The following is a 56,575-nucleotide window of genomic DNA, read 5'->3' as shown; positions in this document are numbered from 1 at the left end:
GAACCGTCAGACCACGGCTACGCAAATGGCGGGCGATGGAGGCGCGCTCATGCGCACGCCCGGCATGGGGCTGATAGCGCAAATGAGATTCCAGGTCGCCGGACAACGCGAGTTGGCGCAAGGCATTGCGCAACAGATCGCCTTGGCCCGGCAGCGAGGGATAGTTGAAGTTGAGGTCGACAACCCCCGCCGCGACGTCCGGCTGATCGATGCCATGACTGGGTGGCAACGAGGTCTCGCGGACAAACGTCCCGCGCCCGGTTTCACCACTCACCAGGCCCATGGCTTCCAGCTCGGCATAGACCCGGCTGGCCGTGACCAGCGCCAGGCCTTCGCTGAGGGCCAACTGGCGGTGCGTCGGCAAGCGCGTGCCGGGCAGTAAGCGCCCCGAGTGAATATCGGCGGCAAGGGTGTCCACCAGCGACTTGTAGCGAGAGCGTGGCATCGTGGGATGTATCCATGACAATTTTTTGATTGTTCTCAATCTTCGCTCATAGGATGCGATTCACACAACCCGACACGGAGACGCTCGATGGAACGGACCTCAACGCTGAAAAGCCCAACGCTGGACAAGCACGCAAGCGGGCTGATCAATGGCTTCATCGGCGTGCTGATCTTCAGCGGCTCTCTTCCCGCCACCCGGGTGGCCGTACTCGAATTCGACCCCGTGTTTCTGACGGTCGCCCGCGCCACCATCGCCGGCGTGCTGGCGCTGTGCATGCTGTGGTTGTTCAAGCAACAGCGGCCGGCTCGCAGCCAGTTGCTGCCATTGGTCATCGTGGCACTGGGTGTTGTGATTGGCTTTCCCCTGCTGACGGCGCTGGCGTTGCAATACGTGACGTCGGCGCATTCCATCGTCTTTGTCGGCCTGCTGCCGCTCGCCACTGCCTCCTTCGGCGTGTTGCGCGGTGGCGAGCGACCACGGCCGGCGTTCTGGCTGTTTTCGGTGCTGGGGAGTTTGCTGGTGATTGGCTACGCCGTTTCTCAAGGGCTGAGTGCTTCCCCCGTCGGCGACGTCTTGATGCTGTTGGCGATTCTGGCGTGCGGCCTGGGGTATGCAGAAGGCGCAAAACTCTCAAGAACACTGGGCGGCTGGCAGGTGATCTGCTGGGCTTTGGTGTTGTCGCTACCGCTGATGACTGTGTTGACCTGGTGGCGGATGCCTGTTTCGTTTTCCGGGATCAGCGTGCCGGCCTGGTTGAGCCTGGGGTATGTGTCGCTGTTCAGCATGCTGATCGGCTTTGTGTTTTGGTATCGAGGGCTGGCGCAGGGCGGGATAGCGGCGGTGGGACAGCTTCAGTTATTACAGCCGTTTTTCGGCTTGGCGTTGGCGGCGACGTTGCTGTACGAGCAGGTCAGCAGCGGCATGCTCTGTGTCACCGTGGCCGTAATCTTATGCGTCGCAGGCGCGAGAAAGTTTGCCAGATAAAAGTGTACTGCGGCATGCGTCCATGGCTGTACCGGGCGAACCACACGCAGCCCATGATAAAAATAGAGCTCTGGCTTTCGGAGACTCATTATGGACCTCGCCACCCTCACCCTTTTCCTGCCGGCGTGCTTCGCCCTGAACATGGCGCCCGGCCCGAATAACCTGCTGTCCGTCAGCAACTCGACACGTTACGGCTATCGTACCTCTTGCGTGGCCGGGATCGGTCGGTTGCTGGCATTCGCCGGCATGATCGCCCTCGCCTCCGCCGGATTGGCGGTGGTGCTGCAAACCTCAGAAATGCTGTTCTACGGGATCAAGATTCTCGGCGCGGCCTATCTGTTTTACCTCGCCTGGCAATTGTGGCGCGCCGACCCTGGCGCCGAGCGCGTCGACACCCGCGCACCGGTCGGTGTGCTGGCCTTGGCGCGGCAGGAATTTTTGGTGGCGGCCGGCAATCCCAAAGCCATCCTGATTTTCACCGCATTCCTGCCCCAATTCGTCGACCCGACCCGCGCGGTGACACCGCAATTCGCGTTGCTCGGCGCGCTGTTCCTGATGCTGGAATGGATTGCGATCAGTGCATACGCCTACATGGGGCTGCACATGCGTCGCTGGTTTGCCGAGCCTTCCGGCAAGCGGATTTTCAATCGGTGCTGCGCGGGGTTGTTGTCGGCGGCGGCTTCGGTGTTGTTGATGGCAAAGCGGGCGTAAATCAACCAGTTAGCGAGGAAAGAGGCCTGTGGGACGTCTTCGCTTGCATGCTCAACGGCGACGAGGTTGCTGATGAGCTCACGTAATTCTATTCGAAACTGAAAGCCCCGAAATCTTGGGGCTTTTATACGGCGGGCTAACCGCTATTCTGCGGCTTTCTTATCTGTTCTCGCAGATCTCGGCGTAACCGCCTTCACCACATCGTCAATCAGCGCTTTACCCATTGCCGTCAAATAATGTGCATCCCAAGCATGACGGTCGGTGTCTCTTGCGTAGACTGTGTCTTCTGTGAGCGCCTTAGCCAAGAACAAGAAGTCGGACGCTTGTGACAATGCAGCTGTTACGGGCACGCCAGCGCTGACGTGGAAAATCGGAGCCCCAGTCGCACGAGTTCGCCCCAAAGTTGCCCGGGTCTTCCAGCAGAAAAAAGCCCCACAACCGAATGCGGTGCGGGGCTAAAAATTGGTTGGTTGCGGCCAACCAAAGGAGCTCAATGAAAAGCGCTTACGAGCCGGAGTCAGATGCATTCCTGCGCGGCGCGTTCAAACGTCGAAGGCAGGAAGTTCGAGGCCAGCAAATGGCGCTCGTAGATGTACACCTTGCCACCCTTCCCGGCCTTGTAGGCTTCCAGTACGTTGTCCGCCGAGACTTTGCTAGGCACCACGATCCGGTAGCTGCGCGAGGTTTGCGAGACAGTCGGGCTCAACGCACTACCCTGCAATTTCGGCACGACGCAGTCGGCGTATTGAGCAGGGGTCTTGCTGGTCTGCAAGGTCAGGGTTGGGGCATTCGGCGCGGAAGCACACCCGGCGAGCAACACAGAGGCAAACGCCATGGCCGGCAAGAATAAAGGGCGCATTAGTCTCATCCTGAAAATAAAAAGTTCGGTTCATCAGAAACGGTGTTGCGTCACCGCCGGGCTGACCAGTGCCGGTCAGGTCGATGTCTTCATCGCGAAATTTTTTTGAGTCGCGTGTTCGATGGACGCGATTTTCCGACTATTGTCGACAAAGCAGAAACTGCGTTTCTTGATGGTCACTATTACGTCTAGCAATAGTTGCGCGCCGTGCAGGCGGATACACACTCAATCACCACCCGATTTGATGAGGATCTCTCCGTGAGAACTTTTGACTTGATCCGCGACGCCGTCTTGCCCGATTTCCGTGACCGGGTGGCCGAATACCTGGTCGAGTACGAAACCGTACTGTTGAGTAAAAACACGCCCGACTCGGAGCTTGCGAGGGCCACCGCCAATCAATTGCGTGGTTATTTGCGCGGGTTGAACACCACGCGAGTGCTGGGCATGGCGGATTGGGAGGAGCTGGATCGGCGCGTGGTGAATACGTGGCTTTAGCCCCCCGACAATGAAAGGCCAGATCTCCCGTACTTCGCGGTAGCATCCGGGGCGCCAACGCGCTTTTCTTGCGAACTGCACGTGGCCAATGAGCATGGGCCTAAAGCCCATGAGCCCCTTCATCGATAGGCTGAACTGGATGTAATACAGTCGGGCACGTTTTTATCGCATGTCTTTCCAATCAGGCCGGTTTGCCGAGCGCGGCGTCGATCATGTGACGCACGCCCCGCAGTGCCTGCGCCGACACCTCCGGTCTGGCCTTCGCCGTGGCACGCGCAACCGAGAGGCCGCCGACCATCGCTGCAACGATGCCCATGGCGGTCGCAAGCGCGTCGACACCTGGGTTGTTAGCCGCAACCCTACGCTCGAATGCCCGCACCAGCACCAGGTAGCCCTCGGTATACGTAGAGCTGGTCGCCACATCCTGACGGCCAATTTCGCTGGCTGACGCGGCCATTGCACAGTGGTTGGCGTAATCGTCGCGCTTGTCGACGGACAGATAGTCGCAGAGAAAGCGTTCCAGGTCTGGCTCGCCATCCACCGTACCCGAATAGAGCTTGGCATTGCTCTGCTCCAGGCTCCACGCCAGCGCCTCGGCCGCCAATGCTTCCTTGGATGGGAAGTGTGCGTACAGCGCGCCATGCGTCAAGCCAGCCGACTTGCTGATCTCAGCAACGCCCACGCCATCGATCCCTTTCTGCCGAAACAGGCGGCTCGCCGTCTCAACCAATGCGGCGCGATTGGCCTCTGCCTTTTCTTTCGAGATTTTCATGACAAGGCTCCTTTGCGTGGATTTTTGCACATTATAGTTGCACCCACAATCATTCAAAACCCCTATATTCAAAAGCATTTCCCTTATTTCCAACTGAGCATTGACTTTAATGATTGTGAGCGCAATCTTGCGGCGGTACGAGCCACTCATTCCTCAGAGCACATAACAATGAAAATCGAGAATTCCGTTGCATTGGTTACCGGCGCCAATCGTGGTCTCGGCCTTGCCTTCGCGAAAGAACTCGTGGCGCGAGGTGCGCGCAAGGTCTACGCCGGAGTGCGCAATCCCGAGGGCGTCAACATTCCAGGCGTGATCGCCATTCGCCTGGACGTCAGCGACCCGGTATCGGTTGCCGCCGCAGTCGCGCAGGCTGGCGACGTGACGCTGCTGATCAACAATGCGGGCATTGCGCGCTTGCTGCCCTCCATGCTTGACCCTGGCCTGGTGGAAGCCGCCCGCGAAATCTTCGAAACCAATTACTACGGCGTCATGCACGTCAGCCTGGCGTTCGCACCTGTACTTAAAGCCAACGGCGGTGGAGCGATCGTCAACGTACTGTCGGATGCGACTTGGGTTGCCGTACCTTTCCTGTCCGCCTATGCGGCATCGAAAGCGGCAGCGTGGAGCTTCACTAACTCACTGCGCATCGAACTCCATGGCCAGGGCACTTGCGTGCAAGGCCTGCATGTAGGCTTCATCGACACCGACCTGACCCATGGTTTTGACGTGCCGAAAGTCCAGCCATCCGAAGTCGTGATCCAGTCACTGGACGGGGTGGAAGCAGGCCTGGAAGAAGTGCTCGCAGACAAAGGCACACGCGCCATAAAAGCCAGCTTGTCTACTGAGCAAGCGGCCTACTTGAAACCCGAAACAGTCGCATAAGGGGCACAACATGCACCTCTTCCAGCGGCTGGCCCTCGGGGCTACATTCTTTGCCATCTCAGTCAGTGGCGCCATCGCGGCGCCGGCTGCCACGCATAACAGCGCACCCAATCAATTCGTCGAAGCTGACGGAGTGCGTTATGCCTATCGCCAGTTCGGGGCACAAACTGGCGTTCCGGTCATCTTGCTCCAGCACTTTCGCGGCAAAATGGATTACTGGGATCCGGCGCTCACCGATGGCCTGGCAAAACAACGATCGGTGTATCTGTTCGACAATACCGGCGTAGGCCTTAGCGGTGGCGAAACACCCGATTCGTTTGAAGCCATGGCTGATGGCGTCGCCGAATTTGCCCGCGCCCGTGGGTTGACGCAGGTGGACGTGCTGGGCTTTTCAATCGGCGGCATGGTGGCTCAGGAAGTTGCCCTGCGCCATCCGCAACTGGTGCGTCGGCTAATCCTGGCGGGAACGTCGCCGCGCGGCGGCGCGATAAGCTCAATTCCATGAAAGTCATCGCCGCTCAAGGCGCAGCGCTCGGCAAGTGGAACGTGCCCGGTGACGGCACTTTTTCGCAACTGAGCAAAATTACCCAGCCCACCCTGGTGGTCAACGGTAGCAAAGATGTGATGGTGCCGACCCAAAACTCCTACACGCTGCAACAGCATATTCTGAACGCCAAGTTACTGATCTATCCAAACTCGGGGCATGGCGCACTGTTCCAATATGCCGACGATTTTGTGATGCAAGCGAATGCTTTCCTGGACTAGACCGGATCCATGGCATTCAGGCCCTGTCGGCGTTGCGCATAGAGGCGCAGAACTGAAGCCATGCTGATTCACACGTTACCCCCCTGCTGTACCGAGGATTCAACCAATGAGAATTTTGATCGTGGGAGCCGGATCAACCGGTGGATTTTTCGGTGCAAAGCTGGCCAAGGCAGGTCGTGATGTCACCTTCCTTGTGCGATCGCAACGACTTAGCCTGCTCGAGCAGCACGGCCTATGCGTCAGAAGCCCCGCCGGTGACATCGACATAAAGCCGCAGCTGATTACGTCGTCGCAAATCAAGGGCGCCTTCGACATCGTTCTGCTTGCAGTCAAAGCCTACGCGCTCGACTCAGCCCTGCAAGACATGGCCGCAGCTGTGGGCCCAAACACCGTCATCCTGCCGTTGCTCAACGGCATGCGGCACATGGACGTGATCACGGAAAAATTCGGTGCTGACCGCTTGCTGGGATGCGTATGCAAAGTCGCGACAAGTCTTGATGAGAGTGGCCGCATCATCCAACAGGGCACGTTCAACGACATCGCCTATGGCGAGTTGGACGGCGGTGATTCAGATCGAATCGCGCTCGTGCACGAGTTCATGCGCAACGCCGGATTTGATGCGGAAACGTCGAAAACGATCTTGAGGGACATGTGGGAGAAATGGACATTGCTCGCGGCGATGGGGAGCATTAATTGCCTGATGAGAGGCAGCATCGGGGATGTCGCATCGGTAAAGGGCGGCCACGAATTTGCGATGCGTACGATCGACGAAGTGGTGTCCATTGTCCGTGCTACGGGTCAAGAACTGAGTGAAGCGTTCCTGACGCAAGCCTATCGTCTTCTCACGCTGCAAGGCTCCCCACAAACGTCGTCGATGTATAGAGATCTGATGGCAGGCCGCGCAATCGAAGCCGATCAGATCATTGGAGACCTTCTGGAGAGGGCGACAGCGAAAGGCGTGGAAGCGCCCCTGTTGGCCTTGGTCTATACAAACTTGCTTGTTTACCAAGCCCAATTACACCACTGAGCGATTCGGCGAAAACAGTGTGTGAAAAGCATCATTCAGGCAGTGCGACCCCCATCGAGGGTCGCCTACCCAACATCAATGACAAAAAGAACCCACTACGCACGAAACATTCACCCTCAGAACGGCTACTGATGCGCTGTAACCGGTCCCTGATAATAAGGCAGCCTGTCAATCCGTGGTTTATAGGTGCCCGTGGATACACTGCGCTGGACATGCGCGGCGATTTCATCCATCCGTGCAAACCAGACATCACCTTTGGCCATCATGTATTCGATCAACTTCGACACTTCATGCCATCGTGACAAACGACCGGAAAGGAAAGGATGCCAGACGGGTACGAAGAGAGCGCCATACTCCCAGGCGGCATCGAACTCGGCCTTGAACACCTCGACGGCGCGTTGCGGCGACTGAATCGGCATCTGAAAATCAAGATCGATGCTATGCATGTACTGAGGCCAGTCATCCAGCGCCCAGCTGGATGGAAGCTCCACCAGCTCGCCCACACCCGTGCGCAACAGGTAAGGCACGTCATCCCCCATCAAAGAGGCGTCATAACTGAAGCCGCGCTCGATCAGCAAGTCAGCCGAGTGCTCTGACATATTGTAGAGGGGAGCCCGCCAGCCTCGCGGTGCCTGGCCGGTGAATCGCTTGATGGTGTCGCAACCCCGATCGAGCCAATAAGCTTCTTCTTCCCGGGTCAGCTCGTTTGGATGTTCATGGATATAGCCGTGATGGGCAATTTCATGTCCACCCTCGACGATCGCCTCAATGGCCTCTGGGTATTGTTCGATGCACCAGGCCGGTATGAAAAATGTTTGTTTGATCTCGAAGCGTCGATAGGTTTCCAAAATCCTTGGAATGGCCACTTTGGGTCCATAGTGCAGCATTGAAATACTGGCAACCCGTGTTGCGGAATCTTTGGGGTGCGCCACATGCAGAATGCTGTCCGCATCCATATCAAAGGTAAAGGCTACGGCGCAGCGAGCCCCGTTGGGCCAAACAATAGGATTCTCAATCATGCTTAATCACCCGTTGATATTAAAAGTTAATGAATCACCCACAACAGCGACCCAGCCCTCTCTCAATACTCGTGATCAAGCAACCAGTTGGAATAATGCGTGAGCCCTTTTTCAAGTGACCATTGCGCTCGATAGCCCAGCTCCCGCTCGGCTGCGCTTAGCTCCCATTCCCCATGGCGGTCGAGATGCCAATATCCATCGCCCACTTCAATTCGGGCCCCAGGGATAATTTTCCTGATTATTTCAACGGCTTCATGCAGCGTCCAAGAGCGGTCACCGGCAATGTTAAACACACCGCCTTTCAGATCTCTGGTTTCAGCCGCCATCAGTACGGCACGCACAACGTCTTCCACATGAATATAGTGGAACCGATGATCTCCGCCGGAAGGCAAGGAAAAGGCTTCACCACGATGAACGGTTTTAAGTATATCCCTGAGAACTTGTGGCATCTTGTTTTCAGGACCATACACTTCGGCAATTCGCAGTGAGATAACTTCCATACCATAAAGGTCATTGTAGACTCGGCCAAAATGCTCGGTGGCAACCTTGGTTACACCATAGGGAGTCGTTGGGTAAGTCGGTGTCTGTTCATTGATCACACCCTCGAAGTGCCCGTACACCGTTTCAGAGGAAAAGTTGACGAGTTTCTTGATACCCGCCAATCGCATGGCCTCAAGCAAATGGACGGTGCCATCGATATTCGCCGCCACAGTTGTAATAGGTAAGTCTATGGACAAGTCGGGATGTGACATGGCCGCCGTATGAATGACACGATCAATTCCATATTGCTGGATGGTTCTGACAATCCTCGGTATATCGTATAACTCCCCCTGTACAGGGGTCATGAATTCCGACTGGGCTTCGGAGTAGTCACGATTGTAACTAATCACCTTGATGCCTTGCTCGCTGAGCTTTTTCGTCAGGTACCTGCCGACATAACCTAACCCACCGGTAATCATTACAGCGCTCATGTTGTATCCTTCTTGTTATTAGCAAAATAAGAGTCACTTACTTGACTGGGAATTTCATGACTCAGTGAAGTTAAACTTCGAGATGCCCAACTAGATCGCAGCGCCGCCATTGGGGCTAATGATCTGTCCAACCATATAATCACCCGCGGGCCCGGCCAAGGCTTCGACCATGGCCGCGATTTCATCCGGCTTGCCAAAGCGCTTCAATGGAATGGTCGCGCGGGTCTCATCGTTGTATTCGATGGTGTCGTTGATCAGCATGTCTGTTTCAATCGGCCCCGGCGCCACCGAGTTGACTAATACACCTCGAGGGGCAACTTCCTTGGCAACTGCTTTTGTCAGCGCGATCACCCCACCCTTGGAGGCGCAGTACGCGGCGTAGGTGGGAAATCCAATCAGCCCCAGCTCGGAGCTGATGTTGATAATCCGCCCCTGACCGCGTGCCAGCATGCCCGGTAACACGGCCTGCATACAGGCCCATGTGCCCCCGAGATTGGTACTGATCATCTGCTCCCATTGCGCCCAGGTCGTTTGCTCTACTGTCGCCGAAACCAGTCTGCCGGCATTGTTGACCAGAATATCGACCCTTGCGTAGCGACTCTCCGCCTCACGGATGATTCCTGCAGCAGCTTCGGGATGACTGATATCCGCTTGAACGGTGATGCCATCACCACCGTTGTCTTGGGCAATACGTATCACAGCGTCCAATTGATCCTTGTCGTCAAAGTAATTGAGTACCAAATGATCACCGCTTGCAGCAAAACGCTTGGCGATTGCCAGCCCTATGCCCTTTCCAGCCCCAGTAATAACGACAACACGTTTCATAAGTTCACCCATGCTTTTTTAAATGAACGCCGCGCGTGGAAATCAGGACTCTTGCACTTTAGAAAGCACGGGTTTCCTGGAGACACGCGATTGCCATACCAGAATCAACGCGCCAGACAGAATCGTCAGCGCGCCCAGGTACCAAGCGGTGTATTGATCCTCTGGCGACACTGGATTAGCGCCGGCGGTATAACCGATGTATCCCAGAACCAGAATGGCGAGAGCAGCAGGAATCGACAGCGCCAACGCGATGCCGAAACGCTGACGTCGGAAAGTCATGACAATAAAGGCTGCGATAGCCGCCATGTAAGACATCACCAGCGTGATAGTCACCACATCGTAGTACCAGACAATCTTATCCAGCGGTTTCCACCAGAGCAGGGAAATAGCGACAGCCGCGACGATAACGCTGGCGAGCCACGGCGATTTGGTTTTGTTAACGGCGCTAAGCGCCACCGGCAGATGTCCTTCTTCACTCATTCGATAGAGTGTACGGGCCGCCGCACTCGAAGAGATTTGCATACCGGCACATGCCGAAGTAATCACGACGAACAATGCAATCCAGGCCATGGCCGGTGGCAAGTAAACGTTCGCGACCGCTGCGATTGGCCCACCGTTGCCGTCCTCAATGATTGCCGCCAATTTCTCTACTGGCACGGCGTACTGCCAGCCGATGGCCGCGAGGGTGTAAATAACAAAGGCGGAGGTCAAAACGAGCAGCATGGAGCGTTGCACGGTTCGAACGGGAATACGCGACTCTTCGATGTAGTTGATCGCAGAATCGAAGTTGGCGAGCATCCATACTCCGAACAGCACCCCTGGCCCAATTGCTGACCAGCCACCTGAGCCTTCCAGCGTATACATGGACATAACCGACAAATCGGGAACCTGAGGGTTAATGATGCCCATCAACCCGAGCCCGGCAACAACACTGATCTCGAAAATCAGAAAGATGCTGGCGATCTTGGCGGTGGCATTGACGCCCTTGCAGGAAATGGCCAGGAAGATCAGAACCATACCCGTCCCGATCAATTTAGCGTTAAGCGGACCCGCCAAGGCCGGGAACAACGCCTGGATATATTCGGTTCCAATGATTGCGCACATGGCCATCACTGCCGTGCAGGCCACAGCGTACGCCCAACCGAGAATGGTCCCGACGCTGGTATGGAGAAATCGCGATGTAAAGGTAAACACTCCGCCTGCCGACGGTGCTTGTCGAGTGAGGGAGATCATGCAGAAAGCCATGACCAACATTGGAAAGAAGTACGCAATTAAAATGGCCAGCGGAGCATGGTGGCCCGATATTGAGTAAAGAATCGACATCGAGGAGGCTGCAATCCAGCCTGGGGCATTAAAACCAAGCGCTGAAAACGTCACATCCCTGGTGGTTAGAGTTCCCTTGTTTAGCGCCGTATCAAGTTCACGAACAGTTCCGTCACGGTCATAACCGATGAGTTCATAGAAGTTCATTTTTTCAGGCTCTGATTAATAGCTATAGAAGATCTTGTAGCGCCAAACCGTCTGAGTCGATTTGAGCGCCGCTCTTATTATTCAACTAAGCAAAATGCAGATACTCAAAACCCGAACAAGCCAGACACCCGCAGCTTATTCAGACTTGATTTACAGCTTTCTTGTTTTTTACCGCCCTCCAGGATAACCCTCTAGCCGAGAATGATATTTCTCCGCCGCTAGCAGTCACTTCAACTGCGTCACTATGTGCGTCACCCGTTGTGAGGTTTAAACCTCTGAATGGGGGGCCAGTATAGAAACAGCTAAAAAATAACTACCATCAGAGATTTCCGATGTTTAAATCTGAATGAGCGAAGTAAGTCCTTATCAGAATTGGCCTGCTCACGCTTGTAGATGAACCGCCCTGCGACCCGCTACTCTGCGGGCTAATATCTGGCCGAAGCCAGAACCATCGCCAACGGTATCCATGGACTGCGCGCCAAGGTCAAAGGCCTGCTGCAAGGGCTCGAAGCCGAAGTTCACGTAGTGCTCGATGTGATGCTTCCCGCCGAACGTGTGGTAGACGCCCTCAAATCCTTTCGAGCAGAATTCCCCACGGTCGCACTCCACCTACACATGGAAGCGCTTGGCGCTGTCACGGATCTGGTGATCAACCGTGGCGCGATAGTTGGTGTGAGCGGGCCAATGAATGAGGGAATCAGCGGTATCGAAAGAATTGGCGTGGGAAAGGCATTGACTGGGGGAACATGCCAGCCCCTATGGTCCAGGAAGATCTGGACAGCGGCCGACTCGTGCGACTGAACTTGCCGGAATACAAAAGCGGAAAATATTCCTTCGACATCATCACCGCACGGATTTACCACCAGGCCCCGCCGCAAGGTGGTTGATTGACCGCTTTGTTCAACAAAACTCGGCGCCGGAGGCACCCGCTTGATCGTGCACCGGGGCAGGCAACTCAAAAACACCTGCCCCGGCGCCTGGGTCAGCGAGTCAGTTCGTTAACAAACCGAGTGTCAAAGGTAGTGCCGAAGTCAGGAATGTTGGTGATTTGTCCATTGGCCTTGAGTAATTGGGCAATCAGCTCACCACTGCCATAGAACGACGTGGTGGCGTCGGACTTTTCAAAGTTTTTTGCCATTTCTGGCAACTTGATGTTGTAGACAGTCTTGAGCTGTTCCTTGGCCTCTTCAGGGCTGACACCCAACACCTTGGCGATGATCACTGCCGACTCATCCGGATGGGTCTCGATGTAGGCGAGACCATCCAGGTAACCTTGCATCAACGCCTTGATGGCGGCCGGGCGCTTGGCGATCACATGCTCGTCAAACACCAACACATCCGTGATCAGACCCGGGGCTTCTTTGGATGAGTACACCACATGGAACTTGTTACCTGGCTGACCCACGACCTGGGACACGTTTGGCTCGTAGGTGACGCCAATCGGCAAGCTGCCGGAGGCCATGGCGCTGGGGACGTTTTCCGGAGTCATGCTCACCGGCACGATGTCCTTGTCGCTCATGCCGTGACTCTTGAGGGCATAGGCCAACAGGAAGTCGGAGGTCGACAGCGGGCTGAAGCCGATTTTCTTACCCTTGAAGTCATTGACCGACGTGATCGACTGGTCGGCAACAATCGCGTCACCACCATTGGAGAAGTCGATGGGCATCACCACCTTTTGCGCGATACCACGCGCCGCCGCACTGACCACCTGATCATAGGTCAGGGTGCCGCCATCCAGCGCATTGCCCATCATGGCGGTCGGAACCATGGTGGGGTCGCTGAACATCTGTAAATCCACCTTCAAGCCATGGGCCTTGAACAGGTCCAACTTGTCGGCCACATAGAAAGGCGCCTGGCCTACCCAGACCACCGTACCGATGCGCAACTTTTCAACGGCCTGGGCCGCGATCGGAAACAGGCCGACAGCACTTATCAGGCAAGCACTCACTACAGCATTACGCAGCGAACGAACAGCAAACGGAAGCGTCATGGGGTCATTCCTTTACGATGGATCATGGGAGGCGGACCACACCGGTGGCCCGCTGCTTAAGGGTCAGTTTGCGATGTCGGCAAACAGGGTCTTGATGTCAACTTGTGTGGCTTTGGGCTCGATCAGTACTAACTGCGATTCCAGGTCTTCCAGGTGCGCCAGCATGGCTTGGGAAAATTGCGTCTTGTCCCCTTCCAGAAGGTCTACTAGATCGCCATGGCACGAGTGAGAGCACGCCTCGCTATGGGGTCGTTCATAGATCGCGGTAATCAAGGCCGAACGCGCCATCAGGTCACGCACCAGTTCATGCAGTACTGAGTTGCCGTAGAGTTGGGCCAGCAGTACGTGAAAATCGTGAGAGGTGCGCAGCTCGGCTGAGCGATCCGCGGCCTGTTCGGCCAGCGTTTCCTTCTCGATGTGTTCGCGCAAGCGGGCGATCCCGGCGGCGTCAATGCATTCCACTACCCGGGCGGCCAGGGCCACTTCGACCACCTTGCGTGCATCGAACACCTCACGTGCCTCTGCGGGCGACGGCGTGGCGACAAAAGCGCCGCGGTTTGGCTCAAGGGTGACCACCTTGTCCCGCGCCAACGCCTGGAGCACCAGCCGGGTCGCACCGCGGCTAGTGCCAAAGGCGTCGGCCAGGGCTTCTTCTGTCAGCTTTGTGCCAGGTTGCAAGCGCTGCTCGCTGATGGCGTTGAAAATCTCCAGGTACATGCGTTCCCCGGCAGGGCTTTCAACCCTGCTGGCCTTGTCGTCGGCCCGTGTTGGGCGGCGCGGCCGCCGGGCGGAAGATGAAATCATGAGGCGCTCCAAAACATTGGGTTTAACAGGCAAGGCCCGGTTCGGCTTGAATGCAGTCATGGATTCGGTCAGGCGTGGTCAGCCAGATACCGTCGCGGTGGGCGCAGATATGCTGGAGTGCGCGGGTCAACTGGCGCAGACGGAACGGTTGTCCGCTGATGAACGAGTGCACCACCACCGACATGACCAGCGGTTGATCGGCGGACGCGCCAAGGAGTTCGTCGAACTGGTCAATGATCATCTGGCAGAAATCGCTGGCAGAGGCCTGCCGTCCGATGATGGTCGAGCTGTCATTGAGCTCCAGGGCGTACGGGATATGCAGGAAACGCCCGCGCTCGCTCTGCAGCCACACCGCCCGATCGTCCATGCCCAGGTCCAGCACGTAGCCATAACCGCATTCAGCCAACAGGTCCACGGTATGGTTGTTCTGGCTCAGCCAGGGGCTTGACCAACCCAATGGCGCGTGGCCGGTGTGCTGTTCGATTCGGCGTGCCACTGCGCCCAGATAGTCGCGTTCATCGGCCCGCTCGCGACCCGCCAAGGTATCGGAGTTGCTCAGGCCATGGCCGATCAGTTCGCAGCCGGCGGCGTGCAACTGTTCGACCAGCCCTGGTGAATGGTTGTACACCTCAGTATTGAGCAGCACCGACAACGGCACGTCGAACTCGGCAAACCGCTGTTGCAAGCGTAATGCACCGACCCGATTGCCATAGTCGCGCCATGAGGCATTGGCGAAGTCGGGGTTGGGCATGCCCGGCATCAGGTTCTCGGTGAGCCCGGAACCGAAGTCGTATTCTTCCACCCCCATCACGAAATACACCGCCAGGCGCGTGCCATTGGGCCAGGTGCGCGGGTTTTCACGGGTGATCGGGGTATAGGCGTAGCGTTGCGGGTGTTTCAACATGACGCGCTCCTGCAATCCATAAAAAAACATCGGCACCCGGATCAGGCGAACAATGCCGGCCACTGCTCACGCAAGTCGCGCGGGGGGAAATCGAAACTGCTCTGTTTACTGGTCTTGAGCCCCAGGCTCACTAATCCCTCGGCCATTTTCACCGCGGCGTTGACGCCGTCGATCACTGGCACGCCTAACGTACGTTGCAGTGGCTCGACCATTTCGCTCAGGCCGGCGCAGCCCAGAACCAGTGCCTCGCTGCGATCCTCGCGCAGGGCGATGCGTGCCTCATCGAGCAGGGCTTTGTAGAGGATGGCGTTGTCTTCTTCGCGGCAGTCATCGACCAGCACGTCGATGGCACGCAGCCCGGCGCAGCGCTGATGCATGCCACATTCGTGAAGGACACGGCGGGCATGGATCAGGGTGCGCGGCGGCAAGGTGATAATGCTGAAAGTAGCGGCCACCAGGCAGGCGCTGAACAGCGCCGCTTCGGTCATCCCCACCACCGGCCCGTGCGCCACCTCGCGAGCAGCGGCGACCCCGGTGTCGCCAAAGCAAGCCACGACATAGGCATCCACCCCGCTCGCCTCACCGGCTTGCACCTGAGCAATCACCCCCAGCGCGGCCCAGGCCTCATCGGTATGGCTTTCGATCGACGGCGTGCCGAGCAGTGGCTGGGTCGCAAACACTTCGGTGCCTGGCGCCACGATGGCCTGCGCGCTGAGCGCCAATCGCTCGGTGAACGTGCCGGTGGTGTTGGGATTGATAATTTGGATACGCATGTCGGCGGCTCAGCTCTGCGGAGAAGTCTGATGAGCTCGTTTGCAGAGAGCGGGCCAACTTTCGCATTCGTCAATTTACCCCCGTAGAAACAGGCAGTTGTGCAATTTTTCGAGCGTTTGCGGGTGAACCGCCGCCCGCACAGAGCCGCACTGCAATAGGGCATTGCTAACTATCTTGGTGCAATCGTTAACGATTAAATCAACTGATTGTTAACAATCATCAGGCCCGCAAACAGCACCAACGCTCCACCTAGAGCGGCCTGCACACGATTCACTGCCCGCACCCGCCAATTGGCCTGCCTTTTGCGTTGAACCCCGGCACTGAACGTTTGGCTGAAGTGAGACGCGTATGCCTGATTCAACGGCAATTCATATCCGACAAGCTCACCTGCTGTGCCTGGACGACGCGGGCACAGAGCATGAAGAAGCGGACCTGCTGATCATCGACGGATGCATTGCGGCGATCGGCCCGCACTTGGATGCTCAGGTGCCTGCCGGCGCGCAAGTGATCGAAGCCAAAGGCATGCTGGCGATGCCCGGGCTGATCAATGCGCACTTCCACTCCCCCGGCAACTTGCTCAAAGGCCAGCTCGACAGCCTGCCACTTGAGCTGTTCATGCTGTACGAAGTTCCACCGTTGGCCACTGCCGGCGACGGCGAGCGCATGGCTTACCTGCGCACCTTGCTGGCCGCCCTGGAAATGTTGGAGCTGGGCATCACCTGCGTTCACGATGATGCTTATCACGTGCCCCGAGTGACCGAACAAAGCCTGGACGTATTGATGCACGCGTACCGGGATGCCGGGATCCGCGCCACCGTCGCGATCGATCAGCCCAACGTGGTGGAGTATGAAAAGTACCCGTTCCTCCACGACCTGTTGCCTGAAGACCTGCGTCAGAGCATGCGCGAGGCGCCGCGTCAGAGCGGCGAGGAACTGCTGGCGCTCTACGATTACCTGATCGAACGCTGGCATGGCCAGGAGGATGGGCGCCTCGCTGTCGCGGTGTCCTGTTCGGCGCCACAGCGGGTCACCCCGAATTACCTCCAGGCGCTGAGCCGCCTGAGTCGGCGCCTGGATCTGCCCTTCAACATCCATGTGCTGGAAACCAAACTGCAACGCGTATTGGGCGAAGAGAAATACGGTCAGTCGCTGGTGCAATTGCTTCAGGAATGTGAGGTGCTGGATGAACGCTGCCAGATCATCCACGCCATCTGGATCGACGCCGACGATATTGCCCTGCTCGCTCAGTCCGGTTGCGTGGTGGCCCACAATCCAGTCTGCAACCTACGCTTGGGCAGCGGCGTCATGCCCTTCCGGGCGTTGCGCGACGCGGGGGTACCGATTGCACTCGGCACCGATGAATTGTGCTCCGACGACACCGCCAACCTATGGTTTGCCGGTAAGACCGCGGCACTGATTCACACCCTGGACCGCAGCGATTTTCAGCAATGGCCCCACGCGCAGGAAGTCCTCCACTGCATGACTCGCGGGGGCGCACGCGCCTTGCGTCGCGAGGGCCAGATCGGCCAGTTGACGCCCGGCGCCCGCGCCGACGTGATCCTGCTGGATATGGACACTTGGGCATTCACCCCGCTCAACGACCTGACCCGTCAACTGATCTATTGCGAGGACGGCCACAGCGTACGTTACACCTTGGTGAATGGCCGAGTGGTTTACGCCAATGGCGAATTCCCGGGCATAGACGTGCGCGCCCTGCGTCACGAAATTCGCGAACTGGGTCGCACGCTCGCCGCACAGCATTCGGTCACCCAGGCCCATGCGCAATCTTTGATGCCGTATTACCGCGCCATGTATGACCAGGCGCAGAGCCGGAATGTTGGCTTGAAACGGCGACTTGGCACGCTGGACTGAACCCTTTTACAGACTTTCACTGCACGGGAATTCCCCTATGAGCGCGCATCAACCGCTACCCGCCCCCGTTAGCCCACCCCAGAAGGCCCGCGCCCGCAGCCGTTGGTGGGTAATTCGCGGCGAACTGCCACGCGTTACGACCGCCAGCCTTGCCGTAATGGGGTTGCTGGTGCCGCTGCTGCTGTGGTGGGGGATAACCGCCCTGGGCCTGGCCAATCCGATGTTCGTCCCCGGCCCCGAGGCCGTGCTGTCCCGACTCATGCACTGGTGGCGCGATGACGGACTGCTAGGCGATATCGGCATTAGCGTGTGCAGGGTCATGGCCGGCTTTTTGGCCTCAGCGATACTCGCCCTGCCCCTGGGTCTGTACATCGGCACCTACCGGCCCGTACAGGCGGTGCTCGAACCATTGACGGACTTCTTTCGCTACATGCCAGCCGCCGCCTTCATTCCCTTGGTGATGTTGTGGGTCGGTATCGACGAAGGCTCCAAGATCGCGATCATCTTCATTGGCACCTTCTTTCAACTGGTGTTGATGGTGGCCGAAGACGTGCGCCGAGTGCCCATGGCACAGATTGAAGCGGCGCAAACGATGGGCGCGACCCGGGGCGAAGTGATCAAGTTGGTGATTCTCCCTTCCGCCCGCCCAGCCTTACTCGACACCCTACGCGTAACCTGTGGCTGGGCCTGGACCTACCTGGTGGTCGCGGAGCTGGTGGCCTCCAGTTCAGGCCTGGGTTTCGCGATCCTGAAGGCGCAGCGCTACATGCAAACCGACAAGATTTTTGCCGGCATCCTGTTGATCGGCATCATCGGCCTGGTCACCGACCAGGCATTTCGCTGGCTCGGCCGTGCGGCCTTCCCTTGGTTGAAGAGGTAATCCCCATGACAGACACGAAAATCCGCATTCAACAGGTCAGCAAGGTTTTCCAAACCCGTGGGCAGTCGGTGCAAGCCCTGCAGAACGTGAGCCTGGAGATCGGCGCCAACGAATTCATCACCTTCGTCGGCGCCTCAGGCTGCGGCAAGTCCACCTTGTTGCGTAGCATTGGTGGCCTTGAACAACACAGCAGCGGCCAGATCCAAGTGGATGAGCGCGTGGTCGACCGCCCAGGCATCGACCGCGCCATGGTCTTTCAGCACTACAGCCTTTACCCCTGGCTGACAGTGAGTCAGAACATCAAATTCTGCCGCCAACTGAAAGTGGTCTCCGACACGGTACGCAATGAAGGTGATATCGAACTGGCCAGCGGCCGCGCTGATGCGCTGATCAACCTGATGGGCCTGTCCGCGTTTCGTGATGCCTACCCCAATCAACTGTCTGGCGGCATGCAACAGCGCGTGGCGATCGCCCGAGCACTGATGCCCAAACCGCAGATCCTGTTGATGGACGAGCCCTTCGGTGCCCTCGATGCGCAGACGCGCGAAGTGATGCACGATCTGATTCGCCACGTACATCGCCTGGAAAAAAGCACCATCCTGTTCGTAACCCATGATGTGGAGGAAGCCATCTACCTCGGTGGCCGCGTGGTGCTAATGGCCCCTCGCCCCGGGCGCATCGATTCAATCTACGAGGTGCCACTGCCTGCCGAACGCCATCAAGATATGAAACTGAGCGAGGACTTCGTTACGCTGAAACGCACCATCCTTTCGCGCATTCGGCAAACCTCGGGGATGAACACCGACCTGGAATTGCTTGAGCAACTGACGCGCACCAATACCGTTTGATTCTGATCTTGACGACCAGAGAGCCCCGCAAAAGCTAAGCATAGGGAGTTCTGGAGCCGCAGGGTGGTGCGGCTCCAGTGGAGGTGATCAGCTCTGGCTGCTATTGCGCAAGTAGTGGTCAGTCAGTTCAAGCATCCGTGCTCGACCGAAGCTTGGATCGTGTCCTCCGTGCACAACTTCGACGGGAAGGTTTCTCAAGCGCTGCATCGTGCGTTGATAGTCAGTCAGGTTGGCACCCTCAATCTTGTCCAGAAGCGGACCATCGTAGATGGCATCGCCGGAAAACAAAGTGCCGCTACTTTTTTCCCAAAGACCAATGCTGCCCGGGGAATGGCCGGGGAGATGCAACACCTCGAACGCCGTGTCGCCTAAATCAACCACGTCACCTTCATCAATCAGACGCGTCGCTTGAACGCCAAGGGTGCGAAAGGCGAATGGGTCAAACCCCTCATGAGGATAAGCATCGATCAAGATATCGGGCACCTCATAACCCTGCGCTTCAATATCAGTGCGCATCGTGCCAGGCCAATGACAACTGCAGAGCACGGGATAGGCCGATGGGTTGGCCAGTTGATGCGCCTCCAAGGGGTGCGCCAGTCGGTGTTCAAATTCGTGCAAGCTGCCGACATGATCCATGTGGCTATGGGTCGCTACAGCGAGGAGCGGTTTGTTCAACAACTGCGCCATCGCTGATTTCAAACTGCTGATCCCCATCCCCGCATCGACCAACAGGTCGCTGTCGCGACCACGAACATGCCACATATTGCATTGTTCAACCCGAGCTACATGGGGCTCCCACAACAACGTAATCCGGTCATCTATACGTTTGGTCTCAAACCAGCGATCAGCAATGCGCATGATGAAGCTCCTGTGATGAACAAAGGCGCAGGAAGAAACGATCGAATGACGTTCTCCCGGGCTTTTATCCCTCCGTGGAGCCTCTTGCGAGGCCGGCTTACTCTCGGACCAGTCACCACTTTTTAAGCGATCGGAACCCTAGTGAGCCTACGCATCAGCTTTGCAAACAACGTGCAAATCGCTCTTCATGCAGACTTAGTCAAAGCACGTTGTATGCCAAAGATACGTGAGCCAATTGGACGAAATAAACAGCTCACTATTCTCGTGTGAACCGATACACAGCAAAAAAACAGGAAGCGCGAATTTTCTGATTGAAATGGGTGCAGACGGACAATTTATAGGTCTTTATTGAGCTGTTCGCTTGGTTGTCCTCAGCGGCGGAGTCCACAGAAAATCCAGTGTGTTGCATCGATCAGTTGAGTCCACAACCAAGAACATCAACCTGCGCCGGGTAGAAAACCCACGTCAAAGCGCCAAGTGTTGTTTGGATGGATCTAAATGATTCCGTAATGCTGGCGACTCTCGCTGTTAGTCAGCGTAGACGCCCATCCGCCGAATAAACTCCACCTCTATCACGGGATAAGTAGGCAGCTATTTGTTGACGAAAGTCTGAAGTATTGATTTGAACTTTCATATTCTTTCACGCCGCAGCCTGTGCCTAACATCGGCACCACAGCGAATTCGCCACGGCATCGCTGGGTGGAATCAGGCTGCGTCCAGAGATTTTTGAGGATTACCGATGGAACTGGAAATATTCCGCACGCTGTGGGGTTACACCGCCAGCAAGGCCCAGGCACTCGAGGAACTGCTGCAAGCGGGCTTTGATGGCATGGAAGCACGCCTGCCTCTCGACGCCCGCGAGCGGGCTGAGTTCGGCGCCTTCCTCCAAGCCAATCGCCTGGGCTATATCAGCACGGTCTTCACCGCGTACGACGTGCTGCCGGACCAGTCGGCAACGCCTGCCGTTCACCTCAATGACCTGGACCAGAAACTCGCCTGGGCCGCCGAACTCGGCCCGCGTTTCGTCAACGTCCTGGCGGGTAATGACCGCTGGTCGCTGCCACAACAGGTGGAGTTCTTTGGCCAAGCGCTGGAACTGGCGCGCAAACATGGCCAGGTCTGCAGTTTCGAAACCCACCGCTCGCGGTCGCTGTTCAACCCTTGGGTGACCCTGGAGTTGATCCGACAGCTGCCCGATCTGTTGTTTACCAGTGACATCAGCCACTGGATAGTCACCTGCGAGCGTCTATTGAACGATCCGGCCGATGACCTGAGCGCCTTCATCGAGCGAGTTCACCATATCCAGGCCCGGGTCGGTTACGACCAAGGCCCGCAGGTTCCACACCCGGCGGCGCCCGAATATGCAAAAGAACTGGCCTTTCATCAGCAGCACTGGGAAAGCATCTGGCACTCGCAGCAAGCCCGCGGTTACCAGGTCAGCACCCTGACCCCGGAATTCGGCGCCGACGGTTACCTGCATCATTTGCCCTTCACCAATGTTCCCGTTGCCGACCTGTGGTCATTGAACGTATGGATGGGCCAGACCGAGCGTGAACACTTCAACCGTTTCCATCACTCAAGCAATCCTTAGGGAGCCGATGCGTCATGCCTGACAATAAAAACAACAGCGCCAGCACTGACACACACAAAGCCAACTTCAACAGCATTCCGGTGGTTAACATTGCCGGTCTGTTCAGCTTTGAGCTGGAACACCGCTTGGCCGTGGCCGAACAGTTGGGGCGCGCTGCCAGCGAGGTCGGGTTCCTCTATATCACCGATCACGGTATCGACCCGCAGCTGATCGCCAACCTGCGCAAGGCTGCCAAGGACTACTTCGACCAACCCCTCGACACCAAGATGCGGCACTACATCGGCACTTCGCAAACCCACAAGGGCTTTGTACCCGAAGGCGAAGAGGTCTATTCCAAAGGCAAGCCGGACCACAAGGAAGCGTTCGACGTTGGCTTCGAAGTCCCGGCCGATGACCCGCTGGTGTTGGCCAACACCCCATTATTGGGGCCCAACGACTGGCCGCAGTTGCCAGGTTTCAAGGCAGCGGTGCAGGCCTACTATGAAGCGATATTCGCCTTGGGCCGGCGCCTGTTCGGCGGCTTCGCCCTGACCCTTGGCCTGGAAGAAAATTATTTCGACAGCCTGGTCACCCGTCCACCGTCCAAGTTGCGCCTGATCCACTACCCTTTCGACGGTGCCGCCCATGACGCACCGGGTCTTGGCGCCCATACTGATTACGAGTGCTTCACCATCCTCTTGGCCGACAAACCAGGCCTTGAGGTCATGAACAATCTTGGCCAATGGATCGATGCACCACCGATGGCCGATGCCTTTGTAGTGAACATCGGAGACATGCTGGAAGTGATGACAGCAGGCGCATTCGTTGCTACTGCACACCGGGTTCGCAGCGTGCGCGAGGAGCGTTATTCCTTTCCACTGTTTTATGCCTGCGACTATCACACCCAGATCAAACCGCTGCCCGGGTTCGCCCAGGCAGGCAAGGACTACGAAGAAATCACGATCGGCGAACACATGTATGGTCAAGCGCTGCAGACTTATCAATACCTGCGCGCGAGGGTGACCAATGGAGAAGTTCAAATGCCAGAGAAGGCACGTAAGCCCGCCAGTTTCGGACATCTGAAAAATCAGGCCCAACCGTCCTGATTGACGTTTCCAGCCAACCCCTTACCTACACCGGAGTCAGTAACCAATGAAAAATAATAAAAAAAACCTTTTGCGCCTGACCGTACTGGCAGCCGGAATGCTCAGCGCCTCGTTGAGCATGGCCGCAGCAGACACTTTCAAAGTCGGCATGGAAATCACCTACCCTCCTTTCGAGTCCTATGACAAGGACAAAAACGTGGTCGGTTCGGACCCCGAGCTGGCCACGGCACTGGCCAAGCACATGAACGCCAACGTGGAGTTCGTCGACACCAAGTTCCCGAGCCTGATCCTGGGCCTTAACTCCGGCAAATACGACGCGGTCATTTCCGGCATGTACATCACGCCGGAGCGCCAGACTCAAGCCCAGACTATCGCCTATGCCAACACGGGTGCCGCAGTCATGGTGCCCAAGGGCAGCGAGATCAATGCGAAGACACCTGAAGACCTGTGTGGTTTGAAGCTGGGCCTGGAACAGGGCACGACCTGGGTCAAGGAATTCCGCAAACTGTCCGATGAGTATTGCGTGCCGAAAAACAAAGGCGCCATTACCGTCAGCGAGTACCCCTCGGCGCCCGAAGTGACCCAGGCTCTACTGTCCAAGAACATTCAGGCCCAGGTTGAAATCGCTGGTGCCGCAAAATTGATCGCGGAAAAGACCAATGGCCGGGTAGTCATCACCACCGATCACCCGATCTATCAGCAAACCTTGGGCATCTTCGTCAAGAAAGGTAACGAAGAAACCTTCCAGGCGGTTCAAAAGGCCTTCGAGGAGATCAAGAAGAGTGGTGAGTACGCCGCTATTCTTAAAAAGTACGCCTTGGAAGAACCGACTGCTAACTAAGAACGTGTCCTTGTAGTTTGGTCATCTGCCTCCCCTGCACCGGGGCGGCAGATTGAGGTGCCCTATGCAATTCGATTGGTCGTATTTCTTCTCCCTGTTCTCCCTGCCAGACTTCTGGAATGCCTGCGTCACTGTGGTGCAACTCAGTGCCCTGGCCTGGTTCATCGGCATGCTGCTGGGCTTTGTTCTGGCTACGGCCAAACTGTCCCAATCGCCTTTGCTGCGCATTCCCGCATCGGTCTACATTTGGTTCTTCCGCAGCATCCCGTTGCTGGTGCTGGTGGTCTTCGTCTACAACTTGCCGCAATTGTTTCCCGGCAGCGGTCCGATCCTGTCCAACCCCTTCTACTCCGGCTTGTTGGCCCTGGTGGTCACCGAAGCGGCGTACATGGCAGAAATCCACCGTGGTGGTCTGATCTCCGTGGCCAAGGGCCAGAAAGAAGCCGGGCGCGCGCTGGGTGTCGGCCTTCTTGGCATGCAGCGCTTGATCGTGATTCCCCAGGCTTTCCGTATCTCGCTGCCCACGTTGATCAATGAATACATCACCGTGGTCAAACTGACCTCGCTGGTCTCGGTGATCTCCCTGACGGAAATTCTCACCGTCGGCCAGCGGCTCTATGCCACCAACTTCCTGGTCATGGAAACCTTGGCGGCGGTAGGCGTTTACTACGTGTTGATCGTTACCGTGTTTGGCTTTTTCCTGCAGCGCCTGGAGCGCTACCTGGACCTGAACTTCCGCAAGCCGCACACACTCGATGACGCCGCCGTGGCCAAGTTCAAGGCCTGCGCCGAAGCCTTGCCAGACAATGCGCGTAAGGCAGCGGGCACCAACGCGACGCCGATCCTGCAACTGAAGAACATCCAGAAGAGCTATGGCACGCACAAAGTGCTGCTGGGTATCGACCTGAATGTCGAATACGGCCAGGTGGTCTCGATCATTGGCCCATCCGGTTCCGGCAAGACTTCGCTGATTCGCACGGTGAACGGCCTGGAAAGCATCGATACCGGCGACATTCTGTTGTTCGGCGAAACATTTATCGAAGCGTCGGACAAACCCGACAGCTCGCGCTTGCGTAAAGGCGTGCGGCACATTGGCATGGTGTTCCAGAACTTCAACCTGTTCCCACACCGCACCATTCTCGACAACGTCACCCTGGCGCCGCGTTACCACGGCCAGCCGGGCGAGCTGAGTGAGCATCGTGCTTATGCGCTACTGGACAAAGTCGGCCTGCTGGCCCATGCCCACAAGTACCCGCATCAACTCTCCGGCGGGCAGCAACAGCGCGTGGCAATCGCGCGGGCTCTGGCGATGGAGCCGCAGATCATGCTGTTCGACGAGCCGACCTCGGCCCTCGACCCGGAACTGGTCAACGACGTGCTGAATGTGATCCGCGACCTGGCCAAAGAAGGCATGACCATGCTGATCGTAACCCACGAAATGGACTTCGCCATGTCGATTTCCGACCGGGTGATTTTCATGGAGAACGGCAATATTCAACTCGATGCCGCGCCTGAAACCATACGATGCGAAGCCGAAGGAGAGCGAGTGCGGCGCTTTATGGGAATCGATGCGCCATCACCAAACCGGTCTGCAACGGTGGATCTTGTATGAATGTTCAACCCCTTTCTTTGAGCTTCCTTCTTTCAGGAAAACCCGCATGAATCTAGGAATCGCAGGACGCTGGGCGCTGGTATGCGCCGCCAGCAAAGGTCTGGGTAAAGCCTGCGCGCAGGCACTGGTCCACGAAGGCGTGAACGTGGTGATCACTGCACGGGGCGAACAGACGCTGAATGAAACAGCCCGTCAGCTCAGAGCGATCAATCCTGAAGTGACTGTCATCGCCGTCGCCGGAGACATTTCGACGCCCGAAGGTCGGGCGGCAGCGCTCATGGCCCATAAGCATTTCGATATTTTGATCAACAACGCTGGAGGCCCGCCACCGGGGGATTTCCGCGAGTGGAATCGCGACGCCTGGCTCAAGGCGCTGGATGCCAACATGCTGGCCCCTATCGAGCTGATCAAGGCAACCGTAGACGGCATGGCGACACGTGGATTTGGCCGAATCATTAACATCACGTCGAGTGCCGTGAAATCCCCTATCGAAAGCCTGGGTCTGTCCAATGGTGCGCGCAGTGGTCTGACGGGGTTCATCGCAGGGCTTGCCCGGCAAGAAAACATTGCCAGTCGTAATGTGACGATCAACAACCTGCAACCGGGCTCCTTCGATACCGATCGACTGCGTGACAACCTGGTCACGGCCGCCCAAGAGTCGGGGCAAGACAGTGAGGCATTCCTTGACGAATGCCGTCACGAAATCCCTGCCAAACGCTTCGGTTCACCCGAGGAGTTCGGTGCGCTGTGTGCCTTCGTTTGCAGCAGCCATGCGGGCTACCTGACCGGGCAGAACTTATTGATTGATGGCGGGGCCGTTCGCTCCAGCCAATAATGACGGCAGGCACAATTGGGGCGGATGACATGGATGGTTTAGACATTCGCCCCGCACCTCTCAAGAACAGACCCTCCAACAAACCCCACGATTTATCGAATTTTTACGTGAGCAACTTCAGGCTTTCTAAGGCTGATAAGTAGTGTTTTACGTGGCCGGCCCTTTGAGCTCGACCTGATTGCCGTCGGGGTCAAAGCAATAAAGCGACAAACCATAACCTTCGGCACCGAAGCGCGTGGCCGCTTTCTCGGGTGTCAGTCCGAAGGACTGCAAGTGGCTGATGAGTGCTGCTTCGTCGAAGGGTTCGATGCGCAGGCAGACATGGTCGAGGTTACGCCCCTCTTGTCCGGCGGCGGCACCGCCCTTGCGCCCGAGTTCACCGTCCAGGCTGACGAGGTCGATCATGGAAGTCCCGGCACGCAGATGCACCAGCCCCAGATTGTCCTGGCGCTTGACCAGTTCAGCGCCGAACACCTGCGCGTAGAACGTGATGCTTCGCTCCAGGTCCTGGACGCGCAGCACGAGGTGATCGATGTGTTGAATCGTAAACGGTTGCATAAAGTCACTCCCTGTTTGGCTGCCTGCTCAGTAACCCGATCACTGTAGCCCAGGGCCACAAAAATTCATTGTCGATTTTCCGGTGGAGACACCGCCCGCAGGGTTTTATGCTCAGCCCATGAAGATACAGACCGCTTTACTGCCGCCCCACGCCGAAATGGTTCGCGCCATGCTCGAACGCAACACCGCCTATGAGGGGGTGTTCTTCACGGCCGTGAAAACCACCAGGATTTTCTGCCGACCCGGCTGTACGGCACGCTCGCCGAAACCGGAGAACGTAGAATTTTTTGCGCTCGCCGATGAATGCCTGGCGGCGGGTTATCGCGCGTGTCTGCGCTGCAAGCCACTGGACGCTGCGGCCATCGCACCCGACTGGGTGCAGACGCTGCTGAAGTCGGTGAATGCCGATCCCGAGCAGCGCTGGACTGACGCCCAATTGCTGGCCGAGGGCATCGAGCCGTTGAAACTGCGGCGCTGGTTCAAGCAGCATTTGGGCATGACCTTTCACGCCTGGCTGCGCACCCGCCGTCTCGGCATGGCGTTGGGCGGGATCAAACAGGGCGACTCCATCGACAGCGCGGCATTCGACTCGGGTTATGAATCCCTCAGCGGTTTCCGTGACGCCTTTCAAAAGTCGTTCCACATCACCCCTGGCCGAGCCGCGCAGAGTGAGCCGTTGCTCTTCACTCGGCTGACCACACCTCTGGGGCCAATGATCGCCATGGCCGAGCGCCGTGGGCTGGTGCTGCTGGAATTCCTCGACCGTCCGGCGTTGACCCGCGAAGTCGAAGAACTGCAGAACCGATATGGCTACGCGGTCGTGCCGGGACACAACGCGCATCTACAGCAGATCGAGGTAGAACTGGCACAGTATTTTGCCGGCAAACTCACCGAATTCACCGTCGCGCTGCACCTGCCTGGCAGTGAATTCGCCCGGCAGGTCTGGGGTGAATTGGCGAAGATCCCGTATGGCAAGACCAGCACCTACGGCAGCATCGCCAGGCTATTGGGCAAGCCCGGTGCCAGTCGCGCGGTGGGCCTGGCCAACGGGCACAACCGGCTGGCCATCGTGGTGCCCTGCCACCGGGTCATCGGTGCGGACGGCTCGTTGACCGGCTATGGTGGAGGACAACCGCGCAAGGCGTATCTGCTCCGGCTGGAAAACGCGGCGATGCAGGTCACCCAACCACTCGCGTTCTGATTGCCTCAACTGTCATCAGGAAGGACATTCAATGGACACACAATTCCACCAACTGCACCACGAAGGCTTGTTGATCCTCACCAACGTCGCGGATGCCACCGGGGCCCGCATCGTCGAGCAACTGGGTTGCAAAGCTGTCGCCACCAGCAGCGCTGCGGTGGCCTGGGCTCATGGTTATGCGGACGGCAATGCCCTGCCCCTCGAACGTCTGGTATCCACTGTCGAGTCCATCGTCCGGGTGATTTCGCTGCCGTTGACCGTGGACGTCGAGGCTGGCTACTCCGATGACCTGACGCGGGTTGCCCAAGTGATTGAGGCGGTGATTGCCGCCGGAGCGGTCGGAATCAATATCGAGGACGGTGCGTCTTCGCCCGAGTTGCTGGTGCGCAAGATAGAAGTGGCGCGCAAGGTAGCCGATCAGCGCAATGTGAAGCTATTCATCAATGCGCGCACCGATGTGTACCTCAAGGGGTTGGTGCCGGCCGAAGACCGCGTAGCCGAAACACTCAAGCGCGCCGCTCTGTATCAAGCGGCGGGTGCCGACGGGCTGTTTGCCGCGGGCGTCTCGGCGGAGTATGAAATCGCCGCACTGTGCCAGGGCACGACGTTGCCAGTGAACGTGCTGGGGCTGCCGGGGTTACCATCGCTTGAAGCTTTGAAAGCACTGGGCGTTCGGCGTTTGAGTGCCGGTTCGGGGATCGCCGAGTTTTTGTATGGCGCCATGGCCGGGCTGAGCAAGAGCTTTCTGGAGACCGGCAAACTCGATAGCAGCCACCTCAAGGCTTTTACTTACGGCGAAGTGAATGCCCTGCTGAAACCGAGCGGAAACGCTTGATCGCCATGTCCGATCCCTATCTGCCGGCGACCCGGTTTTTAGCGTCCCTGGACGCAGACTGGGCGCGCCACATCGCGGCTATCGGCCCGTGCCTGCACCAGCCCCATGCGGCTCGCGATCCGTATGAGTCGCTGGTGCGGGCGATTGCCTATCAGCAACTGCACGCCAAGGCCGGGGATGCGATTGTCGGGCGGTTGCTGGCATTGTTTCCATCGGTGGCATTCCCCCGGCCGGAACAGATACTGGCGACCGGGTTTGATCAGATGCGCAGTTGCGGGTTTTCGGCGGGCAAGATCGCGACCATTCAGGGGATTGCCCAAGCAACGCTGGACGGCGTGGTGCCGGAATATTCGACGGCGTTGGCGATGGAGGATGAGGCGCTGATCGAGCGCTTGATCACCTTGCGCGGGGTCGGCCGCTGGACGGTTGAGATGTTGCTGATTTACAGCCTCGAACGGCCGGATATTCTGCCGGCCGATGACTTTGGCGTGCGTGAAGGGTATCGGCGGCTTAAGCGGGTGGAGGTGCAGCCGACGCGTAAGCAGATGGCAGAGATCGGGTTGGCGTGGAGCCCGTATCGGACGGTGGCGGCGTGGTATTTGTGGCGGGTGCCGGCCAGATAGACCGCGTTATCGTTCATCGCGGGCAAGCCCAGCTCCCACAGGGGATTTGGGCGCTCACAAAACCAATGTAGGAGCCGAGCTTGCTCGCGATGGCGGAATCACATTCGCCACATCACTCAGAGCCAATCACAACCCCGATTTCAACCGGCTAAACGCCCGAATCAACGCCCTATTAAACACCTTCCCATTGTCATTCTTGCTGTACAACGACGCCCTCACCTGCTCCGACGGATACGTCCCCGGATCATTGCGAATTGCCGGATCAATCAGGCCATCCGCCGCTGTAATGGCGTTGGCGTAGTGAATGGTGTCAGTGATCGGCGCGATCACTTCAGGCGTCATCAGATAATCCATCAACGCCAGCCCCGCCTCAGGGTGCGGCGCATCCTTGGGAATGACCATCGCGTCAAACCAGATCAACGTGCCTTCCTTGGGAATCCGGTAGTTCAACGTGAACGGCTTCTTCGCCGCCTCGGCCTGCCCCGCGGCTATCGCCACGTTACCGTTCCACGACATCGCCACGCAGGTGTTGCCGTTGGCCAGGTCGCTTATGTTCAAGTCATTGTCGAAGTAGCGGATATACGGGCGGATCTTCGCCAATTGCTGCTCGGCGAGCTTCAGGTCATCGAGGTTCTGGCGGTTGATGTCCAGCCCCATGTACTTCATGACCGCCGCAAACACCTCGTTGGGATCGTTGAGCAGGCTGACCCCGCAACTGGCAAGTTTCGACACCACGTCGGGGTCGAACAGCATAGCCCAACTGTCCCAGGGCGCGTCGGACAGGCGCTGTTTTACCGCCTCTTCCTGATAGCCGACGCCGGTGGTACCCCAGGCATAGATACCGGCGTAGCGATTGCCCGGATCGAACACGACCATGTGCTGGCGGAACTCCTCGCCGACGCCTTGAAAATGCGGCGTTTGCTTGCGGTCCAACGTCTGGATCGCGCCGCTCTGGATAGCTCGGGACAGGTGCTGCCCCGCCGTCAGCACCAAGTCATAGCCGCTGCGACCCGTCAGCAATTTGGTCTCGACGGTTTCCAGTGAATCGAAGTGATCGGCGACCACATGGATGCCGGTTTTCTTCTCGAAATTGATCAGCGTATCCGGCGCCAGGTACTCGCCCCAGATATACAGGTTGACCACCGGTTTGGCGGTGTCGGCGGCCTGCACACACAGGGGTGCAAGCACCAGCAATAACGCTTGAGTCAGTTTGTGCAGGCCCAATTTCATACCCCTTTGCCGGCGTATTGCGGCATGGTGATGCAAGCAACGTTGCCACCCCCCAGGAGGATCTCCCGGGAGTTTTCAATGCCGACGATTTTGTGCTGCGGGAACAGCTCGGCGAGGGTCGCCATGGCGGCCTGATCGTTGCGGTCACCGAACAACGGCACCACGATCGATGTGTTGCCGGCGTAGTAGTTGATGTACGACGCGCAGATTTGCGTCCCGGCCTGACGCGTGTGCGTGCTGTCTAGCTGATCCAGGCCTTCGGCTTCTTCGGCGGTCCACTCCAGCACGTCCGGTTGCGGCAGTTTGTGCACGATCAGCTCGCGGCCACGGCTGTCGCGAGTGCTGCGCAGGATGTCGTAAGCCTCCTGATAGATTTCCCATTGCGGGTCATCACGGTTGTCGGTCCATTGCAGCACCACTTCACCAGGATGCACGAAACAAGCGAGGTCATCGACGTGACCGTCGGTTTCGTCGAATTTGCAGCCCCGAGGTAGCCAGATGATTTGCTCGGCGCCGAGGTAATCGGTCAGGCGTCGCGTGACTTCATCCTTGCCCAAATGCTGGTTGCGATTGCGATTGAGCAAGCATTGCTCGGTGGTGAGGATGCTGCCTTCACCGTCACTCTGGATCCCGCCCAGCTCGGCGATCAGCGGCGCACGGTAACGGTCGAAACGTTCGATTTCGAGGACCTTGCTGGCGATCTGATCGTCCTTGTCCCACGGGTAGTACAAACCACCGTCTAGACCGCCGTAAGCGTTGAATTCGAAGTCGACACCGCGCACTTCGCCGCTGTTGTCATTCACCACGAAGCACGGGCCGCTGTCGCGGAACCAAGTGTCGTTGCAGGTCATTTCCACCACGCGCACTTGCGGCGGCAACTGGCGGCGGGCCGTGGCAAACTGCGCGGCCGAGGCGCAGACGGTGACCGGTTCGCTGTGGGAGATCGCGGTGACAATTTGCACCCAGACCTTCTGCGCCGGCTTGGCGCCGTTGCGCCAGACGTCGGTACGCTCCGGCCAGCCGAGCCAGCAACCGGCCTTGGTTTCGAATTCGCCGGGCAAACGGAAACCGTCTTGTTTGGGGGTGGAATCGAGCAAACGTGCCATGGTCAAACCTCATCAGCGGGGATTGGAATGACCACAGGCTAAGGTCGCTGACGCCGTCCTCGCCAACGATGATTATTTCGGAACAGTTGAATTCAACTCATCAGTCGATCAGTTGATCGTTGAACCATTCCAGCATCTGCGCCACCGCCGGACGCTCTAGCCGCACTCGCTCGCACACCAGCGCGTATTGCCCGAGGGCGGTCATGCTGGAGGTGAACGGCCGGACCAGACGACCGCTGAGCAAATCTTCCTGCGCTGTCAGGTTATCGCCCATCGCCACGCCCTGCCCTTGGGCTGCCGCTTCCAGCGCGAGGCCGGCGTGAGCGAAATACAGTTGCCGTTCGGGGCGTTGGTCACCGGCATGGCTGGTCAGCCAGGCAGTCCAGGTCTTGCCGTCCTGGTCATCGTGCAGCAGGCAATGGCGTGCCAGATCCCTGGGCGCTTTCAGTGTGCCCTGATTGAACAGGCCGGGACTGCACACCGGAAAGAACTGCAATGCCGGCAATGGCCTGACGAAGTACGCACTACTGTCCACCGGACCGGTGCCGTAGGTGATCGCCAAGTCGATGTCTTCCCCCGGCGCCGTTGCATCGATCGGTTGTTCGTACAGGTGCAAGGTGATGTGCGGATAACGCGCGTAGAAATCCGTGAGACGGCTCATCAACCACTTTTGAGCCAGTTCGGCGGTAACCGCCAGACGCAACACCGCCAGCGATGACGGATCGCGCAGCTCATCGCAGGCATCGCCGATCAGTTCAAAAGCCTGCTGCAAACTTTGCATCAGCCGCCCGGCAGCCATGGTCGGGCGAATCTGCCGGCCTTCGCGGATGAACAGCGAAACGCCCAAGTGTTCTTCGAGTTGGCGGATTTGGTGGCTGACCGCGCTGTCGGTGACACACAACTCAGCGGCAGCCCGGCCGAAGTGCGCATGACGGGCGGCGCATTCGAAGGTTCGCAGTGCTGCCAGTGAAGGAAGTCGTCGCATGAGTCAGACCCGGTGAGGAAGGCGCCCCATGCTGCCTTGGCCATTAGCGGGCGTCCAGCAAGACCGCGTCATCGTTCATCGCGAGCAGGCTCGCTCCCACATTAGTCTTGTTAACGCCACAACCTCCTGTGGGAGCGGGCCTGCTCGCGAAGGGGCCACCCCTGCCCTGAACGTCTAAGCTTTGCAGATAAGTCAAAAAGTTGTAGGAGGCAACCATGCAGCTAGAAGGCTCCTGCCATTGCGGCGCCGTATCATTCAGCCTGAACAGTGCCCACCCCTACCCTTATCAGCGTTGTTACTGCTCGATCTGTCGCAAGACTCAGGGCGGTGGCGGTTATGCGATCAACCTCGGCGGCGATGCCAAGAGCCTCAAGGTACGTGGTCGAAAGCACATCGCGATTTACCATGCGCGTCTCAAGGATGAAGGCGATAAACGGGCGCACAGCAGCAGCGCCGAACGGCATTTCTGCTCCCTTTGTGGTACGGGACTGTGGCTGTTCAGCCCTGAATGGCCAGAACTGATCCACCCGTTTGCGTCCGCCATCGACACCCCGTTGCCGGTGCCGCCAGAACACACGCACTTGATGCTCGGTTCAAAAGCGCCGTGGGTGGAGGTCGAGGTGCATTCCGGCGATCAGCAGTTCGAGGTCTATCCCGAGGAGTCCATCGCCGACTGGCACGAACGCCTCGGTTTGAGCCGCTAAGGCGCTTTAAGCGTCAGGCCGCAGCGGGCACGCCACTGTGGAAACGGAATTCCACGTCCGGCGACTCGATCAGCTCCTGCTCTGCCGCGCGGACCTTATCGATCACTTGGGCGATGTCCTTGGCGTCCCCGTACTGGTAAGCCAGTTTCAGATAACCCTGGAAATGCCGCGCCTCGCTTTTCAGCAATCCGAAGTAGAACTTGCCCAGCTCTTCGTCCAGATGCGGCACCAGCGCCTCGAAACGCTCGCAGCTGCGGGCTTCGATAAAAGCGCCCACCACCAGCGTATCCACCAGTTTCACCGGTTCATGGCTGCGTACCACTTTGCGCAGGCCCGAGGCGTAGCGACCGGCGGACAATTGGCGCAGCTCGATCTTGCGTTTTTTCATCAGGCGCATGACTTGCTCATGGTGCACCAGTTCTTCCCGGGCCAGGCGCGACATCAGGTTGATCAGGTCGACATGGGAGTGATACTTGGCAATCAGGCTCAGCGCCGTGCTGGCCGCCTTGAATTCGCAGTTCTTATGGTCGATCAGCAATGTTTCCTGATCAGCCAGTGCGGCCTGCACCCAGCCGTCAGGGGTACGGCAGCCGAGGAACTCGTGAATTTCGGGAAGGATCATGGGGCTCACGGATAAAGGGTTCAAAATCGAAGGGCGCCGATTATACCGGCCTGTCGGCAGACCACCAGTCGCAACCGTTGATATGCATCAAGTACCTGGCTGGCGAGCAGCAACTATAGTTGTGCAACGCCGTGCTTTTTACCCGTATATGGAGATCCCGATCATGCAAGCCATTCGCAGCATTCTGGTGGTCATCGAGCCTGAACATTCGGAGAGCCTGGCGCTCAAACGGGCCAAATTGATTGCAGGTGTGACCCAGGCCCACCTGCACCTGTTGGTCGGCGATCCCAAGCATGATCACAACGGCATGTTGGGGGTCCTCAAGGCCGCGCTTTCAGCCGACGGCTACAGCGTCACAACCGAGCAGGCGTGGAATCAGAGCCTGCACCAAACCATCATCGACGTGCAGCAAGCCGAGGGCTGCGGGCTGGTGGTCAAGCAACATTACCCGGACAACCCGCTGAAAAAGGCCCTGCTGACCCCGGATGACTGGAAACTGCTGCGTGAATGCCCGACTCCGGTGCTGCTGGTGAAAACGGCCGGTTCCTGGAAGGGCAAAGTCATTCTGGCCGCCATCGATGTAGGCAACACCGACGCTGAACACCGTCATCTGCACAACACCATCATCGATTACGGATATGACATCGCCAGCCTGGCCAAGGCTCATTTACACGTGCTCAGTGCACATCCATCGCCGATGCTGTCGTCGGCCGACCCGACCTTCCAGCTCAAGGAAACCATCGAAGCGCGCTATCGCGAGGAGTGCCGGGAATTCCAGGCGGAATTCGACATTGACGATGACTATTTGCATATTGAGGAAGGCCCGGCGGATGTGTTGATTCCGTTCATGGTGCACAAGCTACAGGCGGCAGTGACCGTGATCGGCACCGTGGCACGCAAGGGTTTGTCGGGCGCTTTGATCGGCAATACGGCCGAAGTGGTGCTGGATAAGCTGGAGAGCGATGTGCTGGTGCTCAAGCCGCAGGAGATTGAGGATCATCTTGAGGAATTGGCTCAGCATTGAGATTGGCGGTGTCGGAGCGGACGCCATCGCGAGCAGGCTCGCTCCCACAGAGGATTTGTGAACACTGGAGGTCCAGTGTGGGAGCGAGCCTGCTCGCGATTCTTTTTAGATTTAACCGCCGAAAGCGTCTTTCAGAAAACCCGGTGCGATATACCGTTGGTAATGCGCCTCAGACAGCAAGAAAAATTCCCGATCAATGGCATCACGCAATTCCGGCAGGTTCCAGTCGCGAAATTCCGGCATCAGCACCATCCCGTAGGCTTCCAGGTTATTGATCACCCGCGCCCCACGGGCAATCAGCTGATAGGCCCAGCAATACTGCGACTGATGCGGCACAAAACGAATTTTCCTTTGCTCAAGCTGCAAACGCAGACGCTGAGGGTCGAAAACCTCCAGCTTGCTGGCCATCACCTGGGATAGCAATTGCTCAAGACGCAGCCATACCGCGCGCTTTTCCTCCTCGTTGTAACCATTCCAGTTGATCACTTCATGGTGGAAACGCTTGCAGCCACGGCACACCAAGTCACCGTAAACAGTGGAGCAAAGGCCGACGCAGGGGGTCTTGATGGTCTGATTGGGCATAGATAGGCAAAACACGGGGGAAACTGACAGGCCCGCATGTTAGCCCTTTGTCTAACATTCATCACCCCTCAAAATTCGAGGGTTAACTTACCTTTAATTTTTTTTTGCCGTAGAATCAGCCAGCCTTTTTAAGGCGCCAATGTCCGTTAGAAGCTGTTTTCAAAGCGTCACGAGCACAGTCGTTCCTACAGAGCGGTGTTGGCGAAGGGTTTTTCCAGCGGGGAAAAGCTCAGCGCCAACCCTCATCAGCTCCCGTTCTGCAGGCGTAAAACTTTGAAAGCAGCTTCTGTAAGGAATTGCCGGTAATTCTGGCTAAGTGGCTCACAACGCCACGCAGCGCATGAGTACGGCAATTTCGGGATGAGCGTCCCGGACACCCATTTGGGACCACTGATGAGGGTAATAACTGTGCTTGAAGCCTACCGCAAACATATCGAAGAGCGTGCAGCACTGGGTATCGTTCCCCAGCCACTCAACGCCGAACAAACTGCAGGCCTGATCGAGCTGCTGAAGAATCCTCCGGCTGGCGAAGAAGCTTTCCTCGTTGACCTGATCACCAATCGCGTTCCACCTGGCGTGGACGAAGCAGCCTATGTAAAGGCCGGCTTCCTGTCCGCCCTCGCCAAAGGCGAAGCCAAATCCCCTCTGATCGACAAGAAGCGCGCTGTAGAACTGCTCGGCACCATGCAGGGCGGCTACAACATCGTGACTTTGGTCAACCTGCTGGACGACGCCGAACTGGCGCAAGTGGCGGCCGAAGAACTCAAGCACACCCTGCTGATGTTCGATGCCTTCCACGACGTCGCTGAACGCGCCAAGAACGGTAACGTTCACGCTAAAGGCGTGCTGCAATCCTGGGCTGACGGCGAGTGGTTCAAAAACCGCCCTGTACTGGCCGACAAGATCAGCCTGCGTGTGTTCAAGGTCACCGGCGAAACCAACACCGACGACCTGTCCCCTGCCCCAGACGCCTGGTCCCGCCCGGACATCCCGCTGCACGCCCTGGCCATGCTGAAAATGGCCCGCGACGGCATCGTGCCGGACGTGCAAGGCTCCATCGGTCCGATGAAGCAGATCGAAGAAATGCGCAACAGCGGCTTCCCGATCGCCTACGTCGGTGACGTGGTCGGTACCGGTTCTTCGCGTAAATCGGCCACCAACTCGGTGCTGTGGTTCTTCGGCGATGACGTGCCTTACGTGCCGAACAAGCGCGCTGGCGGCTTCTGCTTCGGCAGCAAGATTGCTCCAATCTTCTATAACACCATGGAAGATGCCGGCGCACTGCCCATCGAATTCGACGTCACCAACATGAACATGGGCGACGTGATCGACCTGTACCCGCACGCTGGCAAAGTCTGCAAGCACGGTACCGACGAAGTTATCACTACCTTCGAAATGAAAACTCCGGTGCTGTTGGACGAAGTCCGTGCCGGCGGTCGTATCCCGCTGATCATCGGCCGTGGCCTGACCGACAAGGCTCGCGCCGAACTGGGTCTGCCAGCGTTCGACCTGTTCAAGAAACCGGATGCCCCGATCGAAAGCACCAAGGGTTTCACCCTGGCGCAGAAAATGGTCGGCAAGGCGTGCGGCGTAGCAGGCGTTCGTCCTGGTACCTACTGCGAACCGAAGATGACCACCGTGGGTTCTCAGGACACCACCGGTCCGATGACCCGTGACGAACTGAAAGACCTGGCGTGCCTGGGCTTCTCCGCTGATCTGGTGATGCAGTCCTTCTGCCACACCGCGGCTTATCCTAAGCCGATCGACGTGACCACCCACCACACCCTGCCAGACTTCATCATGACCCGCGGCGGCGTTTCCCTGCGTCCGGGCGACGGCATCATCCACAGCTGGCTGAACCGCATGCTGCTGCCTGATACCGTCGGTACCGGTGGTGACTCGCACACCCGTTTCCCGATGGGCATTTCGTTCCCGGCCGGTTCCGGTCTGGTTGCGTTTGCCGCTGCCACCGGCGTTATGCCGCTGGACATGCCGGAATCGATCCTGGTGCGCTTCAAAGGCAAAATGCAACCGGGCGTTACCCTGCGTGACCTGGTTCACGCCATTCCTTACTTCGCGATTCAGGCTGGCCTGTTGACCGTTGAGAAGAAAGGCAAGAAAAACGCTTTCTCCGGCCGCATCCTGGAAATCGAAGGCCTGGACAACCTGAGCATCGAACAGGCTTTCGAGCTGTCCGACGCCTCGGCCGAACGTTCGGCTGCCGGTTGCACCATCAAGCTGTCGAAGGAGTCGATCACCGAGTACCTGAGCTCCAACATCACCCTGCTGCGCTGGATGATCGGCGAAGGCTACGGCGATGCGCGTACTCTGGAGCGTCGTGCTCAAGCGATGGAAGCCTGGATCGCCAACCCTGAGTTGATGGTTGCCGATGCTGATGCCGAATACGCTGAAATCATCGAAATCGACCTGAACGACATCAAAGAGCCTGTGCTTTGCGCGCCAAACGATCCGGACGACGCCCGTCTGCTGTCCAGCGTTGCTGGCGAGAAGATCGACGAAGTGTTCATCGGTTCGTGCATGACCAACATCGGTCACTTCCGCGCTGCCGGTAAGCTGCTGGATCAGGTCAAAGGTCAGCTTCCAACCCGTCTGTGGCTGTCGCCGCCGACCAAAATGGACGCTCACCAGCTGACCGAAGAAGGCTACTACGGCATCTACGGCAAGGCCGGCGCGCGCATGGAAATGCCGGGCTGCTCGCTGTGCATGGGTAACCAGGCACGTGTAGAGCCGAACGCCACTGTGGTGTCGACTTCGACCCGTAACTTCCCGAACCGCCTGGGTGACGGCGCGAACGTCTACCTGGCCTCGGCCGAGCTGGCGTCTGTTGCTTCCATCCTGGGTCGCCTGCCGACCGTCGAGGAGTACATGGAATACGCGGGCAAGATCGACAGCATGGCGGCCGATGTCTACCGCTACCTGTCCTTCGACCAGATCGCCGAGTTCCGTGAAGCTGCTGCGAACGCCAACATCCCGGTCGTTCAAGCCTAACGTTACAACGCCATAGAAAACGCCGCCCATCGTCAGATGCGCGGCGTTTTTTTATGCCTGTATGAAAATCAAAATGTGGGAGCGGGCTTGCTCGCGAAGGCGGTGTGTCAGCCTGCATCATTGTTGACTGATTCACCGCCTTCGCGAGCAAGCCCGCTCCCACAGGTTATGTGCCAGTCTTGAGGGCTTGTTGTACCGCGCCATCCACGCTCAAGCCGCTGAGGACCACCTGTGTATCCTTCACTTCCGGCAACACCGCCAACGCGCTTTGCGCCGAATCCTTAAGCCGTGCCAGCACCAACTGCTTCCCTTCCCCCCGCACCCGCACAAAAAATTCCTGCAACGCCTCAATACTGGTGCCATCCAGATCGGGCGATTCTTCCAGGCTGAGAATCACCGAGTGAATCGGCGTTGGCGAATGGCGAATCAACCGCAACGTGCTGCCCAGGATCCGCTCGACGTTGGCAAAGAACAACGCCTCCCCCGGCCGGACGATCAACACCCCAGGCACCGTTTGCGCCGTCGGATGGCGCTGTAGGTCGACAAAGTCATGGCCGCCATCAATGCGCCCGAGGATCTGAATATCGGCCGCCGACATTTGCTTGAGCATCAACACCACACTGATCGCCACCGCCAGCAGCAGACCGTCCAGCACCCCCAGCACCAGCACGGCCGCCACCGCGCAGAGCACCAGCAACCGGTCGCGCCGCCAGATGAAATACCGCCCCAACGGTTGCAGACTCAAGCCTCGGGCCAGGGCATGGATAACGATGGCGGCAAGAATCGGCTCCGGCGTCAGGGCGATGTAAGGCAACACCGTCAAAACGATGAGCAACACCACCAGCGCCGCCACACCACCGGCCAATCGTGAGGTGGCCCCCGCCGCTTCATTGGCCGACGTTGCCGAGAAACCTGCCCCTGCCGGCATGCCATGAAACAACCCGGACAATAGATTGGACGCACCCAGCGCCAGCAGATCGCGGCTCGACGAGATCCGGTCGCCGTGCTTGAGCGCGTAGGCACTGATCGAGCCGTACGACTCCGCGTACAGGATCATCACCATGGCAAAGGCCAATTCGCCCAAGCGTAACCAGTCAGTAAAGGGCAGTACCGGTAACCGGGGCACTTCCAGGTTCAAATCGATCACACCGATCAACTTAACCCCATACGCCGGCAGGTTCAGCCACTGACTGGCAACGATACCGATCACGACCACCAGCAAACCGCCCGGCAAGCGCCGGAACCTTGCAAACAGCACTAACAAGGCCAACGCCACGGCGGAGACACCCGCCGCCACCCAATTCCATTGCGGCAGTTGCTCCAGCAGTTGCGGCAGAAAACGCACCAGATTGCCGTCGCTCAGGTGTACACCGACCACACTGGCGACTTGCTTGAGGATGATGGTCAGCGCCAGGCCAAAAGCAAAGCCGCGCAGCACCGGTTTTGCGATGAACGAGGTTACGCTGCCCAGCTTGAACAACCCGGCCAGCAGGAAGAGCGCGCCGGTCACCAGCACCAGGCCGATGGCCAGGTTCGAACGCAACTGAGGATCGCCGTTGGCTAGCGTCGCGGTGGCGGCAGCCAACACCGCTGCCGACGACGATGTGGCCGACACAATGGCGAAACGGCTGGTGCCGAACAGCCCATAACACAGCAAACCGGCAAACAAGGCGATCACCCCGGCCTGCGGCGCCACGGCGGCAATGCTTGAATAGGCAACTGCTTCGGGCAACAGCAGCCCGGCAATCGACAACCCGGCCAGCAAGTCCCGCCAGCGATTGGGTTGTTCGGTGAGATTGGGGGGTGAGGCGCTCGGCAATCCGGTGACTCCAGGCGAAAAAAAACCGCTGCACGTAATACGTGCAGCGGCCACTGTAGCTGTCAATCCGGCGCTGCGCGAGCAGGTCGAACGATCACGCGGTCAGCGAGTAAATCAAGGCGGTAATAGCCACCAGCCCCACCGCCGTCACGAAGACATTGGACGCCTGCCCGCGATACCGCGCCATCGCCGGCACCTTGCGGATCGCGTACATCGGCATCAGGAACAGAATCGACGCGATGATCGGACCACCGAGGGTTTCGATCATCCCCAGAATGCTCGGGTTCAGCGTGGCAACGATCCAGCACACTACCAGCATGAACGCAGCGGTCATACGGTTCAGGGTCTTCGGCGCCGGGCGTTTGCCGCTTTTGACGATCAGCCCTTTAAGACCTTCGCTGGCACCGATGTAGTGGCCCAGGAACGACTTGGAAATCGCCACGAAGGCAATCAGCGGTGCCGCGAAGGCGATAGTCGGATTGCTGAAGTGATTGGCCAGGTACGACAAGATCGACAGGTTCTGTGTCTTGGCTTCAGCCAGTTGTGCTGGCGACAGGGTCAGCACGCAACTGAAGACGAAGAACAGCACCATCATCACCATCAACAGGTGAGCGCGGGACAGGATCTGCGAGCTACGCTCTTCGGCGTGATCGCCGTAACGGCGCTTCTGGTCGACCGCAAACGCCGAGATGATCGGCGAATGGTTGAACGAGAACACCATCACCGGAATCGCCAGCCACAAGGTGTGTAGCAGCGCCGATGGTTCAGGCACGGTGCTGGCGGTGCTCAGGATGCCGCCGTTCCAGTGTGGAATGAGGTACATCCCCAAAAACAGCAGCGCGACGATGAACGGATAGACCATCAGGCTCATGGCCTTGACGATCATCTGCTCGCCGCAGCGCACCACCGCCAGCAGGCCGAGGATCAGCACCAACGACAGCACCGCGCGCGGTGGCGGCGTGATGTGTAATTGATGCTCAAGGAAACTGCCCACGGTGTTGGTCAGTGCCACACTGTAAATCAGCAGGATCGGGAAGATCGCAAAGAAGTACAGCAAGGTGATCAACGCACCGGCCTTGATGCCGAAGTGTTCTTCCACCACTTCGGTGATGTCGGCGCCTTCGCGTCCGGACAGCACGAAACGGGTCAGGCCACGGTGTGCGTAGAAGGTCATGGGGAACGCCAGCACCGCCAGGACCAGCAGCGGCCAGAAACCGCCCAGCCCTGCGTTGATCGGCAAAAACAGTGTGCCGGCCCCAATGGCCGTTCCAAACAGGCCCAGCATCCACGTGGTGTCATGACGATTCCAGCTCGAAAGAGTCGCTGGTGCCGCCGCTACATAGCGTTTGTCGACGCTATTGGCCTGATCATTCATCCGGTGGGATCTCCACATTCCGGTCAGTTGCTACCCGGTCAGGACGAGTCGGAAAAACCCGACAGGCAGCGCCCTGGCCGAAACAGGGGCGCGATTGTCCGGGTTTAATGAATAAAAGCAAATACTTAGCTGAGGAGTGGTGGTGCGTAACAAGGTGCAGGACTTCGGTAGCTGGGAGCTTTTGAGCCTGGCACCTACAATAAAGCCCGCGATTGCGGGCTTCAGTCATGAACAATTCAGAGGGCATCGGGTTACGCACAAGACTGACGCTTGCCTGATCGAACAGGATGCATCACAGACTGATGCGCCGTTGTCACCGAAACCCAGATCATTGCCAAAGTACCGATTAAAATGCTCGGCTTATGCTCCCGAAACACACCAATCTGCTCAAGGCTTGAGGACATCGTGAGCGATCCAAGGGCGCAGGCTGCGACCAAGCCCGTCATTGATATCGCGATGATCACCCCATGAGTCAGGTCTGCTTTCTGTTTGTAGTGCCAGCACAGCCCCAGATAGATAGTGATGCAAAGAATGCTACTGATAATCGAGCAACTGAATTGGTCCGGTGCCATAGGGCCCTATCCTTGATACGAGGCCGATTTTGTAGCTCGAAAACCAAAAATTGCGCCCAGAACAGCACCCACTATGGTGCTTCCAAGGCCAGGGAAAATCATATTCGCGAATGCGGCACTGCCTACGGTTGTCGAAATCATGGTGACGTCCGTGACTCGAGTGATAGGCAACCGGGTTTCTTTACGACAAATTTTCTTGGCTGACATGTGTTCGCCTCCTCCTGGATGGGCCGCGCTGGACGCCTGCGTACGAAAAAACATGCCGTGGATTATGGGTGAGGCAGCGTACTGCGGGCAAACACCAATAGGTAACTGAAAGCATCCGGATCTGTGGACGTGCGAGGCCACTTCATCGCCCAATAGCCCCTTTCGCTTGATGAAGGATCTCTGTCATGTATTTTAAGTTGACCGGCCTTCTATCTGGAGACATCCCATGCCACTGGTTCGTGTCGACATCAAAAAGCACCAGGATCCCACCTTCGCCAAACGCGTCGGCCAGCTCATTTACGCCGCCATGCACAGCGCCATCGCCGTACCGGAAAACGATAATTTCCAGATTCTGACGGAGCACGATGAACACCATTTCATTTTCGACCCCCAATACCTGGGCATTAACCGTACTGACAGCTTGATCATCATCCAGATAACGCTGAGCGAAGGCCGTTCGGACGAGAAGAAAAAGCTGCTCTACAAAACCATCGCAGAAAGCCTGAATCGCGAGCTGGCGGTGCGTCTGGAGGATGTTTTCATTAGTCTGGTGGAAGTGAAAAAAGAGAACTGGTCGTTCGGCAACGGAATTGCCCAGTACGCCCTTTGATCCCGCACCTTTTATACCTGTGAGTCACGGATGCTCCGAGTTTCCCGAAAGCAAGCGACTTCATCGTTGAGGCCACCACGCGGCTCGCCAGACCTTCAGGGTGGGTTTCATCAAACTGAACAGTCGCGTGTACGACCTTTTGCCATTGCTAAACTGATCGGGAATCAGCAATCTGGAGCGACATTCGAGCCCCGACATTCCGATGCCCACAGGAGCGCAGCATGCCTGCAACCGTTCTGGTACTGGTTGAAACTATCAATGATTACTTGCCGATTCTCGAACATCAGGGTTTTCACCTGATTCTTGCCCCAACCCCAGCCGAACGCGCGGCAGCCATCGCCCGTAATGGCGTTCAGATCGATGCAGTGCTGACCCGTGGCCCATTGGGTCTGTACGCCGATGAAATCGCTGCCCTGCCCAACCTCAAGATCGTCTGCGTCATCGGCGCCGGTTACGAACACGTTGACCTGCAAGCCGCCGCAGACCGTGGCATCACGGTCACCAACGGCGCCGGGGTGAATGCCTCATCGGTAGCCGACCACGCCATGGCAATGCTGCTCGCGCTGGTGCGTGACATTCCCCGCTGCGATGCGGCTGTGCGTCGGGGTGAATGGCCAAAGATCATGCGCCCTTCCCTGGCCGGCAAGCGCCTGGGCATTCTCGGCCTGGGTGCCGTCGGCATGGCCATCGCCAAACGCGCGGCCAATGGTTTTGACATGACGGTGAGTTACCACAACCGCCAGCATCGTAGCGACGTGCCCTACACCTTTTGCTCCACGCCCACCGAACTGGCCCGCGTCTCGGATTTCCTGATCATCGCGACCCCTGGGGGCATTGGCACCAAACACTTGATCAACAAGCCTGTCCTTGAGGCCTTGGGGCACGAGGGGTTCCTCATCAACATCGCCCGCGCCAGCGTGATCGTCACCGCCGACCTGGTCAGAGCGCTTGAGCAACGTCGCATTGCCGGCGCAGCGCTGGACGTGTTCGATGCCGAGCCGCATGTGCCGCAGGCGCTCAAATCGTTGAGTAACGTGATCCTGACGCCGCATGTGGCGGGTTTGTCCCCTGAGGCTACTCAAGGCACTGTTGAACTGGTGGGACGCAACCTGGCGGCGTTCTTCTCCGGCAACCCGGTTTTGACGCCCATTACCCTGCCATCTTCGCTGAGCAGCGCCACGCTCTGACGACCATTCAAACAGGTGTATCAAAAGCAATGATTGCCCGGCAACACGCTCACCTATAAGGGGCGTTCATGGTTGTGAGTGCCGGGTGTGCGGATTAGATTAGCCAATAGTCGCAGGCCTCCAAAATAAGCAGAAGGGATAAGCATGGCGCTTACTGACCAGTCCACTCGTATCCGCTCCGGCGAAGAACTCGATGCCAGCCTGATCGATCCGTACCTCAAGGCGCACATTGCGGGCCTCAGTGGTTTGCCAAAGATCAGCCAGTTTCCGGGCGGTGCGTCGAATCTGACTTACCTGCTCGAATACCCCGAGCAGGAATTTGTCCTGCGTCGGCCACCGTTTGGCCACAAGGCCAAATCCGCCCACGACATGGGTCGCGAGTTCCGCATTCTTAACCAGCTCAAGGACGGCTTTCCATACTGCCCCAAGGCTTATGTGCACTGTACCGACGAGTCAGTGATCGGTGCCGAGTTCTATGTGATGGAGCGGGTCAACGGGATCATCCTGCGCTCAGAACTGCCGCCGGAACTGGGTCTGGATTCGGCGAAAACCGAAGCTCTTTGCAAAAGCTTCATCGACAAGTTCGTTGAACTGCACCGAGTCGACTACAACGCCTACGGCCTGGGTGACCTCGGCAAGCCCGAAGGTTATGTCGCGCGGCAAATCAAAGGCTGGAGCGATCGCTACGAGAAAGCCCTGACCCCGGACGCTCCGCAGTGGGAAGCGGTCAAAGCCTGGCTCAACGACAAGATGCCGGCCGACCATCCGACTTCCAGCATCGTCCACAACGACTATCGTTTCGACAATGTGATCCTCGACCCGCAAAACCCGATGCAAATCATCGGGGTATTGGACTGGGAACTGACCACCCTCGGCGACCCGCTGATGGATCTGGGCAACACCCTCGCCTACTGGATCGAAGCCGGCGACCCGGCACCGGTGCAGCTGATGCGCCGCCAGCCCAGCCACGCACCGGGCATGCTGACCCGCCGCGAATTCGTCGATTACTACGCCGAGCGCGCGGGCATCCGGATCGACAATTTCGACTTCTACTACACCTATGGCCTGTTCCGTCTGGCTGGCATCGTGCAGCAGATCTACTACCGCTTCTTCCATGGTCAGACCCAGGACAAACGCTTTGCACAGTTCATTCACATGAACAAACTGCTGGAGCAAATGAGCCTGCAAGTCATTCAAAAATCCAGCCTTTGATTACGCGCCTGGCCCCATAACAGACTTTTTATAAGAGAATCCCATGTCCAAGACTCAGTTGTTCGACCTCGACGGCAAGATCGCTTTCGTCTCCGGCGCCAGCCGTGGCATCGGTGAAGCCATCGCCAAACTCCTGGCCCAGCAAGGCGCCCACGTCATCGTCTCGAGCCGCAAACTCGACGGTTGCCAACACGTCGCTGACGCCATCATCGCCGCCGGCGGCAAAGCCACCGCCGTCGCTTGCCACATTGGCGAAATGGAACAGATCAGCCAGGTTTTCGCCGGCATCAAGGAACAGTTTGGCCGCCTCGACATCCTGGTCAACAACGCGGCGACCAACCCACAGTTCTGCAACGTACTGGACACCGACCTCAGCGCCTTCCAGAAAACCGTCGACGTCAACATCCGCGGCTATTTCTTCATGTCGGTGGAAGCCGGCAAGCTGATGCGCGAAAACGGTGGCGGCAGCATCATCAACGTCGCCTCGATCAACGGCGTCTCGCCGGGCATCTTCCAGGGCATCTACTCGGTGACCAAGGCCGCCGTGATCAACATGACTAAAGTATTCGCCAAGGAATGTGCGCAATTCGGTATCCGCTGCAATGCCCTGCTGCCGGGCCTGACCGACACCAAATTTGCTTCGGCGCTAGTTAAAAACGACGCGATCCTGAAGACTGCGCTGCAGCAGATTCCGCTCAAGCGGGTTGCTGATCCGAGCGAAATGGCCGGTGCCGCGTTGTACCTGGCAAGTGATGCGTCGAGCTACACCACTGGGGTTTCGTTGAATGTGGATGGTGGGTTCTTGTCCTGATTCGATTCACCTGATGAGCAAAAGGCAGATATTGGGCTAATGCCGATCAACTGTGGCGAGGGAGCAAGTTCCCTCGCCACTTGTCTGCTGTTTTAAGGGGTTTTTCAGACAAAACGCTTCATACGCCCAAGATTATTGGGTCACGCAGTGAGTGGTCGTGGTGACCCGAGTCACTTCTCCCTCCGCTTTCGCATCACCCATCACATCAGTCTTGTCCGCGGTGTGGCACGTTTTTTCAACGGGGGGTAGAGGGGGTGGTGGAGGCGGTGGACTGGAGCAACCACTGAGGATCGCAACGCAGATGGCGAGCGACAGCGGCGAAAAAACACGTTTTCCAAGACTGTTCATAGTCTGACCCGCGGTAAGTAATCGATGCTTTCCGCGACACGACGACAACACCGCGAAGCCGCGGACCGGTCACAGAAAATTTTACCTTCTCATTTCTTATAGCTCAGTCATCGGTCAATGCCAGCATTTGAGGCACGTGGGCCGGTTTTTACCCCGAAAAACGACAGTTCCTACTCGTCCCCGCCCGTTCGATGCAGCCCATTGCTCTGCAATTCGTAACGCAGTTCTTCGATCAAAGACGCCACCGCTTGCGGCGAACTCAGACTCGTCACTTTCAATCCACTGACCACCAGGTCGACCTCACCCGACGCCGGGTGATACAGCTTCACCGTCACCGAATTATCTCCCGACACACTGCATTCACAGGCGCAGGGAGAAAAGTGTTGCTCCAGCAACGCACGCAATTGCGCTAGGTGAATCATTGCAATTTACCCACCGGCTGGCAGGCAACCTCGTCGATTGAAACGGTAATGAGTGGGCGACACATGGGGCGGTTCCTTGAGCTGTTTCGTCGTGGGCGCGAAGCGGTCAAAGACACTTTTCGCACCCTGACAGCCTAGTCGCTGGCTACTGGCGCCAACACATCCATTTGCACTGCCTCAGTTAGTTCATTTGCACCCTAACGCTGCCCCTTCGACCGCCATTCACTGGCGAACAGTCCACGCTCGCGCGCCCAGACAATCGCCTCGCTGCGGCTGTGAACGCCAAGTTTTGAATACACCATCGATACGTGATTGCGTACCGTGTTAGCCGCCAGTTTCAGCCGCACGGCAATTTCCTTGTCGGCCAACCCTTCGCAGATCAGGCCGAGCACATCTCGCTCGCGAGCGGTCAGGTCGGTGAAGGACGCGCTGGGCAATGTCGGTGCGTTAACACTTTTCACATTGGCCAGTTTTTCGATCAGCGTGCGGCTGAACCAGGAGGCATCTTTCATCACCTCTTCGATGGCCGCGACCAGTTCAAGCTCAGTGCGTTTGCGTTCGGTGATGTTCATCAACACCAGCAGGTAGCAAGGACTGTCCTGAATGTTCACGGTGTCGGCCGAGATCGTGCAATCGATCACCTCACCATTCTTTTTACGGATTCTGACATCGACTCGGTCCAGGCTTGCGGCCTTCTCCAGCACCGAAAACAAGCGCGCTCGCGCGCCCGAGTCGTCGAAGAAATCGATCTGCGTCACTGTTTTGCCGAGCACTTCTTCACTGGGGTACGCGAGGGTGTCGAGAAAGGCTTCATTGGCATCGAGCACCCTTTGATCCTCGGCACTGCACACCAGCGTCGGCACCGGTGTCAGGCGAAAGGCCTTGGCAAAACGCTCCTCGCTCTGACGCAACGCGATTTCGGCTTTGTGTCGAGGCTCCATGTCGACGAACGAAAACAGCATGCAGTCTTCTTCGTTTAACTCCAGCGGTTGGCCGGCGACGATCACCTGTTTGCTGCCTCCTTCAGGCAATCGCAACTCAGCCTGCATCTGCGCAATCGTGGCGTGCTCGCGAAGTCGCTCAATCGCCAGGTCTTTTTTTTCCGCGCCTTGCAGCACGTCCAGCTCATACGTCGACACGCCGATCACCTGATCACGGGTATAACCGGTCATCTCCAGAAAACCGCTGTTGACCTTGATGTAACGCAAATCGCTGAGGCGACAAATCACCGCCGGGGCGGGGTTGGCGTTGAACGTTTTTTCGAAACGCTGCTCGGCACTGGCCCATTCGGTGACGTCGTCCATGATCAGCACCAGCGACTCCGGCTCACCGGCGCTGTCGGCCAGCACCATGCTGCGCACCCGGTGCACCCACAGGCGCTCTTCATCGCCGGCCGGACTCACTTCAACCAGCACATCGCTGAACGTTTCGCCCCGGGCGACGCGGCTGATCGGGTAATTGTTCTTCGGCACCGGATGATTATTGCGATAGCGCAAGGTGAAGCGCTTGGCGTATTCCTGGGCATTGGCGCCCAGTTCGCTGATCTGCCCGACTCCGTGCATGGCCAGCGCGGCGTCATTGGCCCAGAGGATCGTCTGATCGAGTTCCAGCAGAATCACGCCGTCGGACAACCCCGCAATAATCTGCTGCAACTGGCGACGATTGGTTTCGGTGCTCGGGACGTCCTGGCTCATGGAGACTCCGCAAGTACATCGGGGCTTTTAGCCCCCGTGAAGAGTACGACCGCAAGTATCAATCATCGTGCAAATAACCTGTGGGAGCGAACAGGCTCGCTCCCACAGGTTTTACCGGTGTCCGCCGAAGCGAACATCAGTTGCCTCAGGCCGCAGGCTGCCCACTGGCAATCGCCGCTGACGCCGCCAGCATTGCCCGCAACAACACCGCACACCCGGCCGCCAGATCGTCCGGCGCGGCGTTTTCGATTTCGTTGTGGCTAATGCCACCTTCGCATGGCACGAAGATCATCCCGGCCGGGCCGAGTTCGGCGAGGAAGATTGCGTCGTGCCCTGCTCCGCTGACGATGTCCATGTGCGACAAGCCCAAGCCTTGGGCGGCGTTGCGCACCGCTTCGATACAGCCCTGATCGAAGTACAGCGGCGGGAAGTCAGCCGTTGGGGTGAGTTCAAAGGTCAGGCCGTGTTCATCGCAGGTGGTTTCGATGACTTCACGGACTTGCGCGATCATCGAATCCAGGCGTGCCGGTTCCAGATGGCGGAAGTCGAGGGTCATGCGCACTTCGCCAGGGATGACATTGCGTGAGCCGGGATAGGCTTGCAGGCAGCCTACGGTGCCGCAGGCGTGGGGTTGATGGCCCAGCGCGGCGCGGTTGACAGCACCGACGATCACCGCGGCGCCGACCAGGGCATCCTTGCGCAGGTGCATCGGCGTTGGGCCGGCGTGGGCTTCGACTCCGCGCAGTTTGAGGTCGAACCATTTCTGGCCGAGCGCGCCCATCACCACGCCGATGGTTTTGTGTTCGTCTTCAAGGATCGGGCCTTGCTCGATGTGCGCTTCAAAATAAGCGCCGACCGCATGCCCACTGACCTCGCGCGAGCCGGCATAACCGATAGAGTTCAGCGCCTGGCCCACGGTGATGCCTTCGGCATCGACTTTGGCGAGGGTTTCTTCGAGAGTGAATTTTTCCGCGAAGACACCGGATCCCATCATGCACGGGGCAAAGCGCGAGCCTTCTTCGTTGGTCCAGACCACTACTTCGAGTGGCGCTTCGGTTTCAATGTTCAGATCGTTGAGGGTGCGCAGCACTTCGACGCCGGCCAGTACGCCGAAGCAACCGTCGAACTTGCCGCCGGTGGGTTGGGTGTCGATGTGGCTGCCGGTCATGACCGGTGGCAGGTTCGGGTTGCGGCCCGGACGGCGGGCGAAGATGTTACCGACAGCGTCGACACTGACAGTGCAACCGGCGTCTTCGCACCAGTTGACGAAGATGTCGCGGGCCTGACGGTCGAGGTCCGTCAGGGCCAGGCGACAGACGCCACCCTTGACCGTGGCGCCAAGTTTCGCCAGCTCCATGAGGGATTGCCACAAGCGCTCGCGGTTGATGTGCTGATGGGTGGATTGCAGAACGTCTACGGCAGCGTTCATGGTGATCTCCTCAGGCAGTTGTTCGAGTTTTTTCCGGGTAGTGCTTCGGTGTTGTTGAGGCCATCAGTCACACCGTAGATTTCACAACAGATGGACTAGGCCGCAACGAGCACAACCCGTAATAAATCACCCCACCCAGCGCGGAGCCGGTAAACCAGCCGTAGCTGTAAAACCAGCTAAATGCATCGCTACCCAACGACAGCAGCGTCAGCACTACCGGCACACCAAACGCGATAAACCCGAACCAGTTCCAGGCTGGGTAAACGTCATCGCGATAGAGCCCGGCCAGATCCAGTTGCTGTTTCTTGATCAGGAAGTAGTCCACCACCATGATCCCGGCGATAGGTCCGAGCAGGCTGGAATACCCCAGCAGCCAGTTGGAGTAGACCGTTTCCAGGCTCAGGTCCGAAACAATCAGCCCAAGCTTTTTCAGCAGCTCATGCCCCATCAGCAACAGCCCCACCACCCCGGTGAGCAACACCGCTTTGGTGCGGTTGATCAACTTGGGGGCGACGTTCTGAAAATCGTTGGTCGGTGAAACGATGTTGGCCGCCGTGTTGGTGGACAGCGTGGCGATGATGATCAGCGCCATGGCCAGCGCGACCCAGACCGGGCTCTGGATATGCCCGATCAACGTCACCGGATCGGAGACGGTCACGCCCACCAGTTTCACCGAAGCAGCGGTCATCACCACGCCCAGCGAGGCAAACAGGAACATGGTCAACGGCAGCCCGATAATCTGCCCGATGATCTGGTCTTTCTGGCTTTTGGCGTAGCGGCTGAAATCGGGAATGTTCAACGACAAGGTGGCCCAGAAACCGACCATCGCAGTCAGGCCGGCGGCGAAATAACCCACCACGCTCGCCCCTTCCGGACGCTTGGCCGGGATCGCCAGCAACTCGGTCATCGATACATTCGGCAGCGCCCAGAACAGAAGCCCCACACCGACCAATATCAACAGCGGCGCGGACAGGGTTTCCAGCCACTTGATCGACTCGGCGCCGCGAATCACCACCCACAGGTTCAGCGCCCAGAACACCATGAAACCGATGACTTCACCGGTGCCGCCCAACGACTTCCAGCCCTCGAACACCGAGCCGAGAAACAGGTGAATGGCCAGTCCGCCGAACATCGTCTGAATCCCGAACCAGCCACACGCCACCAGGGCGCGGATCAGGCAAGGGATGTTGGAACCGAGAACGCCGAAGCTCGAACGCAGCAACACCGGAAACGGAATCCCGTATTTGGTGCCGGCGAACGCGTTCAACGTCAGCGGGATCAGCACGATGATGTTGGCAAACAAGATCGCCAACAGTGCCTCGCCCACGGTCAGCCCAAAGTACGCGGTGAGTACGCCGCCCAGGGTGTAGGTCGGCACACAAATCGACATGCCGATCCACAGCGCAGTGATGTGCCATTTGTTCCAGGTGCGTTCATGCAGCTTGGTCGGAGCCATATCGTGGTTGTAACGGGGACTGTCGAGGACGTCGCTGCCGGCCTCCAGCTCAAACAAGCCTTCGCGCTCGGTCACTTGCGATCTGATCTGTTGCATGGCCGCTCCACTGTTCTTTGAATTATTTTTTGCTCATCAGGAGCCGGGGCATCAATAAACGTGCCGGGCACCCCGATTACGCATCGGGCAGTTCCATAAACGTTCTAACCAACTGATTTTATTAATATATCCAGCGAGTCTTCGGCGACATGCCTGTTCACTCAAGCCGAATGCCAGGCACGTTGTCCGAACCGTCAGGACTCAATCTGGTGCATCACACTTTTTTCAAGCGTTGCGCATCAACCATAGACCCTCCTCAAGCGGCTGATTTCACATAGGAAATCTTGTCTATTTTTCGAACCTGTCAAGTGCGTCAAAATGGTGAACAGCCTCACCATTTTGGTGATATTTGATTTAATTCTTTATTAATCAAATAGTTAAAACAGTAATAAGCTTATAAAAAATATTCTTGCTGATTTCATAAACTCAGACTAGCTTCAATTCCTGACAGCGTTGACAGGAATATGCCTGTTGATGGCGATTTATATAAAACACTTAGAACCGGCATAAGTCGGTCATTGCCTGCGAGGAACTCGGAATGTCTCTGTTGATCCGTGGCGCCACCGTTATTACCCACGATGAAAGTTATCGCGCCGACGTCTATTGCGCCGACGGCGTGATTAAAGCCATTGGCGATAATCTTGATGTTCCGGCAGGTGCCGAAGTGCTCGACGGCAGCGGCCAGTACCTGATGCCCGGCGGCATCGACCCGCACACGCACATGCAACTGCCCTTCATGGGCACCGTGGCCAGTGAAGACTTTTTCAGTGGCACGGCGGCGGGACTGGCGGGTGGCACCACGTCGATCATCGACTTCGTGATTCCCAACCCACAACAATCGCTGATGGAAGCGTTTCATCAGTGGCGCGGCTGGGCCGAAAAGTCAGCGTCGGATTACGGTTTCCATGTCGCGATCACTTGGTGGAGCGAACAGGTGCGCGAGGAAATGGCTGAGCTAGTCAGCCATCACGGGGTCAACAGCTTCAAGCATTTCATGGCGTACAAGAACGCAATCATGGCGGCCGACGATACGCTGGTGGCGAGTTTCGAGCGTTGTCTGGAGCTGGGCGCAGTGCCGACCGTGCACGCGGAAAATGGCGAACTGGTCTATCACCTGCAACGCAAATTGATGGCCCAAGGCATCACTGGCCCTGAAGCGCATCCGCTGTCGCGGCCTTCGCAAGTGGAAGGCGAAGCGGCCAGTCGGGCAATCCGCATCGCCGAAACGCTGGGCACGCCGCTGTACCTGGTGCATGTCTCGACCAAAGAAGCCCTCGACGAAATCACCTACGCCCGCAGCAAAGGCCAGCAAGTCTACGGCGAAGTGCTGGCCGGGCATCTGCTGCTGGACGACAGCGTCTATCAACACCCGGACTGGCAGACCGCCGCCGGTTACGTGATGAGCCCGCCCTTTCGTCCTCGCGGTCACCAGGAAGCACTTTGGCATGGCCTGCAATCCGGCAACCTGCACACCACCGCAACCGACCACTGCTGCTTCTGCGCCGAGCAAAAAGCCGCTGGTCGCGAAGACTTCAGCAAAATCCCCAACGGCACCGCCGGTATCGAAGACCGCATGGCGGTGCTGTGGGATGAAGGGGTGAACACCGGGCGCTTGTCGATGCAGCACTTCGTCGCGCTGACCTCCACCAACACCGCGAAGATCTTCAACCTCTACCCACGCAAAGGTGCGATTCGTGTCGGCGCCGATGCGGACCTGGTGCTGTGGGACCCGGACGGCACGCGGACCATTTCAGCGAAGACCCATCACCAGCAGGTCGACTTCAACATCTTTGAAGGCAAAACCGTGCGCGGTGTGCCGAGCCATACCATCAGCCAGGGCCGCGTGGTCTGGGCCAATGGCGATTTACGCGCCGAGCGCGGCGCGGGGCGGTATGTCGAACGGCCGGCGTACCCGGCGGTGTTTGACTTGCTGAACAAGCGGGCTGAATTGAACAGGCCGAGTGCAGTGAAACGCTGAGAGCGGCCTTCGGCCTATCGCGGGCAAGCCCGGCTCCCACAGGGGATCTTCAGTGTTCACAAAACCCCTGTGGGAGCCGGGCTTGCCCGCGATGGCGGCAGTCCTGACAACACAAAAACCAATGCCCGACAGAGGCAGCACCTCCATCACCGTGAGGCCACTACCGTGATCAAGACCCTGAACCACCTCCCGCATCCTTATGAGAATGCCGCCGCCCTCGCCGGCCATTTCACTGACCTGGCGCCACCGCTGAACGACCGTCAGGCTCACCTGGAAGCCTCACGTTGCCTGTATTGCTACGACGCGCCCTGCGTAAACGCCTGCCCCAGCGAGATCGATATTCCGTCGTTCATCCGCAATATCCATCAGGACAACGTTCAGGGCGCGGCGCAGAAAATCCTCTCGGCGAACATCCTTGGCGGCAGTTGCGCGAGGGTTTGCCCGACGGAAATCCTCTGCCAGCAAGCCTGCGTGCGCAACAACGACCTTGAGTGCGCACCGGTCCTGATCGGCTTGCTGCAACGGTACGCCGTCGACAACGCCCACTTCAGCGAACATCCCTTCGCGCGTGCTGCATCAACCGGCAAGCGCATCGCCGTGGTCGGTGCCGGCCCGGCCGGTTTGTCCTGCGCTCACCGCAGCGCCATGCACGGCCATGACGTGGTGATTTTCGAAGCCCGGGAAAAGGCTGGAGGCCTCAACGAATACGGAATTGCCAAGTACAAACTGGTGGACGATTACGCGCAAAGGGAACTGGAGTTCCTGCTGCAAATTGGTGGCATTGAAATCCGTCACGGGCAAAAACTCGGCGACAACCTGACCCTCAGCGAACTGCATCAGCAATTCGACGCGGTGTTTCTCGGCCTCGGCCTGAATGCCAGCAAACAACTCGGTCTGGCCCACGAAGGAGCGCCCGGCCTGCTCGCCGCCACCGATTACATTCGCGAACTGCGCCAGGCCGATGACTTGACTCAACTGCCGCTGGCGGATCATTGCATCGTCCTCGGCGCCGGCAACACCGCCATCGACATGGCCGTGCAAATGGCCCGTCTCGGCGCTCGCGATGTCAATCTGGTGTACCGTCGCGGCGTGGAAGACATGGGCGCCACCAGTCACGAACAGGACATCGCCAAGGCCAATCAAGTGCGCTTGCTGACGTGGGCGCAACCGGAAGAAGTGCTGCTCGACGACCAAGGCAAGGTACGCGGCATGCGCTTCGCCCGCACCCAACTGGTGGACGGTCGCCTGCAAACCACTGGGCAAACTTTCGAGCTAGCTGCGGACGCCATCTTCAAAGCCATCGGTCAAGCCTTTGACGGCAACGCCCTCGTCGATCCGCTGGCCCGTGAGCTCAAGCGTCAAGGCGAGCGGATTCAGGTGGACGAACAACTGCGTACCAGCATCCCCGGCGTGTATGCCGGCGGCGACTGCACCAGCCTCGATCAGGACCTCACCGTGCAAGCCGTGCAACACGGCAAATGCGCCGCCGAGGCGATCAACGCTCAACTGATGCTCAACGTGGAGGCTGCGTAAATGGCCGATCTGTCGATTGTCTTCGCCGGCATCAAAGCGCCCAATCCCTTCTGGCTGGCCTCCGCGCCGCCGACCGACAAGGCTTACAACGTGGTTCGCGCCTTCGAGGCCGGTTGGGGCGGCGTGGTCTGGAAAACCCTGGGTGAAGACCCAGCGGCAGTCAATGTGTCCTCGCGTTACTCGGCGCATTTCGGCGCCAACCGTGAGGTGCTGGGTTTCAACAATATCGAGCTGATCACCGACCGCTCGCTGGAGATCAATCTGCGGGAAATCACCCAGGTCAAAAAGGACTGGCCGGACCGCGCGCTGATCGTGTCGCTGATGGTGCCCTGTGTCGAAGAGTCGTGGAAATCCATCCTGCCGCTGGTGGAAGCCACCGGCGCCGACGGCATCGAACTGAATTTCGGCTGCCCCCACGGCATGCCGGAACGCGGCATGGGAGCGGCGGTTGGCCAGGTGCCGGAGTACGTCGAACAGGTCACCCGTTGGTGCAAGACGTATTGCTCGCTGCCGGTGATCGTCAAGCTCACGCCGAACATCACCGACATCCGCGTTGCCGCCCGTGCGGCCCATCGAGGGGGGGCGGATGCGGTGTCGCTGATCAACACGATCAACTCGATTACCAGTGTCAACCTGGAGCGCATGGTCGCCAACCCGATTGTGGGCAGCCAAAGCACCCACGGCGGTTATTGCGGTTCGGCAGTGAAGCCAATTGCCCTGAACATGGTCGCCGAAATCGCCCGTGATCCACAGACACAAGGCCTGCCGATCTCCGGCATTGGCGGCATCGGCAGCTGGCGCGACGCTGCGGAGTTTATTGCCTTGGGCAGCGGCTCGGTGCAGGTGTGCACGGCGGCGATGCTGCATGGTTTCAGGATCGTCGAGGAGATGAAGGACGGCTTGTCACGCTGGATGGACAGTCAGGGTTACGCCAGCGTGTCCGAGTTTTCCGGGCGCGCGGTGGGCAACACCACGGACTGGAAGTACCTCGACATCAACTATCAGGTGATCGCCAAGATTGATCAGGAGGCGTGCATTGGTTGTGGGCGCTGCCACATTGCTTGCGAAGATACTTCGCACCAGGCGATTGCCAGTCTGAAGCAAGCGGACGGGACGCATCAATACACGGTGATTGAGGATGAGTGCGTGGGCTGCAATCTGTGCCAGATCACCTGCCCGGTGCAGGACTGTATCGAGATGGTGCCGATGGACACGGGCAAGCCGTTTC

At 58.2% G+C, this 56,575-nt stretch carries 54 protein-coding genes, 1 pseudogene and 1 riboswitch (2 of these 56 cut by a window edge); of the genes and pseudogenes, 29 read left to right on the top strand and 26 right to left on the bottom strand.

Going from position 1 to position 56,575, the window contains the following annotated elements; translation table 11 throughout:
- Positions 1-445, bottom strand: the start of a protein-coding gene (locus AC3ISI_RS12030) for an aminotransferase-like domain-containing protein (protein ID WP_489337154.1). The gene continues 887 nt to the left of window position 1, outside the view; 445 of the gene's 1,332 nt are visible here — the first part of the coding sequence; it begins with the start codon at positions 443-445; its stop codon lies beyond the left edge, outside the window.
- Positions 446-532: 87 nt separating this feature from the next.
- Here AC3ISI_RS12030 and AC3ISI_RS12025 point away from each other — a divergent pair, with 87 nt between their 5' ends.
- On the top strand, positions 533-1,429 hold the full coding sequence (locus AC3ISI_RS12025) for a DMT family transporter (RefSeq protein WP_489337153.1): 897 nt from the start codon (positions 533-535) through the stop codon (positions 1,427-1,429).
- A gap of 90 nt (positions 1,430-1,519) precedes the next feature.
- A complete protein-coding gene (locus tag AC3ISI_RS12020; protein WP_489337152.1) occupies positions 1,520-2,140 on the top strand; it encodes a LysE family translocator in 621 nt (206 codons plus the stop codon).
- A 143-nt stretch (positions 2,141-2,283) separates the two neighbouring features.
- Here the strand turns inward: AC3ISI_RS12020 and AC3ISI_RS12015 are convergent, their stop codons facing one another.
- Both AC3ISI_RS12015 and AC3ISI_RS12010 read right to left on the bottom strand, forming a co-directional pair.
- Positions 2,284-2,541, bottom strand: a complete 258-nt coding sequence (locus AC3ISI_RS12015; RefSeq protein WP_489337151.1) for a DUF3077 domain-containing protein — start codon at positions 2,539-2,541, stop codon at positions 2,284-2,286.
- A 116-nt stretch (positions 2,542-2,657) separates the two neighbouring features.
- Entirely contained in the window at positions 2,658-2,999 is a 342-nt protein-coding gene (locus AC3ISI_RS12010) for a hypothetical protein (RefSeq protein WP_489337150.1), read from the bottom strand.
- 258 nt (positions 3,000-3,257) lie between these two features.
- Here AC3ISI_RS12010 and AC3ISI_RS12005 point away from each other — a divergent pair, with 258 nt between their 5' ends.
- Positions 3,258-3,494: a hypothetical protein gene (locus tag AC3ISI_RS12005; RefSeq protein ID WP_489337149.1), complete on the top strand. Its 237-nt coding sequence runs from the start codon at positions 3,258-3,260 to the stop codon at positions 3,492-3,494.
- Between the two features lie 181 nt (positions 3,495-3,675).
- On the opposite strand, the gene AC3ISI_RS12000 is transcribed toward AC3ISI_RS12005, so the two are convergent.
- Positions 3,676-4,266 (bottom strand): TetR/AcrR family transcriptional regulator, encoded by a 591-nt coding sequence (locus AC3ISI_RS12000; RefSeq protein WP_489337148.1) that lies wholly within the window; start codon positions 4,264-4,266, stop codon positions 3,676-3,678.
- A 168-nt stretch (positions 4,267-4,434) separates the two neighbouring features.
- Between AC3ISI_RS12000 and AC3ISI_RS11995 the strand changes: the two genes are divergently transcribed.
- The 4 genes from AC3ISI_RS11995 to AC3ISI_RS11980 all read left to right on the top strand — a co-directional run bounded on the left by AC3ISI_RS11995 (position 4,435) and on the right by AC3ISI_RS11980 (position 6,940).
- A complete protein-coding gene (locus AC3ISI_RS11995; RefSeq protein WP_489337147.1) occupies positions 4,435-5,148 on the top strand; it encodes an SDR family oxidoreductase in 714 nt (237 codons plus the stop codon).
- Between the two features lie 10 nt (positions 5,149-5,158).
- Positions 5,159-5,653 carry an alpha/beta fold hydrolase gene (locus tag AC3ISI_RS11990; RefSeq protein ID WP_489337146.1) on the top strand — a complete coding sequence of 165 codons (495 nt, stop codon included), beginning with the start codon at positions 5,159-5,161 and terminating at the stop codon, positions 5,651-5,653.
- Positions 5,650-5,913, top strand: coding sequence for an alpha/beta fold hydrolase (locus AC3ISI_RS11985; protein ID WP_489337145.1), 264 nt, complete (start codon positions 5,650-5,652; stop codon positions 5,911-5,913). The genes AC3ISI_RS11990 and AC3ISI_RS11985 overlap by 4 nt, the downstream gene beginning before the upstream one ends.
- A 106-nt stretch (positions 5,914-6,019) precedes the next feature.
- The gene (locus AC3ISI_RS11980) at positions 6,020-6,940 is read left to right on the top strand and encodes a ketopantoate reductase family protein (protein ID WP_489337144.1); all 921 of its coding nucleotides are present in this window, start codon (positions 6,020-6,022) and stop codon (positions 6,938-6,940) included.
- Between the two features lie 125 nt (positions 6,941-7,065).
- Here the strand turns inward: AC3ISI_RS11980 and AC3ISI_RS11975 are convergent, their stop codons facing one another.
- The 4 genes from AC3ISI_RS11975 to AC3ISI_RS11960 all read right to left on the bottom strand — a co-directional run bounded on the left by AC3ISI_RS11975 (position 7,066) and on the right by AC3ISI_RS11960 (position 11,225).
- Positions 7,066-7,959: a polysaccharide deacetylase family protein gene (locus AC3ISI_RS11975; RefSeq protein WP_489337143.1), complete on the bottom strand. Its 894-nt coding sequence runs from the start codon at positions 7,957-7,959 to the stop codon at positions 7,066-7,068.
- 62 nt (positions 7,960-8,021) lie between these two features.
- Entirely contained in the window at positions 8,022-8,930 is a 909-nt protein-coding gene (locus AC3ISI_RS11970; protein WP_489337142.1) for an NAD-dependent epimerase/dehydratase family protein, read from the bottom strand.
- Between the two features lie 90 nt (positions 8,931-9,020).
- Positions 9,021-9,755, bottom strand: a complete 735-nt coding sequence (locus AC3ISI_RS11965) for an SDR family NAD(P)-dependent oxidoreductase (RefSeq protein WP_489337141.1) — start codon at positions 9,753-9,755, stop codon at positions 9,021-9,023.
- A 42-nt stretch (positions 9,756-9,797) separates the two neighbouring features.
- Entirely contained in the window at positions 9,798-11,225 is a 1,428-nt protein-coding gene (locus AC3ISI_RS11960; protein ID WP_489337140.1) for an APC family permease, read from the bottom strand.
- A 432-nt stretch (positions 11,226-11,657) separates the two neighbouring features.
- Here AC3ISI_RS11960 and AC3ISI_RS11955 point away from each other — a divergent pair.
- Positions 11,658-12,159, top strand: a pseudogene (locus AC3ISI_RS11955) (LysR family transcriptional regulator); the annotation flags it as partial.
- Between the two features lie 48 nt (positions 12,160-12,207).
- On the opposite strand, the gene AC3ISI_RS11950 reads toward AC3ISI_RS11955, so the two are convergent.
- The 4 genes from AC3ISI_RS11950 to AC3ISI_RS11935 form a co-directional block, all read right to left on the bottom strand.
- A complete protein-coding gene (locus AC3ISI_RS11950; RefSeq protein WP_489337139.1) occupies positions 12,208-13,215 on the bottom strand; it encodes an ABC transporter substrate-binding protein in 1,008 nt (335 codons plus the stop codon).
- Positions 13,216-13,278: 63 nt separating this feature from the next.
- Positions 13,279-14,019: a GntR family transcriptional regulator gene (locus AC3ISI_RS11945; RefSeq protein ID WP_489337138.1), complete on the bottom strand. Its 741-nt coding sequence runs from the start codon at positions 14,017-14,019 to the stop codon at positions 13,279-13,281.
- 22 nt (positions 14,020-14,041) lie between these two features.
- Positions 14,042-14,923: a polysaccharide deacetylase family protein gene (locus tag AC3ISI_RS11940; RefSeq protein WP_489337137.1), complete on the bottom strand. Its 882-nt coding sequence runs from the start codon at positions 14,921-14,923 to the stop codon at positions 14,042-14,044.
- A 41-nt stretch (positions 14,924-14,964) separates the two neighbouring features.
- Positions 14,965-15,696, bottom strand: coding sequence for an aspartate/glutamate racemase family protein (locus AC3ISI_RS11935; RefSeq protein WP_489337136.1), 732 nt, complete (start codon positions 15,694-15,696; stop codon positions 14,965-14,967).
- Between the two features lie 349 nt (positions 15,697-16,045).
- On the opposite strand from AC3ISI_RS11935, the gene AC3ISI_RS11930 reads away from it, so the two are divergent.
- From AC3ISI_RS11930 to AC3ISI_RS11920, 3 genes are read left to right on the top strand one after another with little or no spacing between them, the layout of a single operon-like run.
- The gene (locus tag AC3ISI_RS11930) at positions 16,046-17,569 is read left to right on the top strand and encodes an amidohydrolase family protein (RefSeq protein WP_489337135.1); all 1,524 of its coding nucleotides are present in this window, start codon (positions 16,046-16,048) and stop codon (positions 17,567-17,569) included.
- Positions 17,570-17,606: 37 nt separating this feature from the next.
- The gene (locus tag AC3ISI_RS11925) at positions 17,607-18,449 is read left to right on the top strand and encodes an ABC transporter permease (RefSeq protein WP_489337134.1); all 843 of its coding nucleotides are present in this window, start codon (positions 17,607-17,609) and stop codon (positions 18,447-18,449) included.
- Between the two features lie 5 nt (positions 18,450-18,454).
- The gene (locus AC3ISI_RS11920; RefSeq protein ID WP_489337133.1) at positions 18,455-19,297 is read left to right on the top strand and encodes an ABC transporter ATP-binding protein; all 843 of its coding nucleotides are present in this window, start codon (positions 18,455-18,457) and stop codon (positions 19,295-19,297) included.
- An 87-nt stretch (positions 19,298-19,384) separates the two neighbouring features.
- Here the strand turns inward: AC3ISI_RS11920 and AC3ISI_RS11915 are convergent, their stop codons facing one another.
- Positions 19,385-20,155: an MBL fold metallo-hydrolase gene (locus AC3ISI_RS11915; RefSeq protein ID WP_489337132.1), complete on the bottom strand. Its 771-nt coding sequence runs from the start codon at positions 20,153-20,155 to the stop codon at positions 19,385-19,387.
- Between the two features lie 51 nt (positions 20,156-20,206).
- Positions 20,207-20,308, bottom strand: a riboswitch (guanidine-I (ykkC/yxkD leader).
- A 586-nt stretch (positions 20,309-20,894) separates the two neighbouring features.
- On the opposite strand from AC3ISI_RS11915, the gene AC3ISI_RS11910 reads away from it, so the two are divergent.
- The 5 genes from AC3ISI_RS11910 to AC3ISI_RS11890 all read left to right on the top strand — a co-directional run bounded on the left by AC3ISI_RS11910 (position 20,895) and on the right by AC3ISI_RS11890 (position 26,119).
- Positions 20,895-21,746, top strand: coding sequence for a sugar phosphate isomerase/epimerase family protein (locus AC3ISI_RS11910; RefSeq protein ID WP_489337131.1), 852 nt, complete (start codon positions 20,895-20,897; stop codon positions 21,744-21,746).
- A gap of 14 nt (positions 21,747-21,760) precedes the next feature.
- Entirely contained in the window at positions 21,761-22,831 is a 1,071-nt protein-coding gene (locus AC3ISI_RS11905; protein ID WP_489337130.1) for an isopenicillin N synthase family dioxygenase, read from the top strand.
- Positions 22,832-22,877: 46 nt separating this feature from the next.
- Complete coding sequence (locus AC3ISI_RS11900) at positions 22,878-23,672, top strand: ABC transporter substrate-binding protein (RefSeq protein WP_489337129.1); 795 nt, start codon at positions 22,878-22,880, stop codon at positions 23,670-23,672.
- Between the two features lie 64 nt (positions 23,673-23,736).
- Positions 23,737-25,284 (top strand): amino acid ABC transporter permease/ATP-binding protein, encoded by a 1,548-nt coding sequence (locus AC3ISI_RS11895; protein WP_489337128.1) that lies wholly within the window; start codon positions 23,737-23,739, stop codon positions 25,282-25,284.
- Between the two features lie 46 nt (positions 25,285-25,330).
- Positions 25,331-26,119 carry an SDR family oxidoreductase gene (locus AC3ISI_RS11890; protein WP_489337127.1) on the top strand — a complete coding sequence of 263 codons (789 nt, stop codon included), beginning with the start codon at positions 25,331-25,333 and terminating at the stop codon, positions 26,117-26,119.
- A gap of 147 nt (positions 26,120-26,266) precedes the next feature.
- On the opposite strand, the gene AC3ISI_RS11885 is transcribed toward AC3ISI_RS11890, so the two are convergent.
- Positions 26,267-26,677 (bottom strand): VOC family protein, encoded by a 411-nt coding sequence (locus AC3ISI_RS11885; RefSeq protein WP_489337126.1) that lies wholly within the window; start codon positions 26,675-26,677, stop codon positions 26,267-26,269.
- 118 nt (positions 26,678-26,795) lie between these two features.
- Between AC3ISI_RS11885 and AC3ISI_RS11880 the strand changes: the two genes are divergently transcribed.
- The 3 genes from AC3ISI_RS11880 to AC3ISI_RS11870 are packed head-to-tail and all read left to right on the top strand — an operon-like array spanning position 26,796 to position 29,336.
- On the top strand, positions 26,796-27,878 hold the full coding sequence (locus AC3ISI_RS11880; protein WP_489337125.1) for a bifunctional transcriptional activator/DNA repair enzyme AdaA: 1,083 nt from the start codon (positions 26,796-26,798) through the stop codon (positions 27,876-27,878).
- A 31-nt stretch (positions 27,879-27,909) separates the two neighbouring features.
- Positions 27,910-28,713 (top strand): isocitrate lyase/PEP mutase family protein, encoded by an 804-nt coding sequence (locus AC3ISI_RS11875; protein ID WP_489337124.1) that lies wholly within the window; start codon positions 27,910-27,912, stop codon positions 28,711-28,713.
- 5 nt (positions 28,714-28,718) lie between these two features.
- The gene (locus AC3ISI_RS11870) at positions 28,719-29,336 is read left to right on the top strand and encodes a DNA-3-methyladenine glycosylase family protein (RefSeq protein WP_489337123.1); all 618 of its coding nucleotides are present in this window, start codon (positions 28,719-28,721) and stop codon (positions 29,334-29,336) included.
- 126 nt (positions 29,337-29,462) lie between these two features.
- On the opposite strand, the gene AC3ISI_RS11865 is transcribed toward AC3ISI_RS11870, so the two are convergent.
- The 3 genes from AC3ISI_RS11865 to AC3ISI_RS11855 all read right to left on the bottom strand — a co-directional run bounded on the left by AC3ISI_RS11865 (position 29,463) and on the right by AC3ISI_RS11855 (position 32,657).
- Complete coding sequence (locus AC3ISI_RS11865) at positions 29,463-30,560, bottom strand: extracellular solute-binding protein (RefSeq protein WP_489337698.1); 1,098 nt, start codon at positions 30,558-30,560, stop codon at positions 29,463-29,465.
- A 2-nt stretch (positions 30,561-30,562) separates the two neighbouring features.
- Complete coding sequence (gene aguA / locus AC3ISI_RS11860) at positions 30,563-31,672, bottom strand: agmatine deiminase (RefSeq protein WP_489337122.1); 1,110 nt, start codon at positions 31,670-31,672, stop codon at positions 30,563-30,565.
- Positions 31,673-31,772: 100 nt separating this feature from the next.
- Positions 31,773-32,657: a LysR substrate-binding domain-containing protein gene (locus AC3ISI_RS11855; protein ID WP_489337121.1), complete on the bottom strand. Its 885-nt coding sequence runs from the start codon at positions 32,655-32,657 to the stop codon at positions 31,773-31,775.
- Between the two features lie 215 nt (positions 32,658-32,872).
- Here AC3ISI_RS11855 and AC3ISI_RS11850 point away from each other — a divergent pair, with 215 nt between their 5' ends.
- Positions 32,873-33,361, top strand: a complete 489-nt coding sequence (locus AC3ISI_RS11850; protein WP_489337120.1) for a GFA family protein — start codon at positions 32,873-32,875, stop codon at positions 33,359-33,361.
- Positions 33,362-33,374: 13 nt separating this feature from the next.
- On the opposite strand, the gene AC3ISI_RS11845 is transcribed toward AC3ISI_RS11850, so the two are convergent.
- A complete protein-coding gene (locus AC3ISI_RS11845; RefSeq protein WP_046032069.1) occupies positions 33,375-33,983 on the bottom strand; it encodes a MiaE family protein in 609 nt (202 codons plus the stop codon).
- Between the two features lie 163 nt (positions 33,984-34,146).
- Between AC3ISI_RS11845 and AC3ISI_RS11840 the strand changes: the two genes are divergently transcribed.
- Positions 34,147-35,007: a universal stress protein gene (locus AC3ISI_RS11840; RefSeq protein WP_489337119.1), complete on the top strand. Its 861-nt coding sequence runs from the start codon at positions 34,147-34,149 to the stop codon at positions 35,005-35,007.
- 111 nt (positions 35,008-35,118) lie between these two features.
- Here AC3ISI_RS11840 and AC3ISI_RS11835 read toward each other — a convergent pair whose 3' ends face one another.
- Entirely contained in the window at positions 35,119-35,589 is a 471-nt protein-coding gene (locus AC3ISI_RS11835; RefSeq protein WP_489337118.1) for a DUF1289 domain-containing protein, read from the bottom strand.
- A gap of 408 nt (positions 35,590-35,997) precedes the next feature.
- On the opposite strand from AC3ISI_RS11835, the gene acnB reads away from it, so the two are divergent.
- Positions 35,998-38,598 (top strand): bifunctional aconitate hydratase 2/2-methylisocitrate dehydratase, encoded by a 2,601-nt coding sequence (acnB, locus tag AC3ISI_RS11830; protein WP_489337697.1) that lies wholly within the window; start codon positions 35,998-36,000, stop codon positions 38,596-38,598.
- A gap of 166 nt (positions 38,599-38,764) precedes the next feature.
- Here acnB and AC3ISI_RS11825 read toward each other — a convergent pair whose 3' ends face one another.
- The 3 genes from AC3ISI_RS11825 to AC3ISI_RS11815 all read right to left on the bottom strand — a co-directional run bounded on the left by AC3ISI_RS11825 (position 38,765) and on the right by AC3ISI_RS11815 (position 42,364).
- The gene (locus AC3ISI_RS11825; RefSeq protein ID WP_489337117.1) at positions 38,765-40,417 is read right to left on the bottom strand and encodes a SulP family inorganic anion transporter; all 1,653 of its coding nucleotides are present in this window, start codon (positions 40,415-40,417) and stop codon (positions 38,765-38,767) included.
- 94 nt (positions 40,418-40,511) lie between these two features.
- Positions 40,512-41,792, bottom strand: a complete 1,281-nt coding sequence (locus AC3ISI_RS11820) for a serine/threonine transporter (protein WP_489337116.1) — start codon at positions 41,790-41,792, stop codon at positions 40,512-40,514.
- 251 nt (positions 41,793-42,043) lie between these two features.
- The gene (locus tag AC3ISI_RS11815; protein ID WP_489337115.1) at positions 42,044-42,364 is read right to left on the bottom strand and encodes a hypothetical protein; all 321 of its coding nucleotides are present in this window, start codon (positions 42,362-42,364) and stop codon (positions 42,044-42,046) included.
- 433 nt (positions 42,365-42,797) lie between these two features.
- Here AC3ISI_RS11815 and AC3ISI_RS11810 point away from each other — a divergent pair, with 433 nt between their 5' ends.
- From AC3ISI_RS11810 to AC3ISI_RS11795, 4 genes are all read left to right on the top strand, one after another.
- On the top strand, positions 42,798-43,181 hold the full coding sequence (locus AC3ISI_RS11810) for a tautomerase family protein (RefSeq protein ID WP_489337114.1): 384 nt from the start codon (positions 42,798-42,800) through the stop codon (positions 43,179-43,181).
- Positions 43,182-43,402: 221 nt separating this feature from the next.
- Positions 43,403-44,368: a 2-hydroxyacid dehydrogenase gene (locus tag AC3ISI_RS11805; protein ID WP_489337113.1), complete on the top strand. Its 966-nt coding sequence runs from the start codon at positions 43,403-43,405 to the stop codon at positions 44,366-44,368.
- Positions 44,369-44,512: 144 nt separating this feature from the next.
- Positions 44,513-45,580 carry a phosphotransferase family protein gene (locus AC3ISI_RS11800; protein ID WP_489337112.1) on the top strand — a complete coding sequence of 356 codons (1,068 nt, stop codon included), beginning with the start codon at positions 44,513-44,515 and terminating at the stop codon, positions 45,578-45,580.
- A 43-nt stretch (positions 45,581-45,623) separates the two neighbouring features.
- The gene (locus AC3ISI_RS11795; protein WP_489337111.1) at positions 45,624-46,391 is read left to right on the top strand and encodes an SDR family oxidoreductase; all 768 of its coding nucleotides are present in this window, start codon (positions 45,624-45,626) and stop codon (positions 46,389-46,391) included.
- Between the two features lie 518 nt (positions 46,392-46,909).
- On the opposite strand, the gene AC3ISI_RS11790 is transcribed toward AC3ISI_RS11795, so the two are convergent.
- The 4 genes from AC3ISI_RS11790 to AC3ISI_RS11775 form a co-directional block, all read right to left on the bottom strand.
- Positions 46,910-47,161 (bottom strand): DUF1652 domain-containing protein, encoded by a 252-nt coding sequence (locus tag AC3ISI_RS11790; protein ID WP_489337110.1) that lies wholly within the window; start codon positions 47,159-47,161, stop codon positions 46,910-46,912.
- A 197-nt stretch (positions 47,162-47,358) separates the two neighbouring features.
- Positions 47,359-48,855: a helix-turn-helix transcriptional regulator gene (locus AC3ISI_RS11785; RefSeq protein ID WP_489337109.1), complete on the bottom strand. Its 1,497-nt coding sequence runs from the start codon at positions 48,853-48,855 to the stop codon at positions 47,359-47,361.
- Between the two features lie 145 nt (positions 48,856-49,000).
- Positions 49,001-50,284 (bottom strand): Zn-dependent hydrolase, encoded by a 1,284-nt coding sequence (locus AC3ISI_RS11780; protein WP_489337108.1) that lies wholly within the window; start codon positions 50,282-50,284, stop codon positions 49,001-49,003.
- A gap of 67 nt (positions 50,285-50,351) precedes the next feature.
- A complete protein-coding gene (locus AC3ISI_RS11775; RefSeq protein ID WP_489337107.1) occupies positions 50,352-51,836 on the bottom strand; it encodes an NCS1 family nucleobase:cation symporter-1 in 1,485 nt (494 codons plus the stop codon).
- 538 nt (positions 51,837-52,374) lie between these two features.
- Between AC3ISI_RS11775 and hydA the strand changes: the two genes are divergently transcribed.
- The 3 genes from hydA to preA all read left to right on the top strand — a co-directional run.
- Positions 52,375-53,814, top strand: coding sequence for a dihydropyrimidinase (gene hydA / locus AC3ISI_RS11770; protein WP_489337106.1), 1,440 nt, complete (start codon positions 52,375-52,377; stop codon positions 53,812-53,814).
- 165 nt (positions 53,815-53,979) lie between these two features.
- A complete protein-coding gene (locus tag AC3ISI_RS11765; protein WP_489337105.1) occupies positions 53,980-55,347 on the top strand; it encodes an NAD(P)-dependent oxidoreductase in 1,368 nt (455 codons plus the stop codon).
- Positions 55,348-56,575, top strand: the 5' portion of a protein-coding gene (gene preA, locus AC3ISI_RS11760) for an NAD-dependent dihydropyrimidine dehydrogenase subunit PreA (protein ID WP_489337104.1). It continues 47 nt past the right edge of the window; the window shows 1,228 of its 1,275 coding nt (coding positions 1-1,228); the start codon lies at positions 55,348-55,350; the stop codon falls past the right edge of the window. It begins immediately after the preceding gene.

The sequence above is a fragment of the Pseudomonas sp. GL_139_B genome (assembly GCF_057834475.1).
The sequence above is the reverse complement of the archived record's forward strand: the minus strand, read 5'-3'. Positions and strand labels throughout refer to the sequence as shown.

Excerpts from the sequence above, each read along its gene's own strand:
- AC3ISI_RS12025 (WP_489337153.1), top strand. The coding sequence starts at position 533 with ATGGAACGGACCTCAACGCTGAAAAGCCCAACGCTGGACAAGCACGCA.
- AC3ISI_RS12020 (WP_489337152.1), top strand. The coding sequence starts at position 1,520 with ATGGACCTCGCCACCCTCACCCTTTTCCTGCCGGCGTGCTTCGCCCTG.
- AC3ISI_RS12010 (WP_489337150.1), bottom strand. The coding sequence starts at position 2,999 with ATGCGCCCTTTATTCTTGCCGGCCATGGCGTTTGCCTCTGTGTTGCTC.
- AC3ISI_RS12000 (WP_489337148.1), bottom strand. The coding sequence starts at position 4,266 with ATGAAAATCTCGAAAGAAAAGGCAGAGGCCAATCGCGCCGCATTGGTT.
- AC3ISI_RS11995 (WP_489337147.1), top strand. The coding sequence starts at position 4,435 with ATGAAAATCGAGAATTCCGTTGCATTGGTTACCGGCGCCAATCGTGGT.
- AC3ISI_RS11990 (WP_489337146.1), top strand. The coding sequence starts at position 5,159 with ATGCACCTCTTCCAGCGGCTGGCCCTCGGGGCTACATTCTTTGCCATC.
- AC3ISI_RS11985 (WP_489337145.1), top strand. The coding sequence starts at position 5,650 with ATGAAAGTCATCGCCGCTCAAGGCGCAGCGCTCGGCAAGTGGAACGTG.
- AC3ISI_RS11980 (WP_489337144.1), top strand. The coding sequence starts at position 6,020 with ATGAGAATTTTGATCGTGGGAGCCGGATCAACCGGTGGATTTTTCGGT.
- AC3ISI_RS11975 (WP_489337143.1), bottom strand. The coding sequence starts at position 7,959 with ATGATTGAGAATCCTATTGTTTGGCCCAACGGGGCTCGCTGCGCCGTA.
- AC3ISI_RS11970 (WP_489337142.1), bottom strand. The coding sequence starts at position 8,930 with ATGAGCGCTGTAATGATTACCGGTGGGTTAGGTTATGTCGGCAGGTAC.
- AC3ISI_RS11965 (WP_489337141.1), bottom strand. The coding sequence starts at position 9,755 with ATGAAACGTGTTGTCGTTATTACTGGGGCTGGAAAGGGCATAGGGCTG.
- AC3ISI_RS11960 (WP_489337140.1), bottom strand. The coding sequence starts at position 11,225 with ATGAACTTCTATGAACTCATCGGTTATGACCGTGACGGAACTGTTCGT.
- AC3ISI_RS11950 (WP_489337139.1), bottom strand. The coding sequence starts at position 13,215 with ATGACGCTTCCGTTTGCTGTTCGTTCGCTGCGTAATGCTGTAGTGAGT.
- AC3ISI_RS11945 (WP_489337138.1), bottom strand. The coding sequence starts at position 14,019 with ATGATTTCATCTTCCGCCCGGCGGCCGCGCCGCCCAACACGGGCCGAC.
- AC3ISI_RS11940 (WP_489337137.1), bottom strand. The coding sequence starts at position 14,923 with ATGTTGAAACACCCGCAACGCTACGCCTATACCCCGATCACCCGTGAA.
- AC3ISI_RS11935 (WP_489337136.1), bottom strand. The coding sequence starts at position 15,696 with ATGCGTATCCAAATTATCAATCCCAACACCACCGGCACGTTCACCGAG.
- AC3ISI_RS11930 (WP_489337135.1), top strand. The coding sequence starts at position 16,046 with ATGCCTGATTCAACGGCAATTCATATCCGACAAGCTCACCTGCTGTGC.
- AC3ISI_RS11925 (WP_489337134.1), top strand. The coding sequence starts at position 17,607 with ATGAGCGCGCATCAACCGCTACCCGCCCCCGTTAGCCCACCCCAGAAG.
- AC3ISI_RS11920 (WP_489337133.1), top strand. The coding sequence starts at position 18,455 with ATGACAGACACGAAAATCCGCATTCAACAGGTCAGCAAGGTTTTCCAA.
- AC3ISI_RS11915 (WP_489337132.1), bottom strand. The coding sequence starts at position 20,155 with ATGCGCATTGCTGATCGCTGGTTTGAGACCAAACGTATAGATGACCGG.
- AC3ISI_RS11910 (WP_489337131.1), top strand. The coding sequence starts at position 20,895 with ATGGAACTGGAAATATTCCGCACGCTGTGGGGTTACACCGCCAGCAAG.
- AC3ISI_RS11905 (WP_489337130.1), top strand. The coding sequence starts at position 21,761 with ATGCCTGACAATAAAAACAACAGCGCCAGCACTGACACACACAAAGCC.
- AC3ISI_RS11900 (WP_489337129.1), top strand. The coding sequence starts at position 22,878 with ATGAAAAATAATAAAAAAAACCTTTTGCGCCTGACCGTACTGGCAGCC.
- AC3ISI_RS11895 (WP_489337128.1), top strand. The coding sequence starts at position 23,737 with ATGCAATTCGATTGGTCGTATTTCTTCTCCCTGTTCTCCCTGCCAGAC.
- AC3ISI_RS11890 (WP_489337127.1), top strand. The coding sequence starts at position 25,331 with ATGAATCTAGGAATCGCAGGACGCTGGGCGCTGGTATGCGCCGCCAGC.
- AC3ISI_RS11885 (WP_489337126.1), bottom strand. The coding sequence starts at position 26,677 with ATGCAACCGTTTACGATTCAACACATCGATCACCTCGTGCTGCGCGTC.
- AC3ISI_RS11880 (WP_489337125.1), top strand. The coding sequence starts at position 26,796 with ATGAAGATACAGACCGCTTTACTGCCGCCCCACGCCGAAATGGTTCGC.
- AC3ISI_RS11875 (WP_489337124.1), top strand. The coding sequence starts at position 27,910 with ATGGACACACAATTCCACCAACTGCACCACGAAGGCTTGTTGATCCTC.
- AC3ISI_RS11870 (WP_489337123.1), top strand. The coding sequence starts at position 28,719 with ATGTCCGATCCCTATCTGCCGGCGACCCGGTTTTTAGCGTCCCTGGAC.
- aguA (WP_489337122.1), bottom strand. The coding sequence starts at position 31,672 with ATGGCACGTTTGCTCGATTCCACCCCCAAACAAGACGGTTTCCGTTTG.
- AC3ISI_RS11855 (WP_489337121.1), bottom strand. The coding sequence starts at position 32,657 with ATGCGACGACTTCCTTCACTGGCAGCACTGCGAACCTTCGAATGCGCC.
- AC3ISI_RS11850 (WP_489337120.1), top strand. The coding sequence starts at position 32,873 with ATGCAGCTAGAAGGCTCCTGCCATTGCGGCGCCGTATCATTCAGCCTG.
- AC3ISI_RS11845 (WP_046032069.1), bottom strand. The coding sequence starts at position 33,983 with ATGATCCTTCCCGAAATTCACGAGTTCCTCGGCTGCCGTACCCCTGAC.
- AC3ISI_RS11840 (WP_489337119.1), top strand. The coding sequence starts at position 34,147 with ATGCAAGCCATTCGCAGCATTCTGGTGGTCATCGAGCCTGAACATTCG.
- AC3ISI_RS11835 (WP_489337118.1), bottom strand. The coding sequence starts at position 35,589 with ATGCCCAATCAGACCATCAAGACCCCCTGCGTCGGCCTTTGCTCCACT.
- AC3ISI_RS11820 (WP_489337116.1), bottom strand. The coding sequence starts at position 41,792 with ATGAATGATCAGGCCAATAGCGTCGACAAACGCTATGTAGCGGCGGCA.
- AC3ISI_RS11815 (WP_489337115.1), bottom strand. The coding sequence starts at position 42,364 with ATGGCACCGGACCAATTCAGTTGCTCGATTATCAGTAGCATTCTTTGC.
- AC3ISI_RS11810 (WP_489337114.1), top strand. The coding sequence starts at position 42,798 with ATGCCACTGGTTCGTGTCGACATCAAAAAGCACCAGGATCCCACCTTC.
- AC3ISI_RS11805 (WP_489337113.1), top strand. The coding sequence starts at position 43,403 with ATGCCTGCAACCGTTCTGGTACTGGTTGAAACTATCAATGATTACTTG.
- AC3ISI_RS11800 (WP_489337112.1), top strand. The coding sequence starts at position 44,513 with ATGGCGCTTACTGACCAGTCCACTCGTATCCGCTCCGGCGAAGAACTC.
- AC3ISI_RS11795 (WP_489337111.1), top strand. The coding sequence starts at position 45,624 with ATGTCCAAGACTCAGTTGTTCGACCTCGACGGCAAGATCGCTTTCGTC.
- AC3ISI_RS11790 (WP_489337110.1), bottom strand. The coding sequence starts at position 47,161 with ATGATTCACCTAGCGCAATTGCGTGCGTTGCTGGAGCAACACTTTTCT.
- AC3ISI_RS11785 (WP_489337109.1), bottom strand. The coding sequence starts at position 48,855 with ATGAGCCAGGACGTCCCGAGCACCGAAACCAATCGTCGCCAGTTGCAG.
- AC3ISI_RS11780 (WP_489337108.1), bottom strand. The coding sequence starts at position 50,284 with ATGAACGCTGCCGTAGACGTTCTGCAATCCACCCATCAGCACATCAAC.
- AC3ISI_RS11775 (WP_489337107.1), bottom strand. The coding sequence starts at position 51,836 with ATGCAACAGATCAGATCGCAAGTGACCGAGCGCGAAGGCTTGTTTGAG.
- hydA (WP_489337106.1), top strand. The coding sequence starts at position 52,375 with ATGTCTCTGTTGATCCGTGGCGCCACCGTTATTACCCACGATGAAAGT.